We start from the raw sequence: 54,963 nt of genomic DNA, 5'->3' as shown, positions 1-54,963 counted from the left end.
AGCGTTACAGCCGCGCCCACACCTGGGCCTTCGACGGCGGGGCCGTGGTGCCGGGATCGTCGGCGCCATCCAGCGTGCCCCTGCCGATGTCCGACGCCTCGGCCGTCGACCCGGAGGAGGCGATGATCGCCTCTCTGTCCAGCTGTCATATGCTGTGGTTCCTGGCCTTCGCCGCCAATGCGGGTCTGGTCGTCGACACCTATGCCGACGAGGCGTCCGGCAGGATGGGCAAGGATGAGAACGGCCGCCGCTATCTGGCCGAGGTGACGCTGCGCCCCTTCACCAGCTTCAGCGGCCGCGAACCGGACCAGGCCGAGATCGACGCCCTGCACCACCAGGCCCACGACCATTGCGAGATGGCCTATTCGGTGCGGGCCGCCATCACGGTCGAGGCGACGATCGGTTAGGCGGCGGCCGTCTCCTCCTCGATCAGCGAGCGGAATAGGGCGTGGGCGGCGGTCATGCCGTCCGAAGTCGCCAGGGTGATGTTTGAGGCGGCCCGGGCCAGGTCGCCGGCGGCGAAGACGCCGGGCTGGGTCGTCTGCTGCTGGGCGTCCACCTTGATCACGCGCCCTACGGGGGTGTCGGTCATCTCGCATCCCAGATGTTCCGCGAAGGGGCTGGCGATACGCACATTGGCGCCGACGAACAGGGCCTTCAGCACCACGAACCGGCCGTCGGCCAGACGCACGCCGGTCAGGGTCTGGGCCTCGCCCTCCAGCCGGGCGATGGGCGTGGTCTCGATAGTCACTCCACGTCGATGCAGCAGGCGGACGTCCTCGGGCGACAGGACCGTGTCCGGGCCCAGGAACAGCGTCGCCTGACCCCATTCGGCGACGGTCGAGGCATAGGCCGCGGCATGATCGCCCCAGCCCAGCACGCCGACGGGACCGCCTCCGATCTCATAACCGTGGCACCACGGACAATGCAGGGCGGTGCGGCCCCAGCGTTCCTTGACCCCCGGAATATCGGCCGGCACGTCCTCCACTCCATGCGACAGCAACAGCCGCCGCCCGGTGGTCCGGGTTCCGTCGGCGAAGGCGACCTGGAAGCCGCCGTCGATCCGTTCGACGGCCACGGCCTCGGTCCTGCGGAAGGCGGCGGTGGGATAGGCCGCGACCTGGGCGTGGGCGGCGGCGGCTATCTCGGCGCCGGGCCTGCCGTCGTTGGCCAGGACGCCATGGGCGCGGGCGGCGAAACGATTGCGCGGCCGGCCGTCGTCTATGACCAGCACCCGTCGGCGCGCCCGGACCAGCTGCAGGGCGGCGGACAGGCCGGCGTAGGAGCCGCCGATGATCAGGGCGTCGTGAGGCATGAGGTCAGGACTTTGGACTGCGGACATGGAGCAGGTCTCTGTTCGGGTGTTCGGCCAGGCGGCGCGAGAAGTCCGCCGCCAGATCGGCCAGGGTGATTTCATTCAGCCGGGCGACCAGCAGGGCGCGGGCGGCGGCGTAGGTTTCGCCCAGGGCGTCGTTGACCGCCGCCTCGACCAGACAGCCCTCGGCCTCGACCGGCGGGGCCTCGGGGATCAGGCCGGGTTCGCCCAAAGCCGCATTGACCTGGCCCAGGCTGACCCGATCCAGCGGCCGCGCCAGTCGCCAGCCGCCGCCGTGGCCTTTTTCGGAAACGACCAGCCCCTGTTCACGCAGGCCGGCCATGGTCCGGCGCACCACCACCGGATTGGTCGACAGACAGACGGCCAACTGATCGGAGGTCATGGGCGCGCCCGTTCGGGTCTGATGCTCCGCCATGTGCAGCAGGGCGTGGAGAATGTTGGAGAGGCGGGAATCCCTTTTCATGCAACTTCAATTGTTACGTGATAGGTCGCGCGTCAAGGCGGCGGGCGAGGATTCTTTTCAGACGGTCGGGACGGCGTCGATCAGGAAGGCGCGGAAACGACGCAGGGCTTCTTGGGTCAGTTCCGGGTCATGACGCATCGGCCCGTTGTTGGTGGGCTCGTCGAAGGCGTGGGTCCCGGCGGCGATCCAGCTTTCGACCTGGGCGCCGCAGTCGCCGATCATCGCATTGACCCGCTCGGCGTTGCGCACCGTGGTCAGGTGATCCCGCTTGCAGGTCACGGCCAGAACCTTCGGACAATGCCGCCACGGCTTCATCCGGTTGAAGGCGAATGGCCCGACATAGGGATACATCAGCCAGACGGCGCGCACGCCCGACAGGTCGGCGTCGCCGGGGTTCGACACCCCCATGGCGCCCGGGGCGGGCGCGGCGCTCATCATCTCCATGATCGACCAGCCGCCATGGCTCCAGCCGCCCAGGGCCAGTCGGCTCGCATCGACATCGGGCCGGGCCGACACGCCCTGGATGGCGGCCAGAACGTCGCCGGCGCGGTCGTAGCCCCGGAACGACAGGCCGGTGCAGACCGCCGTCAGGGTGAAGGCCCGCCCCCAGCCGCGCGGTCCATAGGAATCGATGATGAAGGCGCGCCAGCCCGCCGCCCGGGCGACCTCGGCATAGCGCGGCAGGTGATCGCGCAGGCCGCCGCAGCCGTGGAACAGCAGGACCGCCGGGCGCGGCGCGTCGTCGTCCGGCCCCACGACAATCACATGCGGTTCGAGGCGGGCCCAGCGGCGCTTCAGATCGTCCATCCCCGCTTTACGCCGCAGCTTGAAGGCGAAAACCAGCCCCCTTGCGCATTTCGATATTCAGATATATCTAAACCCTAGTTATTAGATATATCGAAAAGGAATCGATCATGCGATCCATGGGGATCTTCAGAGGACGCCGCGATAACTGCGGCGGCGAACACGGCCGTCATGGCGGCTTCGCCTTCGGTCACGGCTTCGGGCGGGGGATGCGCGGTCCGCACCGCGCCGACTTCGGCCCGGGCTGGGAAGGGCGCGAGGCGCGCGGACGCGGTCACGGCCATGGCCGGCGCGGCGGCGGGCGTCTGTTCGACCACGGCACGCTGCGCTGGGTGCTGCTGTCGCTGATCGCCGAAAAGCCCAGCCACGGCTACGAACTGATCAAGGCGGTCGAAACCAAACTGGGCGGCGCCTATTCGCCCAGCCCCGGCGTCATCTATCCCAGCCTGACCCTGCTGGAAGAAATGGGCGCGCTAGAGTCCGAGGCCCAGGGCGGCAAGAAGCTGTACGCCATCACCGGCGCCGGCCGCGCCATGCTGGCCGAAAACGAAGAGGTGCTGAAGGCGGCCGAGGCGACGATGGACAAGTTCGCCGCCCGCGCCATGCGACCCGCCGTCATCCACGACGCCATCGGCCGTCTGCGCCACGCCATCCACGCCCGGCTGACGGGTGAGACCGCCCTGACCGAGGCCCAGGTCCAGGCCATCGCCGCCATCCTGGCCGAGGCCGCCGACAAGGTGGAAAAGGCATGAGCGACGCCCCGCGCCTCACGCGCCGGGTGCGGCACGATCTGAAATTCCGCACCCTGAGCGTCGTCTCCATCCAGGAGCTGACGCCCGATCTGCGGCGCATCGTGCTGGAGGGACCGGATCTGGCGGGCTTCGTCTCCCTGGGGTTCGACGATCATGTGAAGATCTTTCCCGCCGCCGAGGGGCAGACGCCGATCCTGCCCGTGGCGGGGCCGGACGGGCCGATCTTTCCCGAACCGCGTCCGGTCGCCCGCGACTATACGCCCCGCGCCCATGACCCGGCGACGAACCGGCTGACGCTGGACTTCGCCACCGGCCACGGCGGACCCGCGACCGAATGGGCCATGGCGGCGCGGGTCGGCTCGCTCCTGGGCATCGGCGGGCCGCGCGGCTCCTTCGTCGTGCCCACCGACTTCGCGGACCATGTGCTGATCGGCGACGAGACGGCGATCCCGGCCATCACCCGCCGGCTGGAGGAGTTGCCTGCGGGCGTGCGCGCCCATGCGGTGATCGAGGTCGCCGATGCGGCGTCGCGTCTGGACCTGGACAGCCGGGCCGAGGTCGCCGTGACCTGGGCGACGCGCGACGGCGCCCCGCGCGGCCGGGCCGATACCCTGCTGTCAGCGGTCGAAACGGCCCTGGCCGGGGTCGATACAGCCGACGCCTATGTCTGGATCGCCGCCGAGGCGGACGTGGCCAAGGCCCTGCGCGCCCGCATCCTGGCGCTCGGTTTCTCGCCCAAGGCGATGAAGGCGGCCGGCTATTGGCGGCTGGGCGGACCCGGCGGCGAAAAGATCAATCTGGATTGAGGCCAGCGCGTCGCAGCGTCAGGTTCAGGCGCCCGCCGCCGGGGATCAGGCGCGACGAGCCCGCCAGCACGCGATCGACCCCGTGCCGCGCCAGGCGGGCCGGCCCCGTCAGGGCGCAGACGTCGCCGCTGTTCAGCCTGAGACTGGTCGTGCGACCGCCCTCGGCCGGGCCGATGCGGAAAACGGCCGCGTCGCCCAGCGACACCGACAGGACCGGCGCGCCGAGATCGGCTTCGTCACGATCCTGATGCAGGCCCATCCTGGCCCCGTCGCGATACAGATTGACCAGACAGGCGTCGGGCGGTTCGGGCCAGTCCACCGTGTCGCGCCACAGATCCAGCAGCGCGTCCGGGATCGCAGGCCAGGAATGGCCCGTCCCGGGATGCGTCGCCTGATAGCGATAGCCCGCCCGGTCCGACACCCAGCCCAGCGGCCCGAAATTGCTCATTTCGACCGAGAACGGCCGCCCGCCCGGCGTGACAGGCCGATAGGGGGGCGCGTCCCGCAGCCGCGCGAACACCTCGGCGACCAGCGCCGCCTGACCCGCCGCATCGAGTGCGCCAGGCCACAGCCGAAAGCCTTCGACGGCGGTGTCGACCTCAGCGGGTGTAGGTGTAGTCGCTGATCTCACAGACATTGATGCGTGACCGCGTCAGCTCCTGGCCGTTGGTGAATTCGGCCTTGAAGTCATAGACGCAGGCGCCCGAACCGTCATCGATATTGATGCGGACGTTCTGACCGTCCTCCAGCACGTCTTCGCCCAGGATGTCCTCTTCCCAGTCGTCGGTGCGTGAATCCGAGGCGTAGAAGCGCAGCATGGTCCAGCCCGTCCGGTTCTTGATGGTGACGTGGCGATCATGGCCGTCGCGCGATTGCGTCGCCGCAGGCTGGGTCGCGGGCGCAGACGGCGGCGCGGCGACGGCGGTTCCGGCGCCCGCCAGAACGGCCAGGGCGACAGCGGTTTTCAGCATCAGCTTGGTCATGACGTTTTCCCTTCCCTCGACGACGCCTCTCTGAACCTCGCCGTCCCGACCTTATGCCCTACGAACAACACCCTGCCATCCCGAAATTTCAGCGTTCTTCGAATCTAAGGAATCGCACATCGCCCTTGCGGGGCCGGTGGATTTTCCCATATCGGGGCCAGCTTCGGAGAAACCCCGCGAAAACTGGGGCTATCCGGCTTCTGCAACGCCAACCCAACCGGGGGCGGTCACGCGCGGCGCTTCGTCGAAGGCCGCCGCATCGCCCGCTGAACGAGAGAGACAAAGAACGCCAATGGCCAAGATTATCGGCATCGACCTCGGCACCACCAACTCCTGCGTGGCCGCCATGGACGGCAAGATCCCCAAGGTCATCGAGAACGCCGAAGGCAACCGCACGACCCCGTCGGTCGTGGCGATCCAGGACGGCGCCGAAGTGCTGGTGGGCCAACCCGCCAAGCGCCAGGCCGTGACCAACCCGTCCAACACCTTCTTCGCGATCAAGCGCCTGATCGGCCGCAGCTTCGATGATCCGGTGGTCGCCAAGGACAAGGGCATGGTGCCCTATGAGATCGTCAAGGGCCCGAACGGGGACGCCTGGGTGCGCGCCTTCGGCAAGGACTATTCCCCCCAGCAGATCTCGGCCTTCATCCTGCAGAAGATGAAGGAATCGGCCGAGGCCTATCTGGGCGACAAGGTCACGCAGGCGGTCATCACAGTGCCGGCCTATTTCAACGACAGCCAGCGCCAGGCCACCAAGGACGCCGGCAAGATCGCCGGCCTGGAAGTGCTGCGCATCATCAACGAGCCGACCGCGGCGGCCCTGGCCTACGGGCTGGAGAAGAACGACGGTCAGAAGATCGCCGTCTATGACCTGGGCGGCGGCACCTTCGACGTCTCGATCCTGGAGATCGGCGACGGCGTGTTCGAGGTGAAGTCCACCAACGGCGACACCTTCCTGGGCGGCGAGGACTTCGACCTGCGTCTGGTCGACTATCTGGCCGACGAGTTCAAGAAGGAGCAGTCGGTCGATCTGCGTCAGGACAAGCTGGCCCTGCAGCGCCTGAAGGAAGAGGCCGAAAAGGCCAAGAAGGAGCTGTCGACCACGACCCAGTACGAGGTCAATCTGCCGTTCATCACCATGAACGCCTCGGGTCCGCTGCACCTGAACATCAAGCTGACGCGCGCCAAGCTGGAAAGCCTGGTCGAGGATCTGGTCCAGCGCACGATCGAGCCGTGCAAGAAGGCCCTGGCCGACGCCGGCCTGAAGGCTTCGGACATCGACGAAGTCGTCCTGGTCGGCGGCATGACCCGCATGCCCAAGGTCGTGGAAGCCGTGAAGGCTTTCTTCGGCAAGGAACCGCACAAGGGCGTGAACCCCGATGAGGTCGTGGCCCTGGGCGCCGCCGTCCAGGCCGGCGTTCTGCAAGGCGACGTCAAGGACGTGCTGCTGCTGGACGTGACGCCCCTGACCCTGGGCATCGAAACCCTGGGCGGCGTCTTCACGCCCCTGATCGAACGCAACACGACCATCCCGACCAAGAAGAGCCAGACCTTCTCGACCGCCGACGACAACCAGTCGGCCGTGACGATCCGGGTCTTCCAGGGCGAGCGTCCGATGGCGGCCGACAACAAGATGCTGGGTCAGTTCGACCTGATGGGCATTCCCCCCGCGCCGCGCGGCATGCCCCAGATCGAGGTCGCCTTCGACATCGACGCCAACGGCATCGTCAACGTCTCGGCCAAGGACAAGGCGACCAACAAGGAGCAGTCGATCCGCATCCAGGCGAACGGCGGCCTGTCGGACGCCGACATCGACAAGATGGTCAAGGAAGCCGAGGCCAACGCCGCCACCGACAAGGCCAAGAAGGACCTGGTCGAGGCGCAGAACGCCGCCGACAGCCTGATCCACTCGACCGAAAAGGCCTTGGCCGAACACGGCGACAAGGTCGGCGCGGACGAGAAGACGGCCATCGAGACCGGCCTGGCCGATCTGAAGGCAGCCCGCGACGGAACGGACCCGGAAGACATCCGCGCCAAGACCAACACCCTGGTCCAGGCCTCGATGAAGCTGGGTGAAGCGATGTACGCCCAGCAGCAGGGCGACGCCGCCGCCGAGGGCCAGCCGGCCGACGACGGCGTGGTCGACGCCGAGTTCGAGGAAGTCTCGGACACGGACGGCGACGACAAGAAGAGCGCCTGATCCGCCACAGGTCGCTGAAATGATAAGGCCCCGCTTGTCTTGCGATAGGCGGGGTCTTTTCATGAAACTTGCATCATTCGTCCCGGCCCCCATGTCAGCCGGGACACCGGAGTTCCGCCGTCGCCCGCAGAGGCGAAAAGGAGCCGGCAGGGGAAGTATGAGGACGAACGCCCGATGGCGCGTGACTATTACGAGATTCTGGGCGTCGAACGCACGATCGACGCGCCCGGCCTGAAGGCCGCCTACCGCAAGCTGGCCATGATCCACCACCCCGACCGCAACGGTGGTTCCGAGGATTCGGTGGCCCAGTTCAAGGAGATCTCCGAGGCCTATTCGGTCCTGTCGGACGACAACAAGCGCGCGGCCTATGATCGCTTTGGCCATGCGGGCGTCAATGGCGGCGGCGGCGGCGGAAACCCGTTCGGCCAGGGCCAGCAGGGCTTCTCCGACATCAACGACATCTTCTCCCAAGTCTTCGGCGATGCGTTCGGCGACGCCTTCGGCGGGCGTCAGGGCCGGGGCCAGCAGGGCGGGCCGCGTCGCGGATCGGACCTGCGCTACGACCTGGAGATCACGCTGGAGCAGGCCTACAAGGGCGAGGAGGTCGCGCTGGACATCCCCGCCACCCTGACCTGCGACACCTGCGAGGGGTCGGGGGCCAAGCCGGGAACCAAGCCCGTCACCTGCACCACCTGCAACGGCGCGGGCCGGGTGCGCCAGGCGAACGGATTCTTCCAGGTCGAACGCACCTGCCCCCGCTGCCACGGCCAGGGCCAGATGATCGCCGATCCCTGCACCACCTGCCACGGTCACGGCCAGGTGCGCAAGACGCGCACCCTGAACCTGAAGATCCCCGCCGGCGTGGACGACGGATCGCGCATCCGCCTGTCGGGCGAGGGCGATGCGGGACAGCGCGGCGGCCCGCGCGGCGACCTGTATGTCTTCATCTCGGTGACGCCGCACGACCTGTTCGAACGCGACAATCTGGACCTGTTGGTCACGGTGCCGGTGCCGATGACGGTGGCGGCCCTGGGCGGAGAGATCGACGCCCCCTGCCTGGTGTCCTCGGCCTGCGACGGCAAGTGCAAGGCCTCCGTCGCCGTGCCCGCCGGCGCCCAGACCGGCAAGACCGTGCGGATCAAGGGCAAGGGGATGCCCCATCTGAACGGCCGCAACCGCGGCGATCTGGTGGTCGAACTGTTCGTCGAGACGCCCACCGATCTGACCGCGCGCCAGCGTGAGTTGTTGGAAGAGCTTGCCCTGTCGTTCGGGGAAGGGCAAAACCCCCGCAATTCCAGCTTCGCCGGAAAGGCGAAGCGTTTCTGGGCCGACATCCTGGGCAATCAGGACGCGGACGGGTCGAAAGAAAACGCGGCTTGAGCGCAATCTTCCACGCCGGCATCTCCGGCTATCGCGGCCGGATGGGCCGCGCGGTGTCCCAGGTGCTGGATGCGCGCGAGGACGTGGTGGTCGCCGCCCGGTTCGACTGGGGGGAGACCGCCGACCTGTCGCTGTGCGACGTGATCATCGACTTCTCGACGCCGGACGCCTCGGTCTCCCTGGCCGAAAAGGCGGCGGTGGAAAACGGCCCGGCCCTGGTCATCGGCTCGACCGGCTTCACGCCCGAGCAGGAGGCCGCCCTGCTGAAGGCTTCCGAGATGGTCGCCATCGTCAAGAGCGGCAACTTCTCCCTGGGCGTGAACATCCTGATCGGCCTGGTCCAACATGCGGCCCAGCGTCTGGACGCCCGCGACTGGGACATCGAGATCACCGAGGCCCACCATCGCCGCAAGGTGGATTCCCCGTCCGGCACCGCCCTGATGCTGGGCGAGGCGGCGGCCGAGGGGCGGTTCACCGATCTGGCCGATCTGCGCACCGCCCCCTACGACGGGGTGCAGGGCGAGCGGGAGACGGGCAAGATCGGCTTCTCCTCGATCCGCGCCGGCGGCATCGTGGGCGAACACACCGTTTTGTTCGCCTCTGAGGACGAGGTCCTGACCCTCAGCCATTCGGCCATCGACCGTTCGCTGTTCGCGCGCGGCGCCGTCGCCGCCGCCGCCTGGGTCCGCACCCGTCGGCCCGGCCTCTACGACATGCAGGATGTGCTTGGGTTCAGGCAGGCCTGAACCCAAGATTTATGCTGGGGCGATACGTTCGCGACTCGGTCGCTCACGACTTGAGCGCATTTTGACTGAGCGATACCGAACTATCTAGGCCGCGTCGTTCTGGGCGGGCAGGCCGTAGGCGTCCCACAGCGTGCGGTCCTTCAGCATCTTGGCCAGGAAGGCGAGGTGGACGGCCTGTTCCTCGGGCGTGGAGCGCGGGGCGAGGGGGCGAGGGCGAGGACCGTAGGCGGCGATCTGGACCGTCCCGCCCTGGCCCCGGCCGACCGGACCCGACGACAGGTCCAGCACCCGTTCCTTGCCGCCACGCAGCTCCAGATACACCTCGGCCAGCAGGCGGGCGTCGATCAGGGCGCCGTGCAGGGTGCGCTCGACCAGCGACACCTTGAAGCGTTTGCACAGGGCGTCCAGCGAATTGGGCATGCCCGGAAACCGGCTCTGGGCCAGTTTCAGCGTGTCGATCCAGCGCGCCTCGCCCGTGATCGGCCGGCCGCAGCGATTGTATTCGAAATCGATGAAGTTCCGGTCGAAGGCCGCATTGTGGGCGATCATCGGCGCGTCGCCGATGAATTCGATCAGGTCGTCGGCGATCTCGGCGAACTTGGGCGCATCCTTCACCTTTTCGTCGGTGATGCCATGGACGCGGATGGCGTCGGGCGGGATCAGCCGCTCGGGATTGACGAAGCGGTGGAAGGTGCGGCCCGTCGGCAGCAGGTCCTGAATCTCTATACAGCCGACCTCGATCAGCCGGTCGCCCGTCTTGGGGTCGAAGCCGGTGGTTTCGGTGTCCAGAACGATCTCGCGCGCCATACGCCCTTAATGGCGGCGTTCGGCGTCCGGCGAAAGAGCGCGACGCGGAGATATCCACGCCGGGTTCAGCACCGTGTCGACCACGGCGCCGACCTGGGCTCGGGCGGCGTCCAGACCCCGGCCGGTGTCGATGACGAAGTCGGCGCGCGCGCGCTTTTCCGCATCGGGCAGCTGGCGCGCCAGAATGGCCTCGAACCGTTCGCGCGTCATGCCGGGACGGGCCAGCACCCGCTCGGCCTGAATGGCGGGATCGGCCGAGACCACCACCACCGCATCCACCCCGGCGTCGCCGCCGGTTTCGAACAGCAGGGGAATATCCAGAACGGCCAGACGCACGCCCGCCGCCCGCGCCGCCTCCAGATCCTCGACGCGGCCCGCCGCGACCAGCGGATGGACGATGGCCTCCAGCCGGCGAAAGGCGGTCTCGTCGCGCCCCAGCGCCTCGGCTAAACGCACCCGGTCCACCGCGCCGTCCGCCACCACGCCGGGGAAGGCGGCGCCGACCAGATCGACCGCCGCGCCGCCGGGGGCGTAAAGCCGATGCACCGTTTCGTCGGCGTTCCAGACCACGGCGCCCCGGTCGGCGAACATGGCCGTGGTCGTCGACTTGCCCATGCCGATGGAGCCCGTCAGACCGATCAGGATCACCCCGCCTCTCCCAGATGGTTCAGCACCCGCCGGCGCACGTCGGTCTCGGGAACCGCACAGCCGAAGATCGCCTCGAACGACGGCCGCGCCTGACCGATCAGCATGGCCAGACCATCGACCCCGACCAAGCCTCGCGCCCGTGCGGCGGCCAGCAGCGGCGTCTCCAGCGGGCGATAGGTCATGTCCATGACCACCGTGTCCGCCTCCAGCCGCGCGACGTCGAGATCGGGCCGGACGCTGAGCGCATTGACCACCAGGACGGCGTCAATAAAGGCGCCCTGCGCCTCGACTACCGTCACGCCCGCGCCGATATCGGCGGCCAGCCGTTCGGCCCGGTCGCGCGAGCGATTGAGGATGCGGACTCCGGCCCCGGCCGCCGCCAGGGCGCCCGCCGCCGCGCGCGCCGCCCCGCCCGCGCCCACGATCACCACCGGCTGGCCCTCGACACGAAGCGCCGGCGCCTGTTCCGCAAGAGCGTTCATCAGCCCATGACCGTCGGTGCTGTCGGCCGCGACGCGCCCGTCCTCGAACACCAAGAGATTGGCCGACCCCGCCAGACGGGCGGCGTCGGACACGCGATCCGCAGCGGCGAAGGCCTGTTCCTTATAGGGGGCGGTGACGTTCAGCCCACGCAGCCGGCCCGAACGCCCCTGATCCAGCAGGGCCGCGAACTGATCGGGCGTCTCCGGCCCATGGGCGACATAGGCGGCGTCCAGACCCGCCGCCGCGATCCAGGTCGTGTGGATCAGGGGGCTGAGCGAATGGGCGATGGGCCAGCCGGCGACCCCGGCCTGGACGGTCATCGGTCCAGCACCCCGGCCCGGCGCAGCTCCGCCAGAACCGGCCACAACGGCAGGCCCAGAACGGTGAAATAGTCGCCGTCCACCGCCGCGAACAACTGGGCGCCCAGTCCCTCCAGCCGATAGGAACCGACGCAAGCCAACAGGGCCTCGCCCTCGGCCGCCAGATAGGCATCCAGGAAGGCGTCGGAAAAGTCGCGCATCCGCATCTCGACCGTATCGACGCCGGACCAGACGATCTGGCCCTTGTTCGCCAGGGCGGCGCCGGAATGAAGCTGGTGCGAGCGGCCGCGCATGGCCTTCAGCCGCTCGCGTGCCTCGTCCAGCGACCGGGCCTTGGACACCAAGCCGCCGTCGAAGGCCAGGGTCTGGTCCGACCCCAGAACCCAGGCGTCTTCGTCGTCGCGCGACACGGCCAGGGCCTTGGCCTCAGCCAGACGTACCGCCAGGGCGGCGGGGTCCAGATCGCCGGAGGCGGCCTTGATCGCGTCCTCGTCCACGCCGGCGACCCGCACGTCGAAGGCAACCCCGGCGTTTTCCAGCATGGCCCGACGCGCCGCGCTCTTGGAGGCCAAAATCAGGGCGTCGCTCACCAGGTGGTTCCGATCTTGTGGTTGCGATGCTCGCTGAGCAGATTGGTGATGGCGGCCGCCGTTTCCTCGACCGAACGTCGGCTGACGTCGATGGTGGGCCAGCCGCGCCGTTCGAAGGCCCGCCGCGCCTTGATCGTCTCGTCGCGCACCGCCTCCTGATCGGTATAGGCGGAGGACGGATTGGCGTTCAGATTGTCGATCCGGTTGCGCCGGATCTGGACCAGGCGATCCGGCGAGACGGTCAGGCCGATGACCAGCGGGTTCTTCAGCTGCGTCAGCCGCTCGCCGTCCTCCTGTCCCGGCACCAGGGGGACGTTGGCGGCGCGGATGCCCCGGTGGGCCAGATAGATGCAGGTCGGGGTCTTGGACGTCCGGCTGACGCCGCACAGCACCACGTCGGCCCCCTCCAGCTGCTCCAACGAGCCCTGGCCGTCGTCATACGCCATGGCGAAGTCCAGCGCCGCGATCCTGTTGAAATAGTCGTGGTCTAGGGCGTGCTGGGCGCCGACCCGGGTGGACAGGGCCGCGCCGAGATAGCGCGACATGGCCCCCACCAGCGGATCGAGCGCGCCGATCTGGGGCATGTCCAGCCGACGACACCCCTCTTCCAGCTGTTCGCGCAGATCGCGATCGACCAGGGTGTGGAGAACCACGCCGGGGGCCGAGGCGACCTCCTGCAGCACCCGCTCCATCTGTTTGTCCGAACGGACCAGGGCGTAGATGTGTTCGATGGGGATGACGCCGTCGAAACGGGCCGTGACCGCCTTGGCCATGGCGTTCAGCGTCTCGCCGGTGGAATCCGACACCAGATGGACGTGGAAATAGGTGGCCAGACGACCGGGATTGGACGGCCGGACGCCGGGCGGTCGGGCAGGGCTCATACGGTCGGTCTCCCTGTTGAAAGTTCGGGGACGGCGGGGGATCGCCGGGGCGCCGTCTGTCTTAGCCGCTCCGCGTTCGCGCCGCGAGCGGGGATGAAGGTGGATCGCATCATCCGAAGGCGGCCGGTTCATCCCAAGGCGGAAAACCCGTTTCGCCTTCGCTGTGGAAAATCCTAATGGAAGGTTAACGTCGCTTAACCGCATTCACAGGCGCAAAGCCCCGCAAAGCCTTTGCCGTTAAGGTTTCGTTAGGGATTGTCCACCGCCGGGAAAGGCCCGACGACGATCCCCGTTAACGATAGTCGGGCCGGGGATATCCGCTTTTGTTCCGCCGCCACGGCGCGAGTCATCCCCGTCATTCCACCGCCCTACCTGCCACTTCGAATCTTTTAATTCTTATTTTGATTAGGGATTGAGAGCGGGGGGCTGTGACCTTAATCGTCCCGCATGACCGATCCGAACCGAACCGACGATCAGATCCGCCCGGATACGCCCCGGATGATCCGGGCTCTTCGCGGGGAGACGCTGGAGCGTCCGCCCGTCTGGTTCATGCGTCAGGCCGGGCGGTATCTGCCGGAATACCGTCGGCTGAGGGCCGAGGCGTCGGACTTCATCGCCTTCTGCCTGAACCCCGAGATGGCGGCGGAGGCGACACTTCAGCCGATGCGCCGGTTCGGCTTCGACGCCGCCATCGTCTTCGCCGACATCCTGTTGATCCCGCGCGCCCTGGGTCAGGACGTCTGGTTCGAGACGGGGGAGGGGCCGCGCCTGGGCGAAATGCCGATCCCCGGCCGGATGGCGGAACTGGCGCCCGGCGCGGGCGAGCATCTATCGGCCGTGGGCCAGACCCTGTCGATCGTGCGCGCGGCGCTGGAGCCGGAACGCGCCCTGATCGGCTTCGCGGGCGCCCCCTGGACGGTCGCCACCTATATGCTGGACGGCGAACACCGCACCATCGGCAAGGGCGAGCGCGCCCAGGCCCGCACCTATGCCTATGCCGATCCGAAACGGGTGGACGAGACGCTGGAGGTTCTGGTCGAGGCCACGGCCCGGTATCTGAAGATGCAGGCCGACGCGGGCGCCCAGGTGCTGAAGATCTTCGAGAGCTGGGCCGAGGGGCTTCCCGACGACCTGTTCGAACGGCTGGTTCTGAAGCCTCACCAGGCGCTGGTCCGGCGCACGCGGGAGCTGGGGGTCGACGTGCCCCTGATCGGCTTCCCACGCGGCTCTGCGGCGCTGGCGGAGCGGTATGCGGAAGAGGTCGAGGTCGACGCCGTGGCGCTGGACACCGCCTGTCCTCTGGAGGTCGGCAAACGGGTGCAGGCGATCAAGCCGATCCAGGGCGCGCTCGATCCTCTTCTGCTGCGTGCGGGCGGCGATCTGCTGGACCGCCGCGTGGATCAGCTGATGGAGGCCTGGGGGCAGGGGCCGTGGATCTTCAACCTGGGTCACGGCATCCTGCCGGATGTGCCGATCGACCATGTCGAACGGGTGCTGAAACGGATCGGCGCCCAATGACCGACGCGCGGGAGGGGGCGGGTCTGAAGGGACGCCGGATCGCCGTCGTCCTGTTCAATCTGGGCGGGCCGGACGATCAGGCCTCGGTCAAGCCCTTTCTGTTCAACCTGTTCAACGACCCGGCCATCATCGGCCTGCCCGGCCTGGTGAGAACGCCGTTGGCCCGGCTGATCTCCAGCCGCCGGGAGACCGCCGCCCAGGCCAACTATCGGCTGATGGGCGGGGGATCGCCGCTGTTGCCCGAAACCCAGGCCCAGGCCCAGGCGCTTCAGGCCGTGATAGCCGACCGGATGCCGGGCGACGAGGTTCGGGTCTTCATCGCCATGCGCTACTGGAACCCTTTGACCGAGGAAACGGCCGCCGACGTCGCCGTGTTCGGCCCGGACGAGGTGGTGCTGCTGCCCCTCTATCCGCAGTATTCGACGACCACGACCCAGTCGTCGCTGCAGCTCTGGACCGCGACCTATGCCGGATCGGGCGTCAGCCGGGCCGTCTGCTGTTATCCTAGGGCCGCCGGCTGGATCGCCGCCCAGGCCCAGGCCATCGAACGGAAGCTGGACGAGGCGGGCGAGGCGTCGGTGCGGGTGCTGTTCTCCGCCCACGGCATTCCTGAAAAGCTGATCAACGGCAAGGGCGACCCCTATCAGGAGCAGGTCGAAACAACCGTCGCCGCCGTGGTCGCCGAGATCGAGGCCCGGCGCGGCCCCATCGACCACGCCCTCTGCTATCAGAGCCGGGTCGGACCGATGAAATGGCTGGGGCCGTCGACGCCCGAGGCGATCCAGAGCGCGGCCGACGACGGGGTCGGGGTGGTCGTCACCCCTATCGCCTTCGTCTCCGAACATATCGAAACCCTGGTCGAGCTGGACATCGAATACGCCGAACTGGCCCATCAGAAGGGTGTCCAGCCCTATCTGCGCGCCCCGGCCGTCGGGATCGAGCCTCTGTTCATCGACACCCTGGCCGATGCGGCCTTGGGGGCCTTGAACCGAACCGGCGTCGCGCCGCACGGCCAAGGCTGCAAGGCGGACTGGAAGGCCTGTCCGCATCGTAACGGGAGACACGCGGCATGAACCTGTATGATCTGGCGCGCGGCCTGCACATTCTGGCGGTCATCGCCTGGATGGCCGGGATGCTGTTTCTGCCGCGCCTCTACGCCTACGACGTGGAGCAGAACGCCAAGCCGGAACCGCTGCGCAGCGAAATGCAGGGGTTGTTGCGGCTGTGGCAGACGCGGCTTCTGCGTATCATCATCAATCCGGCGATGATCCTGGCCTGGGGGTTTGGCCTGTGGCTGATCCATATCGACGTCTCGGCGCGCGGCGCGGCCTTTCTGGCCGAGCCGTGGATGGTGACGAAACTGGTCGGCGTTTTCCTGCTCAGCGGCTGGCACGGCTTCCTGGCCGTGCAGAGAAAGAAGATCGCCGCCGGCACGTCGAAATATTCCGGCAAGTTCTGGCGCATGACCAATGAGGTTCCGTTCGTCCTGGCCATCGTCATGGTGCTGTCGGTGACGACCGAATGGCGGTTCGGCTAGGCGGCTTCGCTTGACCTGGGCCGCCGGCTGTGGTTCCGCTGGCGGCGAACCGTTCGACCCTGGCGTCGGCGGTCCCTCTCTTCCTCGCGACGCCTGCCGGTTCGACCAGCGGGACTCCGTCGCGCCCTCCTCCGGCCGAAAGGCCAGACATTCCCAGAGACCCGACGCCGCAGCGTTCGTCTGCGTGCGCCCGCGAGCCTGCATCATGACCGACGTCCGCGACACAAATCCTGATACTCCCGAAAACGAAGGCGTTGAGGCCCAAACCCCGACCCATCACGGCGCCGCACATGAAGCGGGCGAGGCGGCGGGCGCCGACTCCGGCGTCGACACCACGGCCGAGGAAGAGGACGACGGCGAACCCGTCGTCGCCAACGGCCGCATCACCCTGGCGGAACTGAACGAGAAGACACCGGCCGACCTGGTCGCCTTCGCCGAACAGCTGGAAGTCGAGAACGCCTCCAATCTGCGCAAACAGGATCTGCTGTTCGCCATCCTAAAGGCGCTGTCGGACGAAGAGGTCGAGATCATCGCCGACGGCGTGCTGGAAATCCTGCCAGACGGGTTCGGCTTCCTGCGCAGCCCCGACGCCAACTATCTTCCGGGGCCGGACGATATCTATGTCTCGCCCTCGCAGATCCGCCGCTTCGGCTTGCGCTCGGGCGACACCGTCCATGGCGCCGTGCGCGGCCCGCGCGAGGGTGAGCGCTACTTCGCCCTGCTGAAGGTCGACACGATCAATCTGGAAGACCCGGAACTGGTCAAGACCAAGGTCCTGTTCGACAACCTGACGCCCCTCTATCCCGAGGAGCGGCTGCACATGGAAATCCAGGACCCGACCCTGAAGGACCGCTCGGGGCGCGTCATCGACATCGTCGCGCCCCTGGGCAAAGGCCAGCGCTGCCTGATCGTGGCGCCGCCGCGCGTCGGCAAGACGGTGATGCTGCAGAACATCGCCAAGTCGATCGAGAAGAACCACCCCGAGGTCTTCCTGATCGTCCTTCTGATCGACGAACGCCCGGAAGAAGTGACGGACATGCAGCGCACAGTGAAGGGCGAGGTCGTGGCCTCCACCTTCGACGAGCCCGCCACCCGCCACGTCGCGGTCGCCGAAATGGTGATCGAAAAGGCCAAGCGTCTGGTCGAGCACAAGAAGGACGTGGTGATCCTGCTGGACTCCATCACCCGTCTGGGCCGGGCCTATAACGCCACCGTCCCGTCGTCGGGCAAGGTGCTGACCGGCGGCGTCGACGCCAACGCCCTGCAGCGGCCCAAACGCTTCTTCGGCGCCGCGCGCAATGTGGAGCAGGGCGGTTCGCTGACCATCATCGCCACGGCCCTGATCGACACCGGCAGCCGCATGGACGAGGTGATCTTCGAAGAGTTCAAGGGCACCGGCAACTCGGAAATCGTGCTGGACCGCAAGGTCGCCGACAAGCGAATCTTCCCCGCCATCGACGTGCTGAAGTCCGGCACCCGCAAGGAAGACCTGATCACGCCCAAGGATCAGCTGGCCAAGACCTATGTGCTGCGTCGCATCCTGAACCCCATGGGGCCGCAGGACGCGATCGAATTCCTGCTCGACAAACTGCGCCAGTCGAAGAACAATTCCGACTTCTTCCAGTCGATGAACACCTGAGACGGCGCTCGCCGTCGGGCGTTCTGTTTCACGTGAAACGGAGCTGAGGCCGATGAAGATCAATGTCGAGGTCGATTGCACACCCGCCGAGGCGCGGGCGTTTCTGGGTCTGCCTGACGTCACGCCTCTGAACGACGCCATGGTCGCCGAGATGCAGAAGCGGATGCAGGACAATGTCGCCGCCATGCAGCCCGAGGAACTGATGAAGACCTGGACCAGCTTCGGCCTCCAGGCGCAGGATCAGTTCCGCCGGCTGATGGAAGCGGCCGTGAAATGAAACGCGCGTCTTGAGCGACACCATCTTCGCCCTCGCGACCCCGCCTGGTCGCGGAGCCATCGCCGTGATCCGTCTGTCGGGACCACAGGTGGAGCCGACCCTGACGGCTTTGGGCGCCCATGGGCTGAAGCCGCGCATGGCGTCGGTTCGCAGTCTAAACCACGACGGCGCACATATCGACCAGGCGCTGGTCCTGCGGTTCGTCGCCCCGCATTCCTATACAGGCGAAGATTCGGCCGAACTGCATCTTCACGGCGGACGCGCGGTGGTGGAGGCCGCCAGCCGAGCCCTGATCGCGCTCGGCGTTCGACCGGCCGAGCCCGGCGAGTTCACGCGCCGCGCCTTCCAGAACGGCCGTATGGACCTGGCCCAGGCCGAGGCCGTCGCTGACCTGATCGACGCCGAGACGGCCGCTCAGGCGAAACAGGCGCTGGGTCAACTGGATGGCCGGTTGAGCGAAACCTACGCCGGTTTCCGCCGCGATCTGCTTCACGCCCTGGCCCTGGTCGAGGCCGAGATCGACTTCCCCGACGAGGAGGTGCCTGACAATCTGGCGCGGACGGCGGGTCCGGTGCTGGACCGGCTGATCGCCGACTTGCGCCGCGCCATCGACACGGGACGGCGCGGAGAGCGGGTCAGGGACGGCTATCGCATCGTCCTGATCGGCGAAACCAACGCCGGCAAGTCTTCGTTGTTCAATGCCCTGATCGCGCGTGAAGCCGCCATCGTAACCCCCATCGCGGGCACGACGCGCGACGTTCTGGACGCCGAACTGGTGATCGGCGGCTATGCCGTCACCCTGTCCGATACGGCGGGCTTGCGAGACAGCGACGATCCTGTCGAGGCCGAGGGGGTGCGTCGCGCCCGCGCCCGCGCGGCCCAGGCCGACCTTCGCCTTTGGGTTCGGGCGCCGGGTGATGCCGAGGGAACGGCCGCGGACTACGCTCAACCGGGTGATCTGATCGTTGCGACCAAGCGTGATCTCGGCAAGCAAGACCTCGGCAGCGACCATGAAGTCCTGCACATCAGCACCACGACCGGGGAGGGGCTCGGCGCGCTGCACGACTGGATCGCCGCCCGGCTGGCGAAGGATCTGGCGGGGGCGGACTTTCCCGCCGTGACGCGGGAACGCCACCGTCTGCGTCTGGTCGAGGCGCTTTCCGCCGTTGAGGCCGGCAAGGCTATGCTGGATGTTTCGCCGGAAATGGCGGGCGACGATCTGCGACGTGCGGCGGAGGCCCTGGCGCGCGTGACCGGCGGCATCGGTGTAGAGGACATACTGGGACAGGTCTTTTCGACCTTCTGCATCGGCAAGTGACGCCTTAGCCATACCGATGTTTCACGTGAAACAGAGGCCGACATCGGTTTGCTGTCACTGGCGAAAACACCTGATTTGGCCTATGTGGCGCGGATGATCGATCCCAACGAAATCGTCTGCGACGTCGTCGTCATCGGCGGAGGCCATGCCGGCTGCGAGGCCGCCGCAGCCTCGGCGCGCGCGGGCGCTCGCACGATCCTGCTGACGCAGAAGCTGGAAACCATCGGCGAAATGTCCTGCAACCCCGCCATCGGCGGTCTGGGCAAGGGGCACCTCGTGCGCGAAATCGACGCCCTGGACGGCGTCATGGGGCGGTTAGCCGATGTCTCAGGCATTCAGTTCCGTCTGCTGAATCGTTCCAAGGGCGCGGCTGTGCGGGGGCCGCGCAGCCAGATCGACCGCCGCCTCTATCGCGAGGCGATGCAGGCGGAGTTGGCGTCGACGCCGAACCTGACGCTGATGGCCGGAACCGCCGAGCGGTTGCTGCTGGATGGCGAAAAGGTCGTGGGCGTGACGACCGGGGCCGGAGAAACGATCCGAGCCGGCGCCGTGGTTCTGACGACCGGCACCTTCCTGAACGGCGTCATCCATCGCGGCGATGCGCGCATTCCCGCAGGGCGTCATGGAGAAGACCCGTCCACAGGTCTGGCGGCCGATCTTCACGCGGCCGACTTGACGATGGGACGATTGAAGACGGGCACGCCGGCGCGGCTGGACGGCCGGACCATCGCCTGGGACCGGCTGGAGATGCAGCAGGCGGACGCGGCGCCGTCCGCCTTCTCCTTCATGACCGAAGCCATCACCGTACCACAGATCGCGTGCGGCGTGACCCATACGACGGAAGAGACCCACCGCATCATCGCCGAAAATCTGGGCGAAAGCGCCGTCTATGGTGGGCGGCTGTCGGGGCGGGGGCCGCGCTATTGCCCCTCCATCGAGGACAAGGTGGTGCGGTTCGCGGACAAGACGAGCCACCAGATCTTCCTCGAACCGGAAGGTCTGGACGATCCGACTGTCTATCCGAACGGCATATCGACCTCGGTGTCGGAACCGACCCAGCTGGCCTTTCTGCGCACCATCCCGGGCTTGGAGGCCGTGGAGGTGTTTCGCTACGGCTACGCCATTGAATACGACTATGTTGATCCGCGCGAACTGACGCCGGCGCTGGAGGCCAAGAAACGGCCGGGCCTGTATCTGGCAGGCCAGATCAATGGCACGACAGGCTACGAAGAGGCGGCGGCGCAGGGGCTGATGGCGGGACTGAACGCTGCCCGTGCGGCGGCGGGCGAGGGGCCTGTGATCCTGGGCCGCGACCAAGCCTATATCGGAGTGATGATCGACGATCTGGTTACACGCGGCGTGACAGAGCCGTATCGGATGTTCACCAGCCGGGCGGAATACAGACTGACCCTGCGGGCGGACAATGCCGATCAGAGGCTCACGCCGCTGGGGATCGAGATCGGCATCGTCGGAGAGGCCCGTCGCGAGCGGTTCCAGCGCAAGGCGAAGCAGTTGGCCAAGGCCCAGACTGTTTCACGTGAAACGCTGTTTACACCCAAGGAAGCGGGCGCCTTGGGAATCGCCGTGAACGCCGACGGTCGGCGTCGGTCCATGCGCGAACTGCTCGCCTTTCCGGACGTGACGCTCGATCAGTTCCTCCCTGCCATCGCGGAGATCGCCGCTTGGTCGGAGGACGTCCGGGAGCAGGTTGTGATCGACGCCGGTTACGCCAACTATCTGGATCGGCAGTCTCTGGACGCCAAGGCGCTCAAAACCGAGGAGGCGCTGAAGCTGCCGATAGACCTGGACTACGAAAGCATCGGTGGGCTGTCCAATGAGGTGCGCGAGAAGCTGGCGCGGATCAGGCCCCTGACCCTCGGGCAAGCGGGTCGGATCGAGGGGATGACGCCGGGCGCGCTAACCGCGTTGCTGGCCCATGTGAAGCGCGGTCCGCGCGAAACGATCGCCGCCTGATGCTGGACGAACAAAGGGCCGCCTTTCAGGCGTGGGCCGGCGCGACGCCGGATCAACTCTCCGATCTGGAGGCGTTTCGCCTTCGGCTGGGGGAGGCCAATGCCGTGATGAACCTGGTCGGGCCAGACAGTCTGCCGGATTTCTGGAACCGCCACGCCTGGGATAGCGCCCAACTGATGCAAAGGGCGCCGGAGGCCCTGACCTGGGCCGATCTGGGGGCGGGGGCCGGATTTCCGGGCGTGGTGCTGGCGATCCTGTCGAAGGGGCGACCGGACGCCCATGTGTGGCTGATCGATTCGCTGGGGAAACGGTGCCGTTTTCTGCAGGAGATCGTCGATGGGCTCGACCTGCCGGCGACGGTCATCAATGGTCGGGCGGAGGCGCAGGCCGTGACATGCGACATCGTGACGGCGCGCGCCGTTGCGCCGATGGACAAGTTGCTGGGTTATGCACAGCCCTACTTTGAAAGGGGTGCACAAGGTCTGTTCCTCAAGGGGGAGAAGGCCGAATCCGAGTTGATCGAAGCGCGGAAATCCTGGCATTTCGAAGCCGAACTGGCCCCGTCGCAGAGCGACCCGCGCGGCCGCATCGTGACAATTCGGAGTGTTCGACGTGCCCGCAACAGGTCGTAGCAAACAGCCCGCACGGGTCCTGGCCGTCTCCAACCAGAAGGGCGGCGTGGGCAAGACCACGACGGCCATCAACCTCGGCACGGCTTTGGCGGCTATCGGCGAGCGCGTCCTGATCGTGGACATGGACCCGCAGGGCAATGCCTCCACCGGACTGGGTGTTCCACGTGAAACACGGCGCGTGACTATATACGATGTGGTCGTGGATCAGCGGTCCATCGACGATGCGGCGGTGCAGACCACGGTTCCGGGGCTTTGGATCGTGCCGGCGGATGCGGATATGTCGGGCGTCGAAATCGAACTGAGTCAGGCGGATCGTCGGTCCTATCGACTGCGCGATGCGCTGAGAGCACATGATAACGGCCCTACCGCGTATGACTATGTGCTGATCGACTGCCCGCCGTCCCTGAACCTGCTGACGCTGAACGCCATGGCGGCGGCGGATGCGGTGCTGGTGCCGCTGCAGTGCGAATTCTTCGCGCTGGAGGGACTGAGCCAGCTGATGCGGACCATCGACATGGTCAAACACAGTTTGAACCCGTCGCTGGAAATCCAGGGTCTGGTCCTGACCATGTTCGATCGCCGCAGCGCCCTGTCGGGCCAGGTGGCCAACGATGTCCGCGCTCATTTCGGCGACAAGGTCTATGAGAGCGTCATACCGCGCAACGTGCGTGTGGCCGAGGCGCCGTCTTTCGGCAAACCGGCCCTGATCTATGACCTGAAATGCGCCGGCAGCCAGGCCTATCTGCGTCTGGCGCGCGAGGTCGTGAAGCGTGAGCGCCAACGGCTGAAACTGGCCGCCTGAACCCTAGAAGAAGAAACGGAAGCAGTATCTTGGCTGAACGACACAGAGGTCTGGGCCGCGGCCTGTCGGCGTTGATGGGCGAGAATGCGGAGGCGCCGGTCGCCGCCGATGCGCCGACGCCCGCCGGCGTGCGGCGCGCGCCGATCGAAAGCCTGAAACCCAACCCGGACCAGCCGAGAAAAGTTTTCCGTCAGGAAGACCTGGAAGAGCTGACCGCCTCGATCCGCGACAAGGGCGTGCTTCAGCCGATCCTGGTGCGGACCCAGCCGGGCGAGGAGGGCGTCTGGCAGATCATCGCCGGCGAGCGGCGCTGGCGCGCGTCGCAGGCCGCGCGCCTGACCGAAGTGCCGATCGTGGTCCACGAGATGGACGACGTGGAAGTGTTCGAGGTCGCCATCGTCGAGAACGTGCAGCGCGCCGATCTGAACCCCCTGGAAGAGGCCGAAGCCTATCGCGTGCTGATGGAGCGGTTCGGTCGGACCCAGGATGCGGTCGCCGGCGTGGTCGGCAAGAGTCGCAGCCATGTGGCCAACACCATGCGCCTGCTGCAGCTGCCGGAACGGGTGCTGTTCTATGTGCGCGAAGGCAAGCTGTCGGCGGGCCATGCGCGGGCGCTGATCAACACGCCCGATCCGGGGCAGCTGGCCGATATCGCCTTCGTCGACGGTCTCAGCGTGCGCGAGACCGAGGCATTGGCCCGCCGCGCGCTGGAGGGGCCCAAGGCGCCAAAGGCCCGGTCGGGTGGGAGCAAGACCAGCGGCGGCGGATCGGCGGATGTCGTCGCCCTGCAGCAGGATTTGGCCGACGCCCTGGGGCTGAACGTCCAGCTGACCGACCGGGACGGCAAGGGCGAGCTGACGATCCGTTACGGCACGCTGGAGCAGCTGGACGACCTGTGCCGACGCCTGATGCGGGGTTGAGAGGCGGGATGTGATAGGGTGGGCGCATGACCGATCAGAACACGCCCACCGCCGCCGAAAAGCTGAAACAGGCGCTCGCCGCCAAGAAGGCCAAGGCGGGGCATGGCTTCAACGGCCAGGTCGGCGCAAAGGCGGAGGAAAAGACCGTTGCGGCGCGCAATGTCGCCATGGCCAAGCCCGCCTTCCGCCGCGCCTCGAAGCGCGGCTAAAGCCCCAGCCGTCGGGCGCGGCTCGCGATCTCCAGCAACAGGCGTTCGGCGATCAGCTGGTCGGGCATTCCGGTCGTCTTGGTGGCGACATCGGCGGTGTTGATGCTGTCCATGACCTCGTCCAACGCCTCCAGCCGCCAGGACCTGGCCTGACGCAGCATTTCCGCCTCCTGCTTCCAGAAGACGCCGGCGGCCTTTGCGGCCTCCTTGGCGTTCGCGCCATTGGCTTGCAAGATATTGATTCGACGTAGTTTTCCGAGGTGCATGGCGGCGAACCGCACGGCCATGACCGAGGATTCGCCCTCGGCGAAGGCGCGTCTCAGGCCCGACTGAGCGGGGGCGGGGCGGGCGCCGAAGGCCTGGAGCGCGGCTTCGGACAGGGAGGCGTCCGGCTCGACCCCCAGATGCTGCTCCAGAGCGTCCGTATCCAGCGTCCGGCCGGAACCGGGGCCGATGAAAAGGGCCAGACGCTCGATCTCCTGACGCATCAGGCCGCGTTCGCGGGGCAGTCGGGCGACGAAACGATCCAGGGCGTCCGATGTCAGGCCGACCTTGTCGGCGGCTAAAGCCTCGCGCACCATCCGGGCCACGTCGCCGGTTTCGTCCTCGTAGCAGACGATGCCGACCGCGCCGTCTTCCTTTTCCGCCGTCTTGCGCAGCGCCGATTCGCGGCCCAGCTGATCGGCCTCGACCACCAGCATGGCGTCGGGATTGTAGCCGCCCTGGGCATGGATCTTCAGCGCGGCGGCGACGGCCTTGTCCACGCCGGGCTTCAGGGCCGACAGACGAATACGCACCAGACGACGGCCGCCCATCAGGGACATGGCCGTCAGGGCCTCTTCCAGCCGGGTTTCATCGCTGTCGATGTCGCTGTCGGTCAGAACGGTGACGTTGAAGGGGTCGTTCAGGTCCGGCGTGACGGTCTTGCACAGCGTTTCCGCCCGCTCCGCCACCCCGGATCGGTCCTTGCCGTGGATCACCGCAGCTCGGATCGCCGGATCGGGCGCCTTCAGGAAGCGTTCGATCTCTGGGCGTTTGGCCAGGATCAATCGATCCTCCCCCGAGAAGCGCAGCGAAACGGGGGAGGGGGACCGCCGCAGGTGGTGGAGGGGGCGAGGGCGCACACCGAGTTTGGGGTCGCCCCCTCTACCACTCCGTGGTCCCCCTCCCCCGCTGTGCGGGGGAGGATCACTTGGACAACGCCTGCATGAGGTCGAGCCGGATCAGGCGGGCCAGCTCCGACGCGGCGCGCTCTTCGCCGTCCTGCTGGGCGGCGATGGCGGCATAGGGCTGGTCGGCGGCGGCGTAGGTGGTCGTGACCGTCTCCGTGCCGGTGACGGGCGCGCCGCCGGCGGCCGGGGTCAGGGTCCAGGTCGCCTTGACCGTCAGTTCGTATCGGGTCGCGGTGTCGTCGATGCGTCGGCCCAGGGGACGACGCTTCTGCTCGACCTGGGTAGTCAGGCGATACAGCGGCGTGGCGGCGCGGTCCCAGGCCAGGGCGTCCTCCAGCTGCTCGCGCAGCCGGTAGCCCAGCCGGTCGTCCTGCGTGGTGACGGCGATGCGGCGCAGCGACGACCCCACGGCCGGTCCGGCGTACAGGGGCGTGAAGCCGCAGGCCGACAGGGCCAGCGACGCCAGGACAGCGAGAGCGGCCGCGACGCGCATCAGCCGGCCACCAGATTGACGATGCGGTCCTTGACCACGACGATCTTCTTCACGCTCAGACCCTCCAGACGCGCCTTGACGGTGTCGTCGGCCAGAACCAGCGCCTCGACCTCGGCGGGCTCCATGCCGCGCGGCACGCGGATTTCCGCGCGACGCTTGCCGTTGATCTGGATGGGCAGGACCACCTCGTCGTCGGCCGCCAGCGCAGCGTCCCACACGGGCCACGGCGCGTCCAGAACCATGCCGTCCTCGCCCAGCCGGGTCCAGCATTCCTCGGCCAGGTGCGGGGTGAAGGGCGCGATCAGACGGGCCAGGGCCGACAGGGCCTGACGTTTGGCGTCACCGCCCGCCTGGCCCGCGTCGCGGATGGCGGCGACGAAGGCGTAGAGCTTGGCGATGGCGGAGTTGAAGCGGAAGCCCTCGACGCCTTCGGACACGGCCTTGATGGCCTTGTGCGTCTCGCGCAGCAGATCGGCGTTGGCCTTGTCCTCGCCGGCGAAGGCCGCGTCATAGGCGTCGAAAAGCGACCAGGCGCGCTGGACGAAGCGGCTGGCGCCCTCGACGCCGCCGGGGGTCCATTGCACGTCGCGCTCGGGCGGGCTGTCGGACAGGACGAACAGACGGCCGGCGTCCACGCTGTGGCTTTCCAGGATTTCGGCCGGGGCGACGACGTTCTTCTTGGACTTGGACATCTTTTCGATGTCGCCGATGATCAAGGTCTCGCCGGTCGACAGTTGGCGGGCCGAACGCACGCCATTGTCGTTCTTGAGCTCGATGTCGGTCGGCTCGACCCAGCCGCCGTCGGCGCGGCGATAGGTCTCGTGGACGACCATGCCTTGTGTGAACAGACCGGCGAACGGCTCCTTCACCGACAACATGCCGGCGTCGGACAGGGCGCGGGTGATGAAGCGGGCGTAGAGCAGGTGCAGCACCGCGTGTTCGACGCCGCCGATATATTGATCGACCGCCAGCCAGCGGTCGGCGGCGGCCTTGTCGATCGGCGCCTCGGCAGTCGGGTCGGTGAAACGGGCGAAATACCAGCTGGAATCGACGAAGGTGTCGAGGGTGTCGGTCTCGCGCGTGGCGTCCGCGCCGCACGACGGGCATTTGACGTGCTTCCAGGTCGCGTGACGCGCCAGCGGGTTGCCGGGCACGTCGAAGGTCACGTCGTCCGGCAGTTCGACCGGAAGCTGGTCGGCCGGAACCTCCACCGGGCCGCAGGACGCGCAGTGGATGATCGGGATGGGGCAGCCCCAGTAGCGCTGGCGCGACACGCCCCAGTCGCGCAGGCGATAGATGGTTTCGGCCCGGCCCTGGCCTGCGGCCTCGACCCTGGCGATGGCGGCGGCCTTGGCGGCCTCCACGTCCATCCCGTCTAGGAAGCCGGAGTTGAAGATGCGGCCGGGACCGACATAGGCCTCGCTCCCGATCTCGACCGTTTCGGCGTCGTCCGGCTTGACCACGGGCGTCACCGGCAGATCGTATTTGCGGGCGAAATCCAGATCGCGCTGGTCGTGGGCGGGGCAGCCGAAGATGGCGCCCGAGCCATAGGTCGACAGCACGAAGTTGGCCGCCCAGACGGGCAGGGTCTTGTCCGGGTCGAACGGGTGGCGGACGCGGACGCCCAGATCGACGCCCAGTTTCTCGGCCTTTTCGATCTCGGCCTCGCTGGTCCCGGTCTGGGCGCAGGCCTTGATGAAGTCGGCGACGTCCGGCCGATGTTCGGCGATGGCCTTGGTCAGCGGGTGGTCGGGGGCCAGGGCCAGGAAGCTGGCGCCGAACAGGGTGTCGGGGCGGGTCGTATAGACCTCGATGGGGTCGCGGGCATGGTTCGGTTCGCCCTCGGGCGAGGCGGGCAGGAAGGCCGGCGCCTCGGCGATGGTCCACCACAGGGTCGCGCCCTTGGACTTGCCGATCCAGTTCTCCTGCATCAGCCGGACCTTTTCGGGCCAGCGGTCCAGGGTCTTGAGACCCTCGATCAGGTCGTCGGCATAGTCGGTGATCCGCAGGAACCACTGGTTCAGCTTGCGCTTCTCGACCAACGCTCCCGAGCGCCAGCCCCGCCCGTCGATGACCTGCTCATTGGCCAGGACGGTGTTATCGACCGGATCCCAGTTGACGACGCCGTCCTTGCGATAGACCAGGCCGCGCCGATACAGCTCCAGGAACCAGGCCTGCTGCTTGCCGTAATATTCCGGGTCGCAGGTGGCGAACTCGCGCGACCAGTCCAGCGACAGACCCAGAAGCTTCAGTTGCTCGCGCATGGTGGCGATGTTGGAATAGGTCCAGCCCTTGGGATGGATGCCGCGTTCCATCGCCGCATTCTCGGCCGGCATGCCGAAGGCGTCCCAGCCCATCGGGTGCAGAACGTCGAACCCCTGGGCGCGCTTGGATCGCGCCACCACGTCGCCCATCACATAGTTGCGGGCGTGGCCCATGTGGATGGCGCCCGACGGATAGGGGAACATCTCCAGCACATAGTATTTCGGCCGGCCGGTGTCCCTGGTGACGAAGGCGGAGGCCTCGGCCCAACGGGCCTGCTGGCGGGGTTCGGCGGTCTTGGGTTCGTAACGGGCCACGGTCGTCCTGAAAGTCGAAAAGGGCGCTGACGCCCTCCCGACTGAACTAGCCCGAAGGACGACAGCGCCCAAGAAGTAATGCGTTTCGGCGTTCCCAGCAGGTCCGACGAAACTAGACTAGTCGGCGTTCAAACAGCCCGAAAGGCGTTGGCGCCGACAAAGAACCAAGGCGGGCCTCAGCCCGCGTTGGACAGGTTCAGCTGGCGCGCCTTGGTCAGGATGGCGTTTTCCAGATCGGCCTCGGTCTGGGCGGCGACCGGGGCGGCGGTCCATTGACCGTCGGCGCCCTTCATTTCCTTGGTCACCGTGACGTTCAGCGCGTCGGCGCGCAGACGAGTGTCCAGGATGAAGACGGTCGCCTTGAAGCGTTCGTTCGGCGTCTGGGGGTTGATGTACCAGTCGTAGTTGATCACGCCGCCCCACGGATCGGCGGTCAGCAGCGGCATGAAGCTGAGGGTATCGAGCGAGGCGCGCCACAGATAGGCGTTGACCCCGATGCCCTGCTGGACATTCGTCTTGGGCGCGGACTTCTTGCCACCGACGAAGGGAAGGCTGGAGCAGGCCGAAAGCGACGCGCCCAGGGCCACGCCAGACACCAGCACGACCGCGACGTTGCGAACCAGGGCCTTGTTGAGGCTCATCAAGAGAAGTCTCCGTAAACTCAGGGACGTGGGAGCCCTCGCTCGCACGGGCGCGCGACGCGATGAAACGCCGACTGCACGGCTCTATAACACGGTGAAAAGGGGCGATGACAAGGCGAAGTCGCGGCCGGCGCAGTCCTATGCGGCCCACGTTTGCGACAAAGCGACGTCATTCGGCCCGAAGCCGGCCAAATCCCGTGACGCTTGAGACACATACGCCGACAACAATGAAGGGGAACCTTGTTATCGAGCGGTCATTCCGTTGACCGGGCCGACGCCCGGTGTCTAATCGCCGGGTTCACGACTATATAAGGTCGGTCCGGGGTGGAAACGTCGCCTTTCGGCGGGGTTCGAAGGATTTGGTTATGCGGTTCGGTGGTTTCCTGGCTGTGGTGATGGCGACGATGGCGCTTGCCGTCTCGACGTCCGCGCTCGCTCAGAGCGCGTCCAACACGGTCTCGCTGTCGGAAGCCCAGAGCGCCCAGCGCAATTCTACGACACCGCAACGTCGTGGCCTTCGCCTGAACGACCGGGGCCGCTGGGGTCTGGATTTCAACCTGAACCAGCCGGTCGGACGCGAAACCGACTGGGGCGATGTCGAGGCGGGCGCCTATTATCGCCTTAACGACCGTCTGCGCGTCGGCGCCGCCGCCGCCGTGGCGACGCCCGAGGCCGATCCGGCCCGTGCGGCCGAAACCAACGGTCGCGCCCAGCCGCGCGTGCGTCTGGAAACCATCTTCAAATTCTGATCTTCGGCGGCTCGCCGAAGGCCCGCCGGATCGCATCGACGCCCGCCAGACCGCAGGCGCCGACGATCCGTCCCGCGTTTTTCGCCTCGATCCCGCCCAGCGCATAGACCGGCGCGTTCGCCTGCGCCGCGTGCGTGGCGAACCCGTCCACGCCCAGGGCCGGCTTCGACGCCGAGGCCCCGCCGGCGGGGAAAACAGGCGACAGCACCAGGGCGTCCAGACCTGTCGGCGGCGCCGCCTCGCCATGCCAGGCGGCGGTCAGCAGCCAGTCGGGGCGGGCCGCGCGCAGCACCGGCGCCTGGTCCGCCGATCGTTCGGGCAGATGCAGGCCGTCGGCCGACACCGCTTGCGCCAGATGGACGTCCAGCCCGACCAGAAGCCGAACCCCGGCCTTCGTCGTCGCCTCGCGAAGTTTCCGTCCGGTCTCGACCGCGTCCGTCGCCCCGAAGGCGCGATAGATCACCGCCGAACCGGCCGGCAGCCGGACCGCCGTCGCCCACGGCCTGGGGGTGCGGGCGGGATCGGTGAAGAACAGCAGGGGCGGCAGACCGACGGCGGCCGGGCTGACAGCGGCGGCGGCGCGGTTTAGAGCGGTCGCGACGTTCCAGAGCGTGCGCGCATCGTCGCTGTAACCGGCTGGCAGGATCATGACCCCTTCTTCTCCCGCTTCCGCCTCGCCGTCCATCGCCGAACGGGTGGCCGAGGTCCGCGCCCGCATCGACGCCGCCTGCCGGGCGGCCGGGCGCGATCCCGCCGATGTCGTCCTGACCGCCGTGTCCAAGACGCAGGAACCGGAAGCCATCGACACCATACTGGCCACCGGCCAGCGCGTGTTCGGCGAAAACCGGGTGCAGGAGGCGCAAGGCCGCTGGACCGACCGCATCGCCGGTCTGCCGGGCCTGGAACTGCGGCTGATCGGGCCGCTGCAGACCAACAAGGTCGAGGACGCGGCAGCCCTTTTCGATGTGATCGAGACCCTGGACCGCGAGAAGCTGGCCTGGGCCCTGGCCGAGGCGGCCGAGAAACGCGGCCGATCGCCGCGTCTGCTGGTCCAGGTCAATACGGGGGCCGAACCTCAGAAGGCCGGCGTGCTTCCCGATGCCGCCGACGCCCTGATCGCGGCGGCGCGGGAAACTTATGGGCTGACAGTGGAGGGGCTGATGTGCATTCCCCCCGCGGATAAGGACGCGGAACCGCATTTCGCGATGCTGCGCGGCTTGGCCGAGCGCAACGGTCTGTCGGTGCTGTCGATGGGGATGAGCGGCGATTACGAGACCGCGATCCGGTGCGGCGCGACCCATGTGCGGGTCGGAACGGCGCTGTTCGGGGAACGAAATCGGCCCTAAAGGGCCTCTAGCCCGTAACCCGATGTGAATATTCACGCCCCCAAGCCTTGGCGCGGGGGCCAAGCCTCGCCATTGTCAGTCCCATGCCTACGCCCAAGACCATCCTGATCATCGACGACGACGACGACCTGCGCGAGGCCCTGGCCGAGCAGTTGAACCTGCATGAGGAGTTTCGCACCCAGCAGGCTTCGACCGCGACGGACGGGGTGCGGATGGGGCGCGAGATCCGCGCCGACCTGATCCTGCTGGACGTCGATCTGCCCGATATGGACGGGCGCGAGGCCTGTCGCCTGTTGAGGAAGGACGGGGTGTCCACGCCCGTCATCATGTTGACGGCGCAATCGGCGGACGCGGACGCCATCCTCGGACTGGACGCGGGCGCCAACGACTATGTGACCAAGCCCTTCCGGTTCGCCGTTCTGCTGGCGCGCATCCGCGCCCATCTGCGTAGCCACGAACAGTCCGAGGACGCGGTCTTCACCATCGGCCCGTATGAGTTCCGGCCCGCCGCCAAGGTGTTGATGGACGCTAAGGGCAAGAAGGTGCGGTTGACCGAGAAGGAAACCAACATCCTGAAATACCTCTATCGCGCCGGGGCCAAGCCGGTGTCGCGCGAAGAACTGCTGACCGAGGTCTGGGGCTACAACGCCGGGGTCACGACCCACACGCTGGAAACCCACATCTATCGCCTGCGTCAGAAGATCGAGCCGGAGCCGGGTCATGCCCGTCTGCTGCTGACCGACGCGGGCGGCTATCGGCTTCAGCCGTAAGGCTCAGTCGGCCGTCTTCGGGCGGATCGCGAACATCGGCAGGAAGACGTGGACCAAGGGGCCGATGGTCACGGCGTACAGCACCGTGCCCAGACCGACCGAGCCGCCCAGCAGCCATCCCACGGCGATGACGGTCAGTTCGATACTGGTCCGAACCCATTTCACCGGCCAGCCGGTGCGGGCGACGATGCCGGTCATCAGGCCGTCGCGCGGACCGGGCCCCAGACCTGCACCGATATAGGCGCCGCTGGCCACGCCGTTCAGGACGATCCCAAGGACGAGCAGGCCTGTTCGCAACGGCAGGCCCAGGCCGGACGGGATAAGATCCAGTCCGACGTTCGCGACCGTCCCGATGACAAGAACATTGGCCACCGTGCCGACGCCCGGCTTCTGGCGCAGGGGTATCCAAAGCAACAGCACGGCCAGGCCGATCAGATTGACGACCAGACCGAAGCTGATCCCGGCCGGATGGGCGAACCGTTCGAACACGCCCTGGTTCAGCACGTCCCACGGGTCCAGCCCCAGATCGGCGCGCACGATCATCGCAATGGAGAGGCCGTAGAGAACAAGGCCGGCGAATAGCTGGGTCAGGCGACGGGTCATGATCGGGACTTGCCTGAAACTGGCTATGTAAAAAAGGGCCAGTTGTGCCAAGCTGGCGTCATGTCGCCCCGTTCCATCGGTCTTGTCTCATTGACCCGCCATCTCGGCGCCTGGCGTGCGCCGGGCGCCGGCGCGGCCTATCGCCAGCTGGCGGGCGCGCTCCGGCTGCTGATTCTGGACGGTCGTCTGCCGCTGGCGGCGCGGTTGCCGGGCGAGCGCGAACTGGCGCAGGCGTTGAGCCTGAGCCGCACCACCGTATCGGCCGCCTATGGGCGATTGCGCGACGAAGGCTTCCTGTCGGGCGGTCAGGGGGCGGCGGCTCGCACCCGCCTTCCCGCCGGGCCGGGACCGCGCAAAGGGGGCATCGAGGATCGGGGCGACTGGCCGGGCCTGATCGATCTGACGTCCGCCGTCCTGCCGGCCGATCCCAATGTCCACGCCGCCTATGTCCGGGCGCTGGAGCGACTGCCGGCGAACCTGCCGGGCCACGGTTACGAGACGGCGGGCCTGGAGGAACTGCGCGAGGCGGTGGCGGCCGGCTATCGGCGGCGTGGCCTGCCGACCTCGCCGGGCCAGATCCTGATCACCCACGGCGCGCACAACGGCCTGGTCCATCTGCTGCGGCTGACGGTGCGGGTGGGCAGACCGGTGGTGTTCGACCACCCGACCTATCCCCAGGCCATCGACGCCATTCTGGCCGCGGGCGGCCGCGCCGTGCCTGTGGCCCTGCCGGACGTCGAAGGCGAGGAGGGCTGGGATGTCGAGGGTCTGGTCTCGGCCTGTCGCAGCAGCGGGGCGGCGATGGCCTATCTGGTGCTGGACCACAACAATCCAACGGGGCGAATGATGCGGGCGTCGGATCGGACGCGGCTGCTGGCGGGCCTGAAGGGGTCGGAGACCTTGCTGGTGCTGGACGAGACCCTGGTCGATCTGACGCTGAGCGGGCCGCCGGCCTTGAGCGCTTCCGCCGTCGATGCGCCGCGCATGGTGCGGCTGGGTTCGATGTCCAAGAGCGTCTGGGGCGGACTGCGAATCGGCTGGGTCCGCGCCGACCGGGCCGTGATCCAACGACTGGCCCAGAGCCGCGCCAGCTTCGACCTGGGCGTGCCGATCCTGGAGCAGCTCGCGGCGGTCGAGCTGTTGAACGACGGCGGCAAGGCCCTGGCCGCGCGCCGGCCCCTGCTGCGCGCGCGCCGCGATCACCTGCGCGCCCGTCTGGCCGAACGCTTGCCGGATTGGACGTGTCCGCATCCAGCCGGAGGGCTGTCCTTATGGGCGCGGCTGCCCGGGCCGATCAGTTCCGCCCTGACCATCCAGGCCGAGGTCGAAGGCCTGCGCCTCGCCGCCGGTCCCCGCTTCGGCGTCGACGGCGCCTTCGAGCGCCGACTGCGTCTGCCCTATACCCTGCCCGAAGCCGAGCTGGACGAGGCGGTGACGCGCCTGGCCCGCGCGGCCGGGAGGGTCGGTGGCGCCGCCGCCGCCGTGAGGGCGATCAGGCCGGTCGCCGTCTATTGAGGATCAGACGTCCAGGTCCACGGTCACGGGGGCGTGGTCGCTGGGGCGTTCCCATTCACGCACGTCGTCGTGGATGCGGGCCGTGTCCCTGACCACGGCGGGCGTCAGGCCGGGCGAGGTCCAGACGTGGTCCAGGCGCAGGCCGCGATTGGACTTGCGGAAGTCGGCGGCGCGATAGCTCCACCAGCTGGCGAGCTTCTGCGGCTCGGGGAAACGGTCGCGCAGCACGTCGGCGAAACCGCCGGTCTCCTGAAGCCGGTTCAGGGTCTCGACCTCGATCGGCGTATGGCTGACGATCTTGGACATATAGCGGTGGTTCCACACATCGCCTTCGCCCGGAGCGATGTTGAAGTCGCCGGCCATCACCAGCGGCCGCGCCTTGTCCTGTTTGGCGACGATGCCGGTCAACTGTTCATAGAAGTCCATCTTGTGATCGAACTTGGGGTTCAGCGCCCGGTCGGGGATGTCGCCGCCCGCCGGGATGTAGAAGTTCTGCACGTCGATTCCGGCGACGCTGGCCGAGACGCAGCGCGCGTGGCCCAGCTTGCAGACCTGGAAGGTGTCGCTGTCCTCAAGCGGCAGGCGGCTGGCGATGGCCACGCCGTGCCAGCCCTTCTGACCCGCCACCCGCAGATGCGGCAGGCCCATCTCTTCGAAGGCGGCGCGGGGGAACTGGTCCGTGGTGCATTTGATTTCCTGCAGCATCAGGACGTCGGGCGCGCGTTCGGCGACGAAACGGGCGACCTGATCGATGCGCAGGCGGACGGAGTTGATGTTCCAGGTGGCGAGGCGAAGGGTCATGCCCCCGTCTAGCAGGCGCGGCGGTTAAAAAAAGCCCGGCCGTGACGGGCCGGGCTCTGGGAGGTTCGTCTCTCTCGCCGCCGGGGAGGGGGATATCTTCCGTGGCGGTAGAACGGCCGCCGCCGTTCCTGTGCCGAAAGTGTCACTGTCGAATATAAAAGTCAAACACCCATAATGTCCGCTTGCGCGTGTTCATTATGAAACAGTCCGGCGGCGGACGAATCGCCTTGGGGTCGGGATCAGTTCGTGATGGCGGGAGAGGCGGGCGCGGTGGCCCATTCGCCGCGCCAGTCGTAGCTGAGGGTGACGCAGTGCCGATAGGCGCCGTCGGACCACCGGCCCACGGCCTGCATGGTCAGGGGGCGGGGCGCGCGCACGCGGCTCATGATCAGCCAGACCTCGTCGGCCCCGGGACACAGGGCGCGGGCCAGGCCCCGGCCGTCGCCGTCCTGATCCACGGAATAGATGTCGCTCTCGGTCGCGCCGTCGGGCAGGACGCGCCGCGCCGCATCGGGGCCGCCGCGCGTAAAGCCGGCCGTGCCGCGCGCGGTGGTGGAAAACAGCCGCTCCACCTGCACCGCGCCGAACAGGCCGCGCCGCACCTCCAGGGTAACCCCCTTGGTCAGGGCCTGGGTGATGCGATCCGAGGCGTTGTAGGACAGAAACCGGGTGTCCGCATGGGCCGGCGCCGCCATGGCGAGGGCGGCGGCAAGACCGAGAGAAAGGGCGTTCAGACGGCGCATAGGTGTCTCTTCCTCAGGTTTTGCGGCGATAACGGGGCTGGCGTCGATCAGGCCTCGCCCAGGCAGCGCAGGGCGACCTCCAGGTTTCGCAGACCGTCCTCGCCGGTCACAGCCGCCGTCTCGCCCGTGTTGATGGCGCGGGCGAAGGCTTCCAGTTCCTTCTTCAGCGGTTCGGCGGGCCAGGCGTTCAGCATCCGCGTCGAATAGGAGCCGTCCGGCTGCTGGCCGAAATATTCCGTCACCTGGCGCGTGATCAGGTCGGCGACGATGAACTTGGTCTTGGTGGCGACCTGAAGGGTGCGGGTCTTGTAGGGCGTGACCCAGTTGGTGGTGATGTGGGCGATCACGCCATTGTCCAGACGGAACTGCAGCAGGGCCGTATCCTCGCGGTCGGCGCGGGTGCGGGCCAGCTGGGGCTGGACCTCGGTGATTTCCGAGCCGGTCAGGTGGCGGATGATGTCGATGTCGTGGACGGCGAGGTCGATGACCACCCCGACCTCGCCCATGCGGGGCGGGAAGGGACCGACGCGGGTGATCTGGATGGAGATGATCTCGTCGTCCGCGACCGCGCGCTTGACCGTCTCGACCGCCGGATTGAACCGTTCGACCTGGCCGACCATCAGGACGCGGTCGTTGGCGCGGGCCGCGTCGATCATGCGCTCGGCGTCGGCGACCGTAGCGGCGATGGGCTTTTCGACCAGGACATGGACGCCCTTCTCCAGCAGGGCCACCCCCACCTCGGCGTGGAAGCGGTTGGGCGTGGCGACGACGGCGGCGTCCAGACCCGCATCGACGAAGGCCTGGGCCGTCGTGACCGCCGACGCCTCATAGGCGGCGGCGACGCCCTCAGCCGTCACGGCGTCGGGATCGAAGATGGTCGTCAGGTCGAACTCGCGCATTTCCGAGGCGACGCGCGCATGGTTGCGGCCCATGACGCCGGCGCCGGCGACGCCGATCTTGAGGGGGGCGGTGGTTGGCATGAGGACGACCCTTATTGCTTCTCTCTTCCCGTCATCCTCGCCCTTGTGGCGAGGATCCATACTCCCGGTGTGGTCCGGTGCGACGGGTCGTAGGTCCGACTTTATGGATCCTAGGCACAAGGCCTAGGATGACGAAAGAAATAGCTTCGACGTTCAGCCTTTGAACGAAGCGACGGCGGCGACGATGCGGTCCTGGGTCGCGGCGTCCAGGTCCGAATGCATCGGCAGGCTGACGACCACGTCCTTTAGCCGCTCGGTCACGGGCAGGCCGCCCGCGCCGCGCGGATAGTGTTCATAGGCGGGCTGGAGGTGCAGCGGGATCGGATAATAGACCGCCGTGGGCACGCCCTGTTCCTTCAGGTGCGCGGCCAGACCGTCGCGGTTCGGGTGTTCGATCGTATATTGCGCCCAGTTGGAGATGTTTCCGGTCGGCACGTCCGGGACCTTGGCGACGTGGGGGCGCAAGGCTTCGTTGTAGCGGGCGGCGGCGGCGTTCCGCCATTCGATCTCCTGGGCGAAGACCTTCAGCTTTTCGATCAGGACGGCGGCCTGGATCGTGTCCAGACGGCTGTTCAGACCGATCCGCATGTTCAGATATTTGGGGTCGTGGTCGAAGGCGCGGTCCTTCAGGTCCACGGCGACGGCCTTGCCGTGGACGCGGATGGAATCCATCAGCTGGGCCAGTTCGTCGTCATTGGTCAGCACCGCCCCGCCGTCGCCGTAGCAGCCCAGCGGCTTGGCGGGGAAGAAGCTGGTGGTGGTGACGTCGGCCCATTTCAGCGGATGTTCGCCCGCGATGGTGCAGCCGAAGCCTTGCGCCGAATCCGAGATCAGCTTCAGCCCGTGTTTGTCGCAAATGGCCTTGATCGCCGGATAGTCGGCGGGCTGGCCGAACAGGTCGACGGCGATGACCACGCGCGGCGTCAGACGGCCCTCGGCCTTGATCCCTTCGATGGCGCGCTCCAGCGCGGCCGGGTCCATGTTGTAGGTGTCGGCGTCCACATCGACGAACACCGGCTCGGCGTCAAACCAGGGCACGACCTCGGCGGTGGCGGCGAAGGTGAAGCTGGGCACGAAGACCGCGTCGCCGCGTCCCACGCCCCAGGCCATCAGCGGCAGGGCCAGGGCGTCCGTGCCGTTGGCGCAGCCCAGGGCGTGTTTGGCCCGGCCGAAGGCGGCGAGGTCGGCCTCGAACTGACGCACCTGCGGGCCCATGACCCAGGCGCCGCCGACGACGGCGTCCTGAACGGCGGCCTCGATCTTGCCGGCGAGACGCAGGCGCTGGGCCTGAAGGTCGATGAAGGGGATCATGGGGTCGCTCTCTCCATAACAGGATCGGGGCCGCGCGGCCGGGCCTCTGCGGGCCGCCGATGTCGCGCCGTCCTAGCAAGATCGGACGCGGGGGCCAAATCGCGGGGCGTCACATCGCGTTGCCCTTTGCAACGGTCGCTTTCGCTTGGCGGGGGCCGGGCTGATGCTCTAAGCCAGCCCCATGATCGCCCTCGCCGCCGCTCAGACCAGGGTTTCCAACTGGCTGTTCGACCATGCCTTGCCGTTGTGGGTCGAACGCGGCGTCGACGCCAAAGGCCGCTTTTTCGAACAGCTGGACTTCGACGGGCGGCCGGTCCTGGGCCAGCGCCGGCGCACCCGCGTCCAGGCGCGTCAGGTCTATGTGTTTTGCGAAGCCGCCGCCTTGGGCTGGCAGGCGGGGCGCGGCGTGGCCCAGGCGGGGCTGGATTGTCTGATCGCCACGGGCCGGCGCGATGACGGCCTGTGGATCGGCGCGACGGACGACGAGGGCGCGGTGATCGACGCGGCGCCCGATCTGTATGACGTGGCCTTCGTGATGTTCGCTCTGGCCGCCGCGCATCGGGTGCTGGGCGATCCGCGCGCCCGGCCCCTGGCGCTTCAGACCCTGGCGGCGATCGAGGCGCGGATGGCCGCGCCGCACGACGGATGGCATGAGGCCCTGCCGCCGCGCCTGCCGCGCCGCCAGAACCCGCATATGCATATGCTGGAGGCCATGCTGGCCTGGCAGGCGACGGCCCCCGACCCGGCGTTCGCGGCGGCGGCGGGCGTCTCGCTGGATCTGTGTCGGCGCCATTTCATGGTCGATGGGGCGATCCGCGAATATTTCGGCGCCGACTGGCGGCTCGATCCGCAGAATGGCCGGGTGATCGAGCCGGGCCATCTGGAGGAATGGGCCTGGCTGCTGCGTCAGGCCGGATCGCTGGACCCCGACGCCGAAGCGACCGCCGAGACGCTGCATCGCCGCGCGGTGAGGCAAGGCCGCCGCGACGGCTTCCTGATCCGCGAGATCGATCCGTCCGGCGCGCCCTTGGACGGCGGCCGGCGTCTGTGGGCCCAGACCGAGGCGGTGCGGACGGGCCTGAGCTTCAGGGACGAAGGCGTGGCGGGGTTGATCGACCGCATTCTGGACACCCATCTGGCGACCGACGTGCCGGGTCTGTGGGTCGACAGCTATGAGGCGGACGGGCGATCCAACGACCGCGCGGCGCCGGCCTCCAGCCTCTATCACCTGATGACCGCCTTTTCCGAACTGCTGAGACTGGACCTATGACCGGAACCCCCGCCGCCTTTCTGGATCGCGACGGCGTCCTGATCGAGGACTGCGGCTATCCGCATCGGCCCGAGGATCTGAAGCTGACGCCCGGCGTGGCGGCGGCGGTGCGTCGGATGAACCAGGCGGGCTATCGCACCGTCATCGTCACCAATCAGTCGGGCGTGGCGCGGGGCCTGTTCAGCGAAGATCGGATGCACGCCTTCAACGCCCTGTTGGTGGAGACCCTGGCCGAACAGGGCGCCGTCATCGACGCCGTCTATGCCTGCCCCTTTCACGCCGATGCGGTCGAGGCGCGCTATCGCCATGCCGATCACCCGGATCGCAAGCCCAATCCCGGAATGCTGACGCGCGCCATCGCCGAGCACCATCTGGACCCCGCCCGCAGCTTCATCATCGGCGACCAGCCCACCGACATCGAGGCGGGGCGACGCGCGGGGGTGAAGGGCTTTCTGTTCGCGGGCGGCGATCTGGACGACTTCGTGCGCGAGACGGTCGGCCTGTAAGGCGTCGCATTTCCTCGTCCGGTGAATTACTCTGGCGAAAACGCTGGAGGAGATCGCCCATGCCGGGTTCGCCATCGCCTGATCCCAAACCGTTCGTCGAGCGGCGCTGGGCCTCGCCGGACGGCCTTCATCTGTTCGCCCGCGACTATGCGGCCGGTCCCGGCCCGGCGCGGAAGCCGATCATCGCCATCCATGGGCTGACGCGAAACAGCGCGGACTTCGAGGCCATCGCGCCGCTGATGGCGCAGGGCGGACGGCGGGTGCTGGCCGTGGACGTGCGGGGGCGCGGCCTGTCGGACTGGGCGCCCGATCCGATGACCTATACGCCGGACGTCTATGCGCGCGACGTCCTGGCCCTGATGGATCAGGCGGGGATCGCGCGGGCGGTCTTCGTCGGCACCTCCATGGGCGGGCTGATCACCATGGCGCTGACGGCGATGCGGCCCAAGGCGGTGGTCGCGGCCATCCTGAACGACATCGGCCCGGAGGTGGCGCCGGAAGGTCTGGCGCGGATCGCCAGCTACAGCGGTCAGCCGGTCGAGATCGCGACCTGGGCGGACGCCGCCGCCTACGCCCGGCGGATCAACGGCGTGGCCTTTCCCCACTATTCGGACGCCGACTGGGACGGGTTCGCCCGCCGCATCTTCCGCCAGCAGCCGGATGGTGCGATCGGCCTGAACTATGACCCCGACATCGCCGTGCCGATCCGGGCGGCGGGGGCCAGGGCGCTGGTTCCAGACCTCTGGCCGGATTTCCTGCGCCTGGCCCAGAAGCCGACCCTGCTCGTGCGGGGCGGAAACTCCGATCTGCTGAGCGCCGACATCGCCGACAGAATGCGCAAGGCCGCCTCGTCGATGGCCTATGTGGAGGTTCCCGGCGTCGGCCATGCCCCTATGCTGGACGAGCCGGAAGCGCAGGCGGCGATCTTCGCGTTTCTGTCCGAGGCGCAGTGAGGGGGCTTGCACCATCCCCGTCATCCTCGGGCTTGATCCGGGGATCGAGCCATCCGCCGCTGTGCTTCAGCGGGGGCGCACAGCCCACTTCACCTCCGGTCCTAGGGCCAAGCCCTAAGGGTGACGCTCTACGATGGGTGGTCGCTCAGTCCTTTGTCGGATCGACGCGCGACGTGTCGCCATAGGTCAGGGCCAGGAAGACGTCCTCCAGATCCGGGTCCTCGGTGGTGATGTCGGCGATGGTGACGCCGGCGGTGCGGACGGCGTTGATGACCTGCTCCACCGACGACTGCCCCTTCTTATAGGCGACGGCGAAGGCGCCGCCCGGCCGGGCCGTGACCTCGAAGCCCGCCAGAACCGGCGGCGTCGCCTGGGGCGTCTCGGGCGTCACGACGACGTTGCGGCTGTCCAGACGGCGCAGCAGTTGCGGCGTCGGTTCGCAGGCCACCACCTCGCCCCGGTTGACGATGGCGATGGTGTCGCAAAGCTCCTGCGCCTCTTCCAGATAGTGGGTGGTCAGGACGATGGTCACGCCCTCTTCGTTGATGCGGCGGACATAGGCCCACAGCTGGCGGCGCAGTTCGACGTCCACCCCCGCCGTCGGCTCGTCCAGGATCAGGATGGGCGGATTGTGGACCAGCGCCTTGGCCACCATCAGGCGACGTTTCATGCCGCCGGACAGGGCGCGGACATAGGCGTTGGCCTTGTCCGACAGGCCCAGGGCCGCCAGCAGTTCGTCGGATCGCCGCTCGTCCCTGGGCACGCCATAGAAGCCGGCCTGGACCTCCAGCGATTCGCGCGGGGTGAAGAAGACGTCGGCGACGATCTCCTGCGGCACGACGCCCAGGGCGGCGGCGGCGTCGCGCGGCTCCTTGTCGATGTCGCGGCCCCAGATGGTCACGGAGCCTTCGGACTTCTTCACCACCCCGGCCAGAATGTTGATCAGGGTAGATTTTCCGGCGCCGTTGGGGCCGAGCAGGCCGAAGACCGAGCCGCGCGGAATGACCAGATCGACGCCGCGCAGGGCCGTCTTGGGCGGCGCCTTCTTGGACCCGGCATAGGTCTTTTTCAGCCCGCGCACCGCGATGGCGTTGTCGGGCAGGGCGAGGGTCTCGGACATGATCGGCTATTCACTCGGGCGGGACGGCGAGCGGCATAGGTAGGGCGCGCGGCCGCCTTCGCCAACCTGTCCAAATGGAAGGAACGACAAGTTCGCCTGTCCTTGTGTCAATGACACTTGACGATCATATTCTTTGTGTCTAGCGTACTTGTCATAAAGACAACCTAACTTGATGGAGATCGCCATGACTGTCGTTCAGAATTCCAGGACGCCCCTGACCCGCACCCGTCTGATCGGTTTCGCCGCCATGACCGTGTGCGCCATCGGCTATATCGGCGGCGGCCTTGTGCTGTTGGCCGGCAAGACCGATCAGATCGACATGACCCATGCGGCCGTCGCCGGCGCGGGTTTGTTGCTGATCGGCGAAATCGGTCTGTGGGTCGGCGCGGCCTGCCTGGGTCTGACGCTGTTCAAGAAGCGCAAGGCGATGCTGAACCGCCTGCTGGGTCGTCGTCCGACGGCGGCGTCCGAGGTTTGACCTTGGGGGCGGGGCCGCCTAGGAAGCCCGCAAGTCTTCCACATCGGACCCCGCCATGCCCCCGCGCCACGCCGACGCCATCATCCCGCCGCCCGAAGAGATCGTCGTTTCGACCAAGCGCGTGGCCTGCGACGGCGGCGGCGGCGCCCTGGGCCACCCGCTGGTCTATATGGACATGGGCGAGGACGATTTCATCGAATGCGGCTATTGCGACCGCCGCTTCGTCCTGTCGGCCCATCCGCACGACGAGAACGAATATCTGAGTCCGGCGGCCCGCGCGGCCGAGGCGCACTAAAGGCCGTAACCTCAGTTCAGTCGCGAGGTCGGGCGGTCAGGGTCTATAGGATCGCCTGAACGCCTGTTCTGGATGGAGACCCGACCCTTGCGTTATCTGCATACCATGGTCCGGGTGACGGACATCGACGCCTCTCTGCGTTTCTACTGCGACCTGCTGGGCCTGCAGGAGGTGCGCCGCACCGAGAACGAGGCCGGCCGGTTCACCCTGATCTTCCTCGCCGCGCCAAAGAACCTGGCGCAGTCGGCGGCGGAACGCTGTCCCGAGGTCGAACTGACCTTCAACTGGGACCCGCAAACGTATGACGGCGGCCGGAACTTCGGCCATCTGGCCTATAAGGTCGATGACATCTACGCCGCCTGCCGGCGGTTGATGGACGGCGGGGTGACGATCAACCGCCCGCCGCGCGACGGCAATATGGCCTTCGTCCGCTCGCCCGACGGCATCTCCATCGAACTGCTGCAGGACGGCGAGCCCCTGGCGCCGGCCGAGCCCTGGGCGTCCATGCCCAACACCGGGGTCTGGTGATGGGTCTGCGGCGGGTCGCATCGCTGTCGGCCGTGGCGTTGGCGCTGTCGGCCTGCGCCTCGACCACCGAGAGCAACATCGGGCGCACGGCGACCGAACAGTTGCTGCTGGCGCGTGCGTCGGACCGGGCCATCGAGGGTCTGGTCCTGCCCCTGCCGCTGGGGGCCTCGGTGTTCGTGGACGACGCCTATTTCCAGGGCGAGGGCACGCGCTACGCCGTCAGCGCCATTCGTGGCGCCCTGTCCGACGCCGGGTTCAGCCTGGCCCGCACCAAGGACGAGGCCAACGCCGTGTTCGAGATTCGCGCCGGCGCCCTGTCGCTGGAGCAGATGCGGCGCGTCTTCGGCATTCCCGAAATGCGTATTCCGATCAACGAGACCTTCAACGTCGTCTCCCTGCCGGAGCTGTCGGTGTACAGCCACCGCGACCGGGTCGGCGTCGCCGAATTCTCGGGCTTTCTCTACGAGGCCAAGACAGGGGCGCCGCTGGGCGCCGTCACGCCGATGATCGGCACCTATCGCATCCGCAGCCACAAGGCCTTCATGGTCGTGTCCTGGGGCCAGCAGCAGGCCCAGCCGGGTCAACGCGACCCCGGATCGAGCTGGACCGAATTCTGACGCTGACGCGGGGGCTTCGGAGCCCTATGTTCCAGCCATGACCGAGACGACCGCGCCCGAGCCGACAGAAACCGAACGCCAGATGACGCAGGACGGCCCGGCGCTGCGGCTGTGGATGATCGACGCCTCGGCCTATATCTTCCGCGCCTATCACGCCCTGCCGCCCTTGACGCGCAAGTCGGACGGCCTGCCGGTGGGGGCGGTCCAGGGCTACTGCAACATGTTGTGGAAGCTGCTGAAGGACATGAAGGGCGCGGACGGCCCCACCCATCTGGTGGCCATCTTCGACCACTCGGAAAAGACGTTCCGCAACACCCTGTACGATCAGTACAAGGCCCACCGTCCGCCGCCGCCCGAAGATCTGGTGCCTCAGTTCCCGCTGGTGCGCGAGGCGACGGCGGCGTTCGGGGTCCATTGCGTCGAACTGCCCGGATACGAGGCCGACGACCTGATCGCCACCTACGCCTGCAAGGCGCGGGATAGGGGCGGCGAGGCGGTGATCGTGTCGTCCGATAAGGACCTGATGCAGCTGATCGGCGGCGGCGTCGTGATGTGGGACCCGATGAAGGACCGGCGTCTGGCCGAGCCGGAGGTGTTCGAGAAGTTCGGCGTCGGGCCCGAGAAGATGGTCGATCTGCAGGCCCTGATCGGCGACAGCGTCGACAATGTGCCGGGCGCCCCGGGCATTGGGCCGAAGACGGCGGCTCAGCTGCTGGACGAATACGGCGATCTGGACACCCTGCTGGCGAATGCCGGCGAGATCAAACAGCCCAAGCGTCGCCAGACCCTGATCGACTTCGCCGACCAGATCCGTTTGTCACGCGAACTGGTGCGTCTGACCTGCGATGCGCCCGCGCCCGAGGCCATCGACGACTTTGCGGTGCGCGACCCCGATCCCGCGACCCTGTCGGCCTTTCTTGAGGCGATGGAGTTCCGGTCGCTGCAACGCCGGGTCGGCGACGGCAAGGCCGGGCCCAGCGAGGTCTCGGCCTTTGCGCCCAAGCGCGCGCCCAACCTGTCCGCCCCGGTCGCCACGCCGCGTTATGGCCAGGTCGTGGACGGCCCGGCCGAGGTCCAGACCTTCGACCACTCGACCTATGAATGCGTCCAGACCGAGGAGGCGCTGGATCGCTGGATCGCTCGCGCGACCGAGGTCGGTGTGGTCGGTTTCGACACCGAGACGGACGCCCTGTCGGCGACCCATGCGGGTCTGTGCGGCGTATCGCTGGCGGTCGGGCCGAACGAAGCCTGCTACATCCCCCTGACCCACGAGCATGAGCCGCAGGCCAATGACGGCGGCCTGTTCGGCGAACCGGGCGAGGCGCGCGAGCCGATCCATCAGCTGGACAAGCCGCCGACCCTGGCCAGGCTGAAGACCCTGCTGGAGAACCCGTCGGTCCTGAAGGTGTTGCAGAACGCCAAATACGACATCGCCGTGATGGCGCGCCGGGGCATCCGCGTGGCGCCCTATGACGACACCATGCTGATCTCCTATGTGCTGGAGGGCGGTCTGCACGGACACGGCATGGACGAGCTGGCGCGGCTGCACCTCGGCCACGACCCCATCCCGTTCAAGTCGGTGGCGGGGACGGGCAAGAGCCAGAAGTCGTTCAAGCACGTGGCCTTGCGACCCGCCTCGGAATACGCCGCCGAGGACGCCGATGTGACGCTGCGCCTGTGGCGCATCCTGAAGCCGCGTCTGGCGCGCGAGGGCCTGTCCACGGTCTATGAGACGCTGGAGCGCGGGATGCCGACGGTTCTGGCCGAGATGGAGACGGCGGGCGTCCGCATCGATCCCGACCGGCTGAAACGGCTGTCCAGCGAGTTCGGCCTGCGGATGGCAGAGCTGGAGGCCGAGGCCGAACGGATCGCCGGCCGGCCCTTCAACATCGGCTCGCCGCGTCAGATCGGCGAAATCCTGTTCGGCGAGCTGAACCTGCCGGGCGGCAAGAAGACCGCCAGCGGCCAGTGGGGCACCGACGCCAGCGTGCTGGAGGAGCTGGCGCTGAGCCACGACTTGCCGCGCACCATCCTGGACTGGCGCCAGCTGTCCAAGCTGAAGGGCACCTACACCGACGCCCTGATCGCCGCCGCCGATCCGAAGACCGACCGGGTCCACACCAGCTATCAGCTGGCGGCCGCCTCGACCGGGCGTCTGGCGTCCAGCGATCCGAACCTTCAGAACATTCCGATCCGCACCGAGACGGGCCGCGAAATCCGTCAGGCCTTCATCGCCGCGCCGGGCCATGTGCTGATCAGCGCCGACTACAGCCAGATCGAGCTGCGGCTTCTGGCCCATATCGGCGACATCGCCGAGTTGAAACGCGCCTTCAAGGCGGGGCTGGACATTCACGCCGCGACCGCCAGCGAAATGTTCGGCGTGCCGGTCGAGGGGATGCCGGCCGAGACGCGCCGTCGGGCCAAGGCCATCAACTTCGGCATCGTCTATGGCATTTCCGCCTTCGGCCTGGCCAACCAGCTGGGCATCGATCAGGGCGAGGCGGGGGCCTATATCAAGACCTATTTCGAACGCTTCCCCGGCATCCGCGACTATATGGACCGGACCAAGGCCGAGGTGCGCCAGACGGGCTTCGTCTCGACCGTCTTCGGCCGTCGCATCCACATCCCCGCCATCCTGTCCAAGTCGGGCGCCGAGCGTCAGTTCGGCGAACGCGCGGCCATCAACGCCCCGATCCAGGGCGCGGCCGCCGACATCATCCGCCGCGCCATGATCCGCATGCCGAACGCCCTGACCGAGGCCGGACTGTCAACGCGCATGCTGCTGCAGGTCCACGACGAACTGGTGTTCGAGACCCCGGAAGCCGAGGCCGAACGCGCCATTCCCGTGATCCGCCGCATCATGGAAAACGCCGCCGAACCGGCCGTCGCACTGACCGTGCCGTTGGTGGTCGAGGCCCGCGCCGCCGCCAACTGGGACGAGGCCCACTGATCGGAGGTCAGGTCGGCGTGGCGCCTTCCAACTCTTTGATCCGCGCCTCGATCTGATCCGACAGTTGGTAGATGTCCGTCAGGTCGCCGATGAGATGTCGAGTTTCGCCCTTCTCGGCGAAGGTGCCGACATATTTCTTGGTGACGCCGTTGAAGTGCAGTCGGGCGATGGTCTTGCGGTTGTTGTCGTCCAGCAGGATCGCGCAATAGGACTGGGCGTCTCGCATGACGATGCGATTGGGCTTCACCAGTTTCGAGGCGATCGCCTGGACGATGTGGAAGCCTGACACTTCCTCAGCGGTGGTCACGATCATTTCAGGGTCGCTGGGGGGCGCCTCTTCCTGATCGACCATGGAGGGGCCCGTGGCGTTCAGGGCGGTGGACAGGCGTTCGTTGACCTTGTCGCGGATGATCGACGAGAAGGTCGCGACGACCATCTTGCCGAAGTTTTCGCGCACCTGAGCCGTGACGCGGCCATCGTGAACGCGAGCGGCCATCATCCGCACGAATTCTTCCGAAGGCTCGGCCATCTCGTTTTCCAGCTCCTTGCGGAGCAGGGACTGGAGCTTGAGCAGCCCCGCTTCCTGGACGATCTTGTCGATGTCGAACGAGAGTTTGGTGAACTTCTCGACGGTACGCCCGTCGGTCGGCTTCAACGCATCCATGCTGAAGGTGAAAAACGGCTTGTCGTCCATCTTGTTGGTGGCTTCGACATCCGAATAGAACTGATAGACGACGCCATTGGTCAGGATGGCGAGCCGCGCATCCGTGACGGAGAAGTAGCGGAACAACTGGCTGGCATGGTTGAGATTCAGCGCCACGTTGCTGGGTTTGCATTCGACCAGAATGCGGACCTTGCCGCCGTCGCAGATGGCGTAGTCGACCTTCTCGCCCCTCTTGGTGCCGACATCGGCGGTGTATTCCGGGATGACCTCGGACGGATTGAACACGTCGTAGCCAAGTGCCTGGATGAACGGCATGACGAGCGCCGTCTTGGCGGCTTCTTCGGTCAGCAACACCTCGCGGTGTTCCATCGTCCGCTTCTGAAGTTCGGCGAGTTTCGTTTGAATGTCCAAGGCTTCCCCCAATTCTGACAGCCCGAGCTAATCAGCAACCTGCGGGAGAGTCTATATACCTTAAAGCGAGTGTGCGGCGCCGTCAGGCGGCGGCCATGCCGATGTCGTCGGGGAGTTCGCCGCGGCCCAGGAGGCCGGTTTCGAAGTCCATGAAGATGTCCATCAGCTCCTCGACATTGACCGGCGAGGCGTTGGGACCGAAGCGGAAGCGCCAGTAGCTGACGATGTGCTGGACTGCCCCCAGCTGGTCGCCCAGCTTGGCGAACATCGACGGCGCATCCAGCAGGAAGTCGCGGAAGGCGGTGGGCTGTCCTTCAAGCGTCAGCTTGGCGTAGGCGTCGTCATAGACGCGCAGGGTTCGGCTGACCTCGTCGCAGGTCTTGATGATCCGGCCGCGCAGCACGTCGCGGCTGCGCGCCAGATATTCCTTGGCGGGACGGTCGATCTTGCCCACGGGTCGAATGGTGCGAACAGCCTCGGCGACGGTGGCGACGTCGTGCAGAAGCGCGGCCAGCGTCCATTTGTAATAGAGGAAGCCTTTCCAGCAGAAGACCCCCTCCTGGTACTGTTCCGGGGCCAGACGCAGGGTCAGGCGCAGGGCGTCCAGCTGGTCGCCGGGCGTGTTGGACAGGATCTTGGCCGCCATCCGTCCGGCCGAATCGGCGTTGATCGCAATCGTATCCGCCCCAAGGCTGAGCGTGACCAGGGGTTCGATCTCGCTGCGCACGAAGGCCAGCATCCGCTGAAGATCGCTTTCGCTGATCGAGAAATAGCATGAGGCCGGGTCCAGCCCGCCGCGTCGAAGCTGTTCGCGCAGCAGGAAGGGATCGAGCGACGGCAATTTGTCGATCAGACGCAGGGTCGCGATGTCGGGATGGCTGGCGGGCACCCCGAACGCCTCCATCATCATCCGCTCGAAGCCGATCTGATTGACGAAGACATAGCGGCCGCCGGTCTTCAGGTCCGCCTCGTCGATGGGGATGACGATCTTGGTGACGACCTGGCGGCGGCCGGTGAACAGGTCCGTCTCGTTGCGGCGCAGCCGGTGTTTGATGATCAGGGCGCGGTTCAGCGCGGTGGTGCGGAAGATGGGGAAGCTGGCCCATTCTGGATTGCGCACGGCGCCGTCCGGGCCGCTGTCGCCGTTCTCTTCCCAGACCCGCAGCAGGTTCAGCACCCGCGCCGTGGAGGCCGAGCTCTTCAGATGTTCCAGGCTGCGAACGGCGCGATCGGTCATGCGATCAGCCTAGACGCGAAATCGTCACCAAATGGCTTAGGCCGCCTCAGAAGGCGGCCGTGACCGAAACCCAGAGGCGGCGCGGCTCCTGATTGTTGGCGAATTCCGGCGCATAGGCCACGGGGCTGCCGTAGGGCAGCAGGCTGACGAAGTCCTTGTCGAAGACATTATAGACCACGGCGTTCACCGTCAGATTGTCGTCGATCCGATAGGCGCCGCCGAGGTGGAACAGGCTGTAGGCCTTGTAGTCGCCGAGCGCGGTCTGGGCGTCGCCCACGCCCCGGTAACGCGACGACCGATATTCGCCGCGCAGCCACAGGTTCAGCCGGTCGTTGGCGACCCAGCGCAGATTGGCGTTCACCATATGCTCGGGCGTGTCGGTCAAGGGCCGACCTGCCGCCGCGCCGGACTTCTGTTCGCTGTTGGTGAAGGTGTAGTTGCCCTGAAGCGTCCAGGCGTCGTCGAAGCGGAAGCGGGCCGTGGCCTCGATCCCCTTCGTCACCGCCTCATCGATGTTCACGCTCTGGCCGAAGGTGGGAACCCCGGCGATATAGGCGGTGTAGAAGCCCACGTCGTAGCAGCCGGACTTGTTGTAGCCGCCGGCGGCGAACTGGGCCTGGGTCAGGCCGAACAGGCAGTTGGCGATCGGCACGCCGCTGGCGATCTTGTCGTCGAACTGATTGTGGAAGACGGTGATTCCGGCCCGCAGGCGGCTGTGGTCGTCATACAGCACAGCGAACTCGGTCGAGGTCGAGGTTTCCGGCATCAGACCGGGGCTGCCCAGAAGGGGCAGGCGGCCCTGGGCGCCGAAGCCGTTGATGCCCGAGGCCAGCTGTTCCAGACGCGGTGTCTTGAAGCCCTGGCTGACGCCGCCCTTCACGGTCCAGACCGCGTTGGGGTTCCACACCAGATAGGCGCGCGGGCTGAAGTGCGAGCCGAAGGTCGAGTGGTCGTCGTGGCGCGCGCCCAGCGTCAGGGCCAGGCTGTCGGTGAAACGCCACTCGTCCTCGGCGAAGACGGCCCACTGGGTGTGGCTGAAGGCGCCGGACACCACGCCGTCGGTCATTTCGGCGTCCCAGTGCTGGCCGCCGACGGTGAAGGTGTTGTTACGCCATTGGGAGAACAGCTTGGTGTCGAAGATGCGGTTCTCGCTCTCCAGACTGCGGGCCCCGCCGGCCCCGGCGACGCCGTTCGGAATGATCCGGCCGCGGGTCTCGGTTCTGGCGACCGAATAGTTGGATTCCAGCACGCCGAACGGCAGGCGCCAGTTGTGGGCCACGGCGATCTGGTCGCGATTGAACTCCAGGAATTTGTCATAGCCGCCGGCGGTGGTGGCGGTGCCCATCTGGCCCTTGGAGTTGTCGTACCACTGGCGCGTCACGTCGCCATCGATCCACAGATCATGGTCGGGATGCAGGTTGAAGGCCACCCGCCCGCCGGCCGACCAGATCTGGTTGGCGGTGGCGCTGCGGCCGAAGCCGGACACCGGGGTCTGGACGCCCGCGACGGTCTCATAGGTCAGTCGGGACTGCTCCCGCTCCGAGCGCGAGGCCCGGATCGAGACGCCGACGCGATCGGCCACAAGCGGCCCGGCCAAATAGATGTCGCCGCCGCGAATGTCGCCGAACTCCTCGTCGCCCTGAAGGGTGTAGTGGGCCGTCGCCGACCCATGCCAGCTGTCGCCGATCTTGCGGGTGATGATGTTGACCACCCCGCCCATGGCGTCGGAGCCGTACAGGGTCGAGACGGGGCCGCGCACCACCTCGACCCGGTCGATGGCCGACACCGGGGGCAGGAAGCTGGTGGCGGTCTCGCCGAATCCGTTGGGGGTGACGCTGCCGGCCGTGTTCTGGCGGCGACCGTCGATCAGGACCAGGGTGTAGTCCGATCCCATGCCGCGAATATTGATGGTCTGGCCGCCCGACTTGCCGACAGCGGCGCCGGTGTCGACACCTTCGACATTGTTCAGGATCTCGGCGATGGAGACGGCGCGCACCTCCTCGATCTCGGCGCGCGGGATCACGCTGATGGAGGCGGGGGCCTGGGTGATCCGCTGTTCGAAGCCCGAGGCGGTGACGACGATCTCGCCCAGCTCGGCGGTCTGGCCGGCGACGGGCTGCGGCGCGCTCTGGGCCCAGGCGGCGTTGGCCGTCAGGCCGAAGGCGAGGGAGGCGCCGGCCAGCAGGCGTGAGCGGGTCGAAATCGTCATGTGAAGCAGCCCCAATTAATTGCGAGCGCCTCTCAACATCATTCGCAATCGTCGTCCAAGGGGGGTGCGCCGATCCGTCGCAAGCTGCGCCGTATGCGGATGACGCTCCGGCGCCCGACGCTGGCGCCCGGTCGCGATCCGGGTCTAGAACGACGTCATGCAGATTTTCGACCTTCTGATCGTCGCCGCCATCGTCGCCGTGACCGTCACCCTGGGGCTGGGGCTCTATTCGCTGTTTCGCGGCGGAGACTATGCGCTGAGCCATTCCAATCGGCTGATGCGGCTGCGCGTCGGCCTGCAGGCGGTGGCGGTGCTGCTGCTGGTGATCGGCATGATGTGGAAGGCGACGCGGGGCGGCTGATCATGGTGACGCTGAACAAGATCTACACCCGGACCGGCGACGGCGGTCAGACGCGACTGGCCTCGGGCGCGCCCGTCTCCAAGACCGACGCCCGGGTCGAAGCCTATGGGGCGGTGGACGAACTGAACGCCGTGATCGGCATCGCGCGGTTGAACAGCGGCCAGAACGACCGGATCGACGCCATGCTGGGCCGCATCCAGAACGAGTTGTTCGACCTGGGCGCCGACCTGGCCACGCCGCTCGATCCGCCCCCGGCGTGGGAGGCGCTGCGGATCATCGACAGCCAGGTCGAGCGGTTGGAGCAGGAGATCGACTGGATGAACGAGAGCCTCAAGGCGCTCGACAGCTTCATCCTGCCCGGCGGCGCGCCCCTGTCGGCGCATCTGCACATGGCCCGAACCGTCTGTCGCCGGGCCGAGCGTGAGGCGGTGCGTCTGGTCGAGGCCGGGGAGGCGGTGAACGGCGCGGCTATCCGCTATCTGAACCGGCTGTCCGACCATCTGTTCGTCGCCGCCCGGCGCGCCAACGCCAACGGCGCCGGCGACGTCAAATGGAAGCCGGGTGCGACTCGCTAGGCGTCGTCCTCAGGCCGCCGGTCGCGCGGCCGCCAGGGCCGCCTTCTGACGCTGGGCCTCGGCGGCGCGAGCGCGGCTTTCGGCGGCCAGCTCATGTTCGATGCGGACCAGTTCGCGGTTCTTCTCGGCCGAGGCCTCCTCGCGCGACATGCCGTTGGGACGGCCGGTGATCTGGGCGATGGAGATGGGCTGGGCGCAGATGCGGCTTTCCATGTCGTACCACTTGCCCGCCGCCTCGCACCGTTTGCCCGGTGCGACCCAATAGTCCTGCAGCACGAAGATCCCGACGATGGCGAGCCCGAACAGGCCGAAGAAAATCATCGCCAGGCGGGGAAAGGTCAGGAAACGCTTCATCTGGTGGTCCGTTAGGTGAAATCGCAGCCGCAGCTTGACGCCACGTTACATTGACAGGCCTTCGCGACCGCTCCATGTCCTTGCCCCTGCATTCAGGCGATTTCACGGATAGACCCATGAAGGTACTCGTCCCCGTCAAACGGGTGATCGACTATAACGTCAAGGCCCGCGTCAAGGCGGATCAGTCGGGCGTCGATCTGGCCAACGTCAAGATGAGCATGAACCCGTTCGACGAGATCGCGGTCGAAGAGGCGGTTCGTCTGAAGGAAGGCAAGGAGCATCACGCGGCCGGCACGGCGACCGAGATCGTGGTCGTCTCCATCGGCGTGACCCAGGCCCAGGAGACGATCCGCACGGCCCTGGCCATGGGCGCGGATCGCGGCCTGCTGATCCAGTCGGATGCGGATCTTGAGCCGCTGGCCGTCGCCAAACTGCTGAAGGCGGTGGTCGACGAGGAGAAGCCGGACCTGGTCCTGATGGGCAAACAGTCCATCGACGGCGACAATAATGCGGTGGGTCAGATGCTGGCCGCCCTGCTGGACTGGCCCCAGGCGACCTTCGCCGGCAAGCTGGTCATCGACGGCGGCAAGGCCACGGTGACGCGCGAAGTGGATGGCGGCCTTCAGACGGTCGCGGCTGAACTGCCCGCCGTGGTGACGGTCGATCTGCGGCTGAACACGCCGCGCTATGCGTCGCTGCCCAACATCATGAAGGCCAAGAAGAAGGAGATCGCGGTCAAGGCGGTCGGCGACTACGGCGTCGATGTCGCTGATCGTCTGAAGGTCGTGAAGGTCACGGAACCGCCCAAGCGGTCCGCCGGGGTCAAGGTCGCCGACGCCGCCGAACTGGTTTCCAAGCTCAAGTCCGCGGGAGCGCTGTAATATGGCTGTCCTCGTCATCGCCGATCACGACGGTTCGACCGTTCGCGACACCACCAACAAGACCGTGACCGCCGCGCTCGGCCTGTCGTCCGACGTGGACGTTCTGGTCGTGGGGCAGGGGGCGCAGGCCGCCGCCGACAGCGCCGCCAGGATCGCGGGCGTCCGCAAGGTGCTTTTGGCCGAAAGCGCCGGTCTGGGCCACGGCCTGGCCGAGGCGGTCGAGGCGACCGTCGCGCCGCTGGCCGCTGACTATGACGCGATCCTGACCCCGGCCTCGACCGACGGCAAGAATTTCGCGCCGCGCATCGCCGCCAAACTGGACGTCGCCCCGATCTCCGACATTGTCGAGGTCGTGTCCGCCGACACCTTCGTGCGGCCCATCTATGCGGGCAATGCGCTGGAGACGGTGCAGTCGTCCGACGCCAAGAAGGTCATCACGGTTCGTCCGACGGCCTTCAACGCCGCCGCAGAGGGCGGTTCGGCCCCGGTTGAGTCCGTCGCCGGCGCCGATGCGCCCAGGACCGCCTTCGTCTCGGAGGAAATGGTCAAGTCGGACCGCCCCGAACTGGGCGCCGCCAAGATCATCGTTTCGGGCGGACGGGCCCTGGGTTCGGCGGAGGAGTTCCATGCCGTCATGGAACCGCTGGCCGACAAGCTGGGCGCCGCCATCGGCGCCTCGCGCGCGGCAGTGGACGCCGGCTATGCGCCCAACGACTATCAGGTCGGCCAGACCGGCAAGGTGGTCGCGCCCCAGCTCTATGTCGCCGTGGGCATCTCGGGCGCCATCCAGCACCTGGCGGGCATGAAGGATTCCAAGACCATCGTGGCCATCAACAAGGACCCGGACGCCCCGATCTTCCAGGTCGCCGACTATGGTCTGGTCGCCGACTACAAGACCGCCGTGCCCGAACTGCTGGCCGCACTGGGCTGACGCCTGGGCGATCAAATACGGCAAGGGCGCGATGTCGAAGCCGACGTCGCGCCCTTTCGCCATTCTGGAAGGGCCGTGATGGCGACATTGGCCGTGAAGCTGCAGCCCGGCGCCGCGATGGACCGGATCGACGGATGGGACGTGGATGCGTCCGGTCGCCCGGTGCTGAAGGTCCGCGTCCGCGCGCGGCCCGTCGACAGAGAGGCCAATGACGCCCTGGTCCGGTTTCTGGCCAAGAGCCTCGGTCTTCCGAAATCGACCGTCGCCCTGGCGCGGGGCGGCCAGTCCCGGCTCAAGATGATCGCCTTGGATGGTCTGGACGACGCCGCGCTCCTCGCCCGGATTGAACAAAGGCTCTCCCACGCCTGATCGAAGGGACGAATCCGGTTCACGGCGCGTTGTCTTCGAAATCTGGAGACGACCGATGACCGATCCCTCGCAAACGCGAATCCTTCACGCCCGCAGCGGCGTGACACTCGAACAGCGCAACGACGGGTTCGCCGTCGTGAGTCTGAGAACCGAAGCGCCCGCCGTGTTCGACGACGAAGACCAGGCGCGTCAGGCTTTCGACGCCGAGGTCGCGCGAGCCGAGAAAGACCCCGAACTGATGTCCAGGCTAGGCGGGGCCTGATCCTAGAGGGCGTCAGAAGGTATCGGGCGCCGTTCGCCGATTCCGACTCCGCGAGAAACTTCGCTTCGTTTCCAGATTCTACTTGCTGCGGAAAATGTGTCCCCGTATAGGGCTGCCTCGCTCGGGAACGGGCTGGTCTTTCGGGGCCTTGGGGGCTGGTTCTCCGGGGTTTTGAGGGGAGCGGGGGTTGAGAAACTTCTTGCTTTCCTGGGTTGGTTTGATTAGTTTCCGCGCTTCAATCGAATCGCCGGTTTGGTGAAGGGG

60 protein-coding genes (1 of these 60 only partly in view) are annotated in these 54,963 nt (G+C 67.3%); 35 read left to right on the top strand and 25 right to left on the bottom strand.

The window, feature by feature from the left end; translation table 11 throughout:
- On the top strand, positions 1–407 hold the 3' portion of the coding sequence (locus tag SH203_RS13945) for an OsmC family protein (protein WP_087121563.1). 58 nt of this gene lie to the left of the window's left edge; only the last 407 of its 465 coding nucleotides appear in the window; its start codon lies beyond the left edge, outside the window; its stop codon occupies positions 405–407.
- Here the strand turns inward: SH203_RS13945 and SH203_RS13940 are convergent.
- The 3 genes from SH203_RS13940 to SH203_RS13930 are packed head-to-tail and all read right to left on the bottom strand — an operon-like array spanning position 404 to position 2,606.
- Positions 404–1,315: an NAD(P)/FAD-dependent oxidoreductase gene (locus SH203_RS13940; protein ID WP_087121562.1), complete on the bottom strand. Its 912-nt coding sequence runs from the start codon at positions 1,313–1,315 to the stop codon at positions 404–406. The genes SH203_RS13945 and SH203_RS13940 overlap by 4 nt on opposite strands.
- Before the next feature lie 4 nt (positions 1,316–1,319).
- Positions 1,320–1,799 carry an Rrf2 family transcriptional regulator gene (locus SH203_RS13935; protein WP_087121561.1) on the bottom strand — a complete coding sequence of 160 codons (480 nt, stop codon included), beginning with the start codon at positions 1,797–1,799 and terminating at the stop codon, positions 1,320–1,322.
- A 57-nt stretch (positions 1,800–1,856) separates the two neighbouring features.
- On the bottom strand, positions 1,857–2,606 hold the full coding sequence (locus tag SH203_RS13930) for a dienelactone hydrolase family protein (protein ID WP_087121560.1): 750 nt from the start codon (positions 2,604–2,606) through the stop codon (positions 1,857–1,859).
- Between the two features lie 107 nt (positions 2,607–2,713).
- On the opposite strand from SH203_RS13930, the gene SH203_RS13925 reads away from it, so the two are divergent.
- Positions 2,714–3,355: a PadR family transcriptional regulator gene (locus tag SH203_RS13925; protein ID WP_087121559.1), complete on the top strand. Its 642-nt coding sequence runs from the start codon at positions 2,714–2,716 to the stop codon at positions 3,353–3,355.
- A complete protein-coding gene (locus tag SH203_RS13920) occupies positions 3,352–4,161 on the top strand; it encodes a siderophore-interacting protein (RefSeq protein ID WP_200808960.1) in 810 nt (269 codons plus the stop codon). Before SH203_RS13925 ends, SH203_RS13920 begins: the two co-directional genes overlap by 4 nt.
- Here SH203_RS13920 and SH203_RS13915 read toward each other — a convergent pair.
- Together SH203_RS13915 and SH203_RS13910 are read right to left on the bottom strand one after the other, a co-directional pair.
- Positions 4,148–4,798, bottom strand: coding sequence for an alpha-ketoglutarate-dependent dioxygenase AlkB (locus SH203_RS13915; RefSeq protein ID WP_087121558.1), 651 nt, complete (start codon positions 4,796–4,798; stop codon positions 4,148–4,150). The two genes, SH203_RS13920 and SH203_RS13915, sit on opposite strands and share 14 nt — an antisense overlap.
- Entirely contained in the window at positions 4,761–5,144 is a 384-nt protein-coding gene (locus SH203_RS13910) for a hypothetical protein (protein WP_087121557.1), read from the bottom strand. The genes SH203_RS13915 and SH203_RS13910 overlap by 38 nt, the downstream gene beginning before the upstream one ends.
- Positions 5,145–5,436: 292 nt before the next feature.
- On the opposite strand from SH203_RS13910, the gene dnaK reads away from it, so the two are divergent.
- The 3 genes from dnaK to dapB all read left to right on the top strand — a co-directional run bounded on the left by dnaK (position 5,437) and on the right by dapB (position 9,470).
- Positions 5,437–7,344: a molecular chaperone DnaK gene (gene dnaK / locus SH203_RS13905; RefSeq protein WP_087121556.1), complete on the top strand. Its 1,908-nt coding sequence runs from the start codon at positions 5,437–5,439 to the stop codon at positions 7,342–7,344.
- Positions 7,345–7,518: 174 nt separating this feature from the next.
- On the top strand, positions 7,519–8,724 hold the full coding sequence (dnaJ, locus tag SH203_RS13900; RefSeq protein ID WP_087121555.1) for a molecular chaperone DnaJ: 1,206 nt from the start codon (positions 7,519–7,521) through the stop codon (positions 8,722–8,724).
- Positions 8,721–9,470, top strand: coding sequence for a 4-hydroxy-tetrahydrodipicolinate reductase (dapB, locus tag SH203_RS13895; RefSeq protein WP_087121554.1), 750 nt, complete (start codon positions 8,721–8,723; stop codon positions 9,468–9,470). The genes dnaJ and dapB overlap by 4 nt, the downstream gene beginning before the upstream one ends.
- An 84-nt stretch (positions 9,471–9,554) precedes the next feature.
- Here dapB and dnaQ read toward each other — a convergent pair whose 3' ends face one another.
- Genes dnaQ through SH203_RS13870 form a run of 5 tightly spaced genes read right to left on the bottom strand, consistent with a single transcriptional unit; the run spans position 9,555 to position 13,199 of the window.
- Positions 9,555–10,277 (bottom strand): DNA polymerase III subunit epsilon, encoded by a 723-nt coding sequence (gene dnaQ / locus SH203_RS13890; RefSeq protein WP_087121553.1) that lies wholly within the window; start codon positions 10,275–10,277, stop codon positions 9,555–9,557.
- A 6-nt stretch (positions 10,278–10,283) separates the two neighbouring features.
- Positions 10,284–10,925 carry a dephospho-CoA kinase gene (coaE, locus tag SH203_RS13885; RefSeq protein ID WP_087121552.1) on the bottom strand — a complete coding sequence of 214 codons (642 nt, stop codon included), beginning with the start codon at positions 10,923–10,925 and terminating at the stop codon, positions 10,284–10,286.
- Entirely contained in the window at positions 10,922–11,728 is an 807-nt protein-coding gene (locus SH203_RS13880) for a shikimate dehydrogenase (protein ID WP_087121551.1), read from the bottom strand. Before SH203_RS13880 ends, coaE begins: the two co-directional genes overlap by 4 nt.
- Entirely contained in the window at positions 11,725–12,270 is a 546-nt protein-coding gene (locus SH203_RS13875; RefSeq protein ID WP_234989521.1) for a nucleoside triphosphate pyrophosphatase, read from the bottom strand. The genes SH203_RS13880 and SH203_RS13875 overlap by 4 nt, the downstream gene beginning before the upstream one ends.
- Before the next feature lie 44 nt (positions 12,271–12,314).
- Positions 12,315–13,199, bottom strand: coding sequence for a pyruvate, water dikinase regulatory protein (locus SH203_RS13870; protein WP_087121550.1), 885 nt, complete (start codon positions 13,197–13,199; stop codon positions 12,315–12,317).
- A 447-nt stretch (positions 13,200–13,646) separates the two neighbouring features.
- Here SH203_RS13870 and hemE point away from each other — a divergent pair, with 447 nt between their 5' ends.
- The 11 genes from hemE to SH203_RS13815 all read left to right on the top strand — a co-directional run bounded on the left by hemE (position 13,647) and on the right by SH203_RS13815 (position 24,025).
- A complete protein-coding gene (gene hemE, locus SH203_RS13865; RefSeq protein WP_087121549.1) occupies positions 13,647–14,717 on the top strand; it encodes a uroporphyrinogen decarboxylase in 1,071 nt (356 codons plus the stop codon).
- Positions 14,714–15,790 (top strand): ferrochelatase, encoded by a 1,077-nt coding sequence (hemH, locus tag SH203_RS13860; protein WP_087121548.1) that lies wholly within the window; start codon positions 14,714–14,716, stop codon positions 15,788–15,790. The genes hemE and hemH overlap by 4 nt, the downstream gene beginning before the upstream one ends.
- Positions 15,787–16,254 (top strand): CopD family protein, encoded by a 468-nt coding sequence (locus SH203_RS13855; protein WP_087121547.1) that lies wholly within the window; start codon positions 15,787–15,789, stop codon positions 16,252–16,254. Before hemH ends, SH203_RS13855 begins: the two co-directional genes overlap by 4 nt.
- A 205-nt stretch (positions 16,255–16,459) precedes the next feature.
- Entirely contained in the window at positions 16,460–17,893 is a 1,434-nt protein-coding gene (gene rho / locus SH203_RS13850) for a transcription termination factor Rho (protein ID WP_087121546.1), read from the top strand.
- A gap of 52 nt (positions 17,894–17,945) precedes the next feature.
- On the top strand, positions 17,946–18,170 hold the full coding sequence (locus SH203_RS13845; RefSeq protein WP_087121545.1) for a DUF6489 family protein: 225 nt from the start codon (positions 17,946–17,948) through the stop codon (positions 18,168–18,170).
- A 10-nt stretch (positions 18,171–18,180) separates the two neighbouring features.
- Complete coding sequence (gene mnmE, locus SH203_RS13840; RefSeq protein ID WP_087121544.1) at positions 18,181–19,488, top strand: tRNA uridine-5-carboxymethylaminomethyl(34) synthesis GTPase MnmE; 1,308 nt, start codon at positions 18,181–18,183, stop codon at positions 19,486–19,488.
- Between the two features lie 93 nt (positions 19,489–19,581).
- Positions 19,582–21,462 carry a tRNA uridine-5-carboxymethylaminomethyl(34) synthesis enzyme MnmG gene (gene mnmG / locus SH203_RS13835; protein ID WP_087121676.1) on the top strand — a complete coding sequence of 627 codons (1,881 nt, stop codon included), beginning with the start codon at positions 19,582–19,584 and terminating at the stop codon, positions 21,460–21,462.
- Positions 21,462–22,094: a 16S rRNA (guanine(527)-N(7))-methyltransferase RsmG gene (gene rsmG / locus SH203_RS13830; protein ID WP_087121543.1), complete on the top strand. Its 633-nt coding sequence runs from the start codon at positions 21,462–21,464 to the stop codon at positions 22,092–22,094. The genes mnmG and rsmG overlap by 1 nt, the downstream gene beginning before the upstream one ends.
- A complete protein-coding gene (locus SH203_RS13825) occupies positions 22,075–22,896 on the top strand; it encodes a ParA family protein (RefSeq protein WP_087121675.1) in 822 nt (273 codons plus the stop codon). Before rsmG ends, SH203_RS13825 begins: the two co-directional genes overlap by 20 nt.
- A 29-nt stretch (positions 22,897–22,925) precedes the next feature.
- Positions 22,926–23,816, top strand: coding sequence for a ParB/RepB/Spo0J family partition protein (locus SH203_RS13820; RefSeq protein ID WP_200808958.1), 891 nt, complete (start codon positions 22,926–22,928; stop codon positions 23,814–23,816).
- Positions 23,817–23,842: 26 nt separating this feature from the next.
- Positions 23,843–24,025, top strand: coding sequence for a hypothetical protein (locus SH203_RS13815; protein ID WP_087121541.1), 183 nt, complete (start codon positions 23,843–23,845; stop codon positions 24,023–24,025).
- Here SH203_RS13815 and holA read toward each other — a convergent pair.
- From holA to SH203_RS13795, 4 genes are all read right to left on the bottom strand, one after another.
- A complete protein-coding gene (gene holA, locus SH203_RS13810) occupies positions 24,022–25,074 on the bottom strand; it encodes a DNA polymerase III subunit delta (RefSeq protein WP_087121540.1) in 1,053 nt (350 codons plus the stop codon). The two genes, SH203_RS13815 and holA, sit on opposite strands and share 4 nt — an antisense overlap.
- 139 nt (positions 25,075–25,213) lie before the next feature.
- A complete protein-coding gene (gene lptE, locus SH203_RS13805; protein WP_087121539.1) occupies positions 25,214–25,690 on the bottom strand; it encodes an LPS assembly lipoprotein LptE in 477 nt (158 codons plus the stop codon).
- On the bottom strand, positions 25,690–28,269 hold the full coding sequence (gene leuS, locus SH203_RS13800) for a leucine--tRNA ligase (protein WP_087121538.1): 2,580 nt from the start codon (positions 28,267–28,269) through the stop codon (positions 25,690–25,692). Before leuS ends, lptE begins: the two co-directional genes overlap by 1 nt.
- A 176-nt stretch (positions 28,270–28,445) precedes the next feature.
- Positions 28,446–28,910 carry a DUF3576 domain-containing protein gene (locus SH203_RS13795; RefSeq protein WP_087121537.1) on the bottom strand — a complete coding sequence of 155 codons (465 nt, stop codon included), beginning with the start codon at positions 28,908–28,910 and terminating at the stop codon, positions 28,446–28,448.
- A 365-nt stretch (positions 28,911–29,275) separates the two neighbouring features.
- On the opposite strand from SH203_RS13795, the gene SH203_RS13790 reads away from it, so the two are divergent.
- Positions 29,276–29,659, top strand: a complete 384-nt coding sequence (locus SH203_RS13790; protein WP_087121536.1) for an NtrZ family periplasmic regulatory protein — start codon at positions 29,276–29,278, stop codon at positions 29,657–29,659.
- Here the strand turns inward: SH203_RS13790 and SH203_RS13785 are convergent.
- Entirely contained in the window at positions 29,649–30,308 is a 660-nt protein-coding gene (locus tag SH203_RS13785) for a thiamine phosphate synthase (RefSeq protein WP_200808957.1), read from the bottom strand. The two genes, SH203_RS13790 and SH203_RS13785, sit on opposite strands and share 11 nt — an antisense overlap.
- Between SH203_RS13785 and SH203_RS13780 the strand changes: the two genes are divergently transcribed.
- Positions 30,307–31,005 (top strand): YggS family pyridoxal phosphate-dependent enzyme, encoded by a 699-nt coding sequence (locus SH203_RS13780; protein ID WP_087121534.1) that lies wholly within the window; start codon positions 30,307–30,309, stop codon positions 31,003–31,005. The two genes, SH203_RS13785 and SH203_RS13780, sit on opposite strands and share 2 nt — an antisense overlap.
- Positions 31,006–31,088: 83 nt before the next feature.
- Positions 31,089–31,775, top strand: a complete 687-nt coding sequence (locus SH203_RS13775; RefSeq protein ID WP_087121533.1) for a response regulator transcription factor — start codon at positions 31,089–31,091, stop codon at positions 31,773–31,775.
- Between the two features lie 3 nt (positions 31,776–31,778).
- On the opposite strand, the gene SH203_RS13770 is transcribed toward SH203_RS13775, so the two are convergent.
- Positions 31,779–32,378, bottom strand: a complete 600-nt coding sequence (locus SH203_RS13770; protein ID WP_087121532.1) for a YitT family protein — start codon at positions 32,376–32,378, stop codon at positions 31,779–31,781.
- 90 nt (positions 32,379–32,468) lie between these two features.
- Between SH203_RS13770 and SH203_RS13765 the strand changes: the two genes are divergently transcribed.
- Positions 32,469–33,893 carry a PLP-dependent aminotransferase family protein gene (locus SH203_RS13765; RefSeq protein ID WP_234989518.1) on the top strand — a complete coding sequence of 475 codons (1,425 nt, stop codon included), beginning with the start codon at positions 32,469–32,471 and terminating at the stop codon, positions 33,891–33,893.
- Positions 33,894–33,896: 3 nt separating this feature from the next.
- Here SH203_RS13765 and SH203_RS13760 read toward each other — a convergent pair whose 3' ends face one another.
- From SH203_RS13760 to SH203_RS13745, 4 genes are all read right to left on the bottom strand, one after another.
- The gene (locus tag SH203_RS13760; RefSeq protein ID WP_087121530.1) at positions 33,897–34,694 is read right to left on the bottom strand and encodes an exodeoxyribonuclease III; all 798 of its coding nucleotides are present in this window, start codon (positions 34,692–34,694) and stop codon (positions 33,897–33,899) included.
- Positions 34,695–34,933: 239 nt separating this feature from the next.
- A complete protein-coding gene (locus tag SH203_RS13755) occupies positions 34,934–35,437 on the bottom strand; it encodes a hypothetical protein (RefSeq protein ID WP_087121529.1) in 504 nt (167 codons plus the stop codon).
- Positions 35,438–35,484: 47 nt separating this feature from the next.
- Complete coding sequence (locus SH203_RS13750; RefSeq protein WP_087121528.1) at positions 35,485–36,417, bottom strand: Gfo/Idh/MocA family protein; 933 nt, start codon at positions 36,415–36,417, stop codon at positions 35,485–35,487.
- 153 nt (positions 36,418–36,570) lie between these two features.
- Positions 36,571–37,728, bottom strand: a complete 1,158-nt coding sequence (locus SH203_RS13745) for a DegT/DnrJ/EryC1/StrS aminotransferase family protein (protein ID WP_087121527.1) — start codon at positions 37,726–37,728, stop codon at positions 36,571–36,573.
- A 181-nt stretch (positions 37,729–37,909) separates the two neighbouring features.
- Here SH203_RS13745 and SH203_RS13740 point away from each other — a divergent pair, with 181 nt between their 5' ends.
- Genes SH203_RS13740 through SH203_RS13730 form a run of 3 tightly spaced genes read left to right on the top strand, consistent with a single transcriptional unit; the run spans position 37,910 to position 40,457 of the window.
- Positions 37,910–38,998, top strand: a complete 1,089-nt coding sequence (locus SH203_RS13740) for an AGE family epimerase/isomerase (protein WP_087121526.1) — start codon at positions 37,910–37,912, stop codon at positions 38,996–38,998.
- Positions 38,995–39,504, top strand: coding sequence for an HAD-IIIA family hydrolase (locus SH203_RS13735; protein WP_087121525.1), 510 nt, complete (start codon positions 38,995–38,997; stop codon positions 39,502–39,504). The genes SH203_RS13740 and SH203_RS13735 overlap by 4 nt, the downstream gene beginning before the upstream one ends.
- A 59-nt stretch (positions 39,505–39,563) precedes the next feature.
- Complete coding sequence (locus tag SH203_RS13730) at positions 39,564–40,457, top strand: alpha/beta fold hydrolase (protein ID WP_087121524.1); 894 nt, start codon at positions 39,564–39,566, stop codon at positions 40,455–40,457.
- A 145-nt stretch (positions 40,458–40,602) separates the two neighbouring features.
- On the opposite strand, the gene SH203_RS13725 is transcribed toward SH203_RS13730, so the two are convergent.
- Entirely contained in the window at positions 40,603–41,577 is a 975-nt protein-coding gene (locus SH203_RS13725) for an ABC transporter ATP-binding protein (RefSeq protein WP_087121523.1), read from the bottom strand.
- Positions 41,578–41,761: 184 nt separating this feature from the next.
- Between SH203_RS13725 and SH203_RS13720 the strand changes: the two genes are divergently transcribed.
- The 5 genes from SH203_RS13720 to polA all read left to right on the top strand — a co-directional run bounded on the left by SH203_RS13720 (position 41,762) and on the right by polA (position 46,445).
- Positions 41,762–42,055 (top strand): hypothetical protein, encoded by a 294-nt coding sequence (locus SH203_RS13720; RefSeq protein WP_200808956.1) that lies wholly within the window; start codon positions 41,762–41,764, stop codon positions 42,053–42,055.
- 55 nt (positions 42,056–42,110) lie between these two features.
- The gene (locus tag SH203_RS13715; RefSeq protein ID WP_087121521.1) at positions 42,111–42,350 is read left to right on the top strand and encodes a zinc-finger domain-containing protein; all 240 of its coding nucleotides are present in this window, start codon (positions 42,111–42,113) and stop codon (positions 42,348–42,350) included.
- A gap of 87 nt (positions 42,351–42,437) precedes the next feature.
- Complete coding sequence (locus tag SH203_RS13710) at positions 42,438–42,878, top strand: VOC family protein (protein WP_087121520.1); 441 nt, start codon at positions 42,438–42,440, stop codon at positions 42,876–42,878.
- Positions 42,878–43,495, top strand: coding sequence for a DUF6655 family protein (locus tag SH203_RS13705; RefSeq protein ID WP_087121519.1), 618 nt, complete (start codon positions 42,878–42,880; stop codon positions 43,493–43,495). The genes SH203_RS13710 and SH203_RS13705 overlap by 1 nt, the downstream gene beginning before the upstream one ends.
- A gap of 37 nt (positions 43,496–43,532) precedes the next feature.
- The gene (gene polA, locus SH203_RS13700; RefSeq protein WP_087121518.1) at positions 43,533–46,445 is read left to right on the top strand and encodes a DNA polymerase I; all 2,913 of its coding nucleotides are present in this window, start codon (positions 43,533–43,535) and stop codon (positions 46,443–46,445) included.
- 7 nt (positions 46,446–46,452) lie between these two features.
- On the opposite strand, the gene SH203_RS13695 is transcribed toward polA, so the two are convergent.
- From SH203_RS13695 to SH203_RS13685, 3 genes are all read right to left on the bottom strand, one after another.
- The gene (locus SH203_RS13695; RefSeq protein WP_087121517.1) at positions 46,453–47,520 is read right to left on the bottom strand and encodes a type I restriction endonuclease; all 1,068 of its coding nucleotides are present in this window, start codon (positions 47,518–47,520) and stop codon (positions 46,453–46,455) included.
- Positions 47,521–47,602: 82 nt separating this feature from the next.
- Positions 47,603–48,757, bottom strand: a complete 1,155-nt coding sequence (locus tag SH203_RS13690; RefSeq protein WP_087121516.1) for a hypothetical protein — start codon at positions 48,755–48,757, stop codon at positions 47,603–47,605.
- A 46-nt stretch (positions 48,758–48,803) separates the two neighbouring features.
- On the bottom strand, positions 48,804–50,966 hold the full coding sequence (locus SH203_RS13685) for a TonB-dependent receptor domain-containing protein (protein ID WP_087121515.1): 2,163 nt from the start codon (positions 50,964–50,966) through the stop codon (positions 48,804–48,806).
- Positions 50,967–51,123: 157 nt separating this feature from the next.
- Here SH203_RS13685 and SH203_RS13680 point away from each other — a divergent pair, with 157 nt between their 5' ends.
- Both SH203_RS13680 and SH203_RS13675 read left to right on the top strand, forming a co-directional pair.
- Positions 51,124–51,327, top strand: coding sequence for a twin transmembrane helix small protein (locus SH203_RS13680; RefSeq protein ID WP_087121514.1), 204 nt, complete (start codon positions 51,124–51,126; stop codon positions 51,325–51,327).
- A 2-nt stretch (positions 51,328–51,329) separates the two neighbouring features.
- Complete coding sequence (locus tag SH203_RS13675; protein WP_087121674.1) at positions 51,330–51,902, top strand: cob(I)yrinic acid a,c-diamide adenosyltransferase; 573 nt, start codon at positions 51,330–51,332, stop codon at positions 51,900–51,902.
- Between the two features lie 9 nt (positions 51,903–51,911).
- On the opposite strand, the gene SH203_RS13670 is transcribed toward SH203_RS13675, so the two are convergent.
- Positions 51,912–52,256, bottom strand: coding sequence for a hypothetical protein (locus tag SH203_RS13670; protein ID WP_087121513.1), 345 nt, complete (start codon positions 52,254–52,256; stop codon positions 51,912–51,914).
- A gap of 116 nt (positions 52,257–52,372) precedes the next feature.
- On the opposite strand from SH203_RS13670, the gene SH203_RS13665 reads away from it, so the two are divergent.
- The 4 genes from SH203_RS13665 to SH203_RS13650 all read left to right on the top strand — a co-directional run bounded on the left by SH203_RS13665 (position 52,373) and on the right by SH203_RS13650 (position 54,699).
- A complete protein-coding gene (locus SH203_RS13665; RefSeq protein ID WP_087121512.1) occupies positions 52,373–53,137 on the top strand; it encodes an electron transfer flavoprotein subunit beta/FixA family protein in 765 nt (254 codons plus the stop codon).
- Position 53,138: 1 nt separating this feature from the next.
- The gene (locus tag SH203_RS13660; protein WP_087121511.1) at positions 53,139–54,068 is read left to right on the top strand and encodes an electron transfer flavoprotein subunit alpha/FixB family protein; all 930 of its coding nucleotides are present in this window, start codon (positions 53,139–53,141) and stop codon (positions 54,066–54,068) included.
- Between the two features lie 78 nt (positions 54,069–54,146).
- The gene (locus SH203_RS13655; protein WP_087121510.1) at positions 54,147–54,437 is read left to right on the top strand and encodes a DUF167 family protein; all 291 of its coding nucleotides are present in this window, start codon (positions 54,147–54,149) and stop codon (positions 54,435–54,437) included.
- 55 nt (positions 54,438–54,492) lie between these two features.
- Positions 54,493–54,699 carry a hypothetical protein gene (locus tag SH203_RS13650; RefSeq protein WP_087121509.1) on the top strand — a complete coding sequence of 69 codons (207 nt, stop codon included), beginning with the start codon at positions 54,493–54,495 and terminating at the stop codon, positions 54,697–54,699.
- Positions 54,700–54,963: the final 264 nt, after the last annotated feature.

This window comes from Brevundimonas sp. SH203, from assembly GCF_002157625.1.
GTDB lineage: Bacteria > Pseudomonadota > Alphaproteobacteria > Caulobacterales > Caulobacteraceae > Brevundimonas.
This window is presented reverse-complemented; position numbering and strand designations above follow the sequence as displayed.

Bases quoted from the DNA above. Each gene is read 5' to 3' on its own strand.
- SH203_RS13940 (WP_087121562.1), bottom strand. From the start codon at position 1,315: ATGCCTCACGACGCCCTGATCATCGGCGGCTCCTACGCCGGCCTGTCC.
- SH203_RS13935 (WP_087121561.1), bottom strand. From the start codon at position 1,799: ATGAAAAGGGATTCCCGCCTCTCCAACATTCTCCACGCCCTGCTGCAC.
- SH203_RS13930 (WP_087121560.1), bottom strand. From the start codon at position 2,606: ATGGACGATCTGAAGCGCCGCTGGGCCCGCCTCGAACCGCATGTGATT.
- SH203_RS13925 (WP_087121559.1), top strand. From the start codon at position 2,714: ATGCGATCCATGGGGATCTTCAGAGGACGCCGCGATAACTGCGGCGGC.
- SH203_RS13920 (WP_200808960.1), top strand. From the start codon at position 3,352: ATGAGCGACGCCCCGCGCCTCACGCGCCGGGTGCGGCACGATCTGAAA.
- SH203_RS13915 (WP_087121558.1), bottom strand. From the start codon at position 4,798: ATGTCTGTGAGATCAGCGACTACACCTACACCCGCTGAGGTCGACACC.
- SH203_RS13910 (WP_087121557.1), bottom strand. From the start codon at position 5,144: ATGACCAAGCTGATGCTGAAAACCGCTGTCGCCCTGGCCGTTCTGGCG.
- dnaK (WP_087121556.1), top strand. From the start codon at position 5,437: ATGGCCAAGATTATCGGCATCGACCTCGGCACCACCAACTCCTGCGTG.
- dnaJ (WP_087121555.1), top strand. From the start codon at position 7,519: ATGGCGCGTGACTATTACGAGATTCTGGGCGTCGAACGCACGATCGAC.
- dnaQ (WP_087121553.1), bottom strand. From the start codon at position 10,277: ATGGCGCGCGAGATCGTTCTGGACACCGAAACCACCGGCTTCGACCCC.
- SH203_RS13880 (WP_087121551.1), bottom strand. From the start codon at position 11,728: ATGACCGTCCAGGCCGGGGTCGCCGGCTGGCCCATCGCCCATTCGCTC.
- SH203_RS13875 (WP_234989521.1), bottom strand. From the start codon at position 12,270: ATGCTGGAAAACGCCGGGGTTGCCTTCGACGTGCGGGTCGCCGGCGTG.
- SH203_RS13870 (WP_087121550.1), bottom strand. From the start codon at position 13,199: ATGAGCCCTGCCCGACCGCCCGGCGTCCGGCCGTCCAATCCCGGTCGT.
- hemE (WP_087121549.1), top strand. From the start codon at position 13,647: ATGACCGATCCGAACCGAACCGACGATCAGATCCGCCCGGATACGCCC.
- hemH (WP_087121548.1), top strand. From the start codon at position 14,714: ATGACCGACGCGCGGGAGGGGGCGGGTCTGAAGGGACGCCGGATCGCC.
- SH203_RS13855 (WP_087121547.1), top strand. From the start codon at position 15,787: ATGAACCTGTATGATCTGGCGCGCGGCCTGCACATTCTGGCGGTCATC.
- rho (WP_087121546.1), top strand. From the start codon at position 16,460: ATGACCGACGTCCGCGACACAAATCCTGATACTCCCGAAAACGAAGGC.
- SH203_RS13845 (WP_087121545.1), top strand. From the start codon at position 17,946: ATGAAGATCAATGTCGAGGTCGATTGCACACCCGCCGAGGCGCGGGCG.
- mnmG (WP_087121676.1), top strand. From the start codon at position 19,582: ATGATCGATCCCAACGAAATCGTCTGCGACGTCGTCGTCATCGGCGGA.
- rsmG (WP_087121543.1), top strand. From the start codon at position 21,462: ATGCTGGACGAACAAAGGGCCGCCTTTCAGGCGTGGGCCGGCGCGACG.
- SH203_RS13815 (WP_087121541.1), top strand. From the start codon at position 23,843: ATGACCGATCAGAACACGCCCACCGCCGCCGAAAAGCTGAAACAGGCG.
- lptE (WP_087121539.1), bottom strand. From the start codon at position 25,690: ATGCGCGTCGCGGCCGCTCTCGCTGTCCTGGCGTCGCTGGCCCTGTCG.
- SH203_RS13795 (WP_087121537.1), bottom strand. From the start codon at position 28,910: ATGAGCCTCAACAAGGCCCTGGTTCGCAACGTCGCGGTCGTGCTGGTG.
- SH203_RS13790 (WP_087121536.1), top strand. From the start codon at position 29,276: ATGCGGTTCGGTGGTTTCCTGGCTGTGGTGATGGCGACGATGGCGCTT.
- SH203_RS13780 (WP_087121534.1), top strand. From the start codon at position 30,307: ATGACCCCTTCTTCTCCCGCTTCCGCCTCGCCGTCCATCGCCGAACGG.
- SH203_RS13785 (WP_200808957.1), bottom strand. From the start codon at position 30,308: ATGATCCTGCCAGCCGGTTACAGCGACGATGCGCGCACGCTCTGGAAC.
- SH203_RS13775 (WP_087121533.1), top strand. From the start codon at position 31,089: ATGCCTACGCCCAAGACCATCCTGATCATCGACGACGACGACGACCTG.
- SH203_RS13770 (WP_087121532.1), bottom strand. From the start codon at position 32,378: ATGACCCGTCGCCTGACCCAGCTATTCGCCGGCCTTGTTCTCTACGGC.
- SH203_RS13760 (WP_087121530.1), bottom strand. From the start codon at position 34,694: ATGACCCTTCGCCTCGCCACCTGGAACATCAACTCCGTCCGCCTGCGC.
- SH203_RS13755 (WP_087121529.1), bottom strand. From the start codon at position 35,437: ATGCGCCGTCTGAACGCCCTTTCTCTCGGTCTTGCCGCCGCCCTCGCC.
- SH203_RS13750 (WP_087121528.1), bottom strand. From the start codon at position 36,417: ATGCCAACCACCGCCCCCCTCAAGATCGGCGTCGCCGGCGCCGGCGTC.
- SH203_RS13745 (WP_087121527.1), bottom strand. From the start codon at position 37,728: ATGATCCCCTTCATCGACCTTCAGGCCCAGCGCCTGCGTCTCGCCGGC.
- SH203_RS13740 (WP_087121526.1), top strand. From the start codon at position 37,910: ATGATCGCCCTCGCCGCCGCTCAGACCAGGGTTTCCAACTGGCTGTTC.
- SH203_RS13735 (WP_087121525.1), top strand. From the start codon at position 38,995: ATGACCGGAACCCCCGCCGCCTTTCTGGATCGCGACGGCGTCCTGATC.
- SH203_RS13730 (WP_087121524.1), top strand. From the start codon at position 39,564: ATGCCGGGTTCGCCATCGCCTGATCCCAAACCGTTCGTCGAGCGGCGC.
- SH203_RS13725 (WP_087121523.1), bottom strand. From the start codon at position 41,577: ATGTCCGAGACCCTCGCCCTGCCCGACAACGCCATCGCGGTGCGCGGG.
- SH203_RS13720 (WP_200808956.1), top strand. From the start codon at position 41,762: ATGACTGTCGTTCAGAATTCCAGGACGCCCCTGACCCGCACCCGTCTG.
- SH203_RS13715 (WP_087121521.1), top strand. From the start codon at position 42,111: ATGCCCCCGCGCCACGCCGACGCCATCATCCCGCCGCCCGAAGAGATC.
- SH203_RS13705 (WP_087121519.1), top strand. From the start codon at position 42,878: ATGGGTCTGCGGCGGGTCGCATCGCTGTCGGCCGTGGCGTTGGCGCTG.
- polA (WP_087121518.1), top strand. From the start codon at position 43,533: ATGACCGAGACGACCGCGCCCGAGCCGACAGAAACCGAACGCCAGATG.
- SH203_RS13690 (WP_087121516.1), bottom strand. From the start codon at position 48,757: ATGACCGATCGCGCCGTTCGCAGCCTGGAACATCTGAAGAGCTCGGCC.
- SH203_RS13685 (WP_087121515.1), bottom strand. From the start codon at position 50,966: ATGACGATTTCGACCCGCTCACGCCTGCTGGCCGGCGCCTCCCTCGCC.
- SH203_RS13680 (WP_087121514.1), top strand. From the start codon at position 51,124: ATGCAGATTTTCGACCTTCTGATCGTCGCCGCCATCGTCGCCGTGACC.
- SH203_RS13675 (WP_087121674.1), top strand. From the start codon at position 51,330: ATGGTGACGCTGAACAAGATCTACACCCGGACCGGCGACGGCGGTCAG.
- SH203_RS13670 (WP_087121513.1), bottom strand. From the start codon at position 52,256: ATGAAGCGTTTCCTGACCTTTCCCCGCCTGGCGATGATTTTCTTCGGC.
- SH203_RS13665 (WP_087121512.1), top strand. From the start codon at position 52,373: ATGAAGGTACTCGTCCCCGTCAAACGGGTGATCGACTATAACGTCAAG.
- SH203_RS13660 (WP_087121511.1), top strand. From the start codon at position 53,139: ATGGCTGTCCTCGTCATCGCCGATCACGACGGTTCGACCGTTCGCGAC.
- SH203_RS13655 (WP_087121510.1), top strand. From the start codon at position 54,147: ATGGCGACATTGGCCGTGAAGCTGCAGCCCGGCGCCGCGATGGACCGG.
- SH203_RS13650 (WP_087121509.1), top strand. From the start codon at position 54,493: ATGACCGATCCCTCGCAAACGCGAATCCTTCACGCCCGCAGCGGCGTG.